Origin of the sequence: Saccharopolyspora sp. NPDC050389 (assembly GCF_040655595.1) — a bacterium.
Lineage (GTDB): Bacteria > Actinomycetota > Actinomycetes > Mycobacteriales > Pseudonocardiaceae > Saccharopolyspora.
Genome location: NZ_JBFAKG010000090.1, coordinates 1 through 40,403 on the forward strand (window position 1 = coordinate 1; position 40,403 = coordinate 40,403).

36 protein-coding genes are annotated in these 40,403 nt (G+C 69.2%); 15 read left to right on the forward strand and 21 right to left on the reverse strand.

Going from position 1 to position 40,403, the window contains the following annotated elements:
• Positions 1-132: 132 nt before the first annotated feature.
• The 4 genes from AB0I53_RS39175 to AB0I53_RS39190 all read right to left on the reverse strand — a co-directional run bounded on the left by AB0I53_RS39175 (position 133) and on the right by AB0I53_RS39190 (position 8,534).
• A complete protein-coding gene (locus AB0I53_RS39175) occupies positions 133-1,584 on the reverse strand; it encodes a glutamate synthase subunit beta (RefSeq protein WP_358614106.1) in 1,452 nt (483 codons plus the stop codon).
• On the reverse strand, positions 1,577-6,142 hold the full coding sequence (gene gltB / locus AB0I53_RS39180; RefSeq protein ID WP_358614107.1) for a glutamate synthase large subunit: 4,566 nt from the start codon (positions 6,140-6,142) through the stop codon (positions 1,577-1,579). The genes AB0I53_RS39175 and gltB overlap by 8 nt, the downstream gene beginning before the upstream one ends.
• A 459-nt stretch (positions 6,143-6,601) precedes the next feature.
• Positions 6,602-7,915, reverse strand: a complete 1,314-nt coding sequence (locus AB0I53_RS39185; RefSeq protein WP_358614108.1) for a glycosyltransferase family 87 protein — start codon at positions 7,913-7,915, stop codon at positions 6,602-6,604.
• Positions 7,916-8,036: 121 nt separating this feature from the next.
• Positions 8,037-8,534, reverse strand: a complete 498-nt coding sequence (locus tag AB0I53_RS39190) for a MarR family transcriptional regulator (RefSeq protein ID WP_358614109.1) — start codon at positions 8,532-8,534, stop codon at positions 8,037-8,039.
• A gap of 36 nt (positions 8,535-8,570) precedes the next feature.
• Between AB0I53_RS39190 and AB0I53_RS39195 the strand changes: the two genes are divergently transcribed.
• Both AB0I53_RS39195 and AB0I53_RS39200 read left to right on the forward strand, forming a co-directional pair.
• A complete protein-coding gene (locus AB0I53_RS39195; RefSeq protein WP_358614110.1) occupies positions 8,571-10,160 on the forward strand; it encodes an FUSC family protein in 1,590 nt (529 codons plus the stop codon).
• Positions 10,161-10,442: 282 nt separating this feature from the next.
• A complete protein-coding gene (locus AB0I53_RS39200; protein ID WP_358614111.1) occupies positions 10,443-10,697 on the forward strand; it encodes a hypothetical protein in 255 nt (84 codons plus the stop codon).
• A gap of 135 nt (positions 10,698-10,832) precedes the next feature.
• On the opposite strand, the gene AB0I53_RS39205 is transcribed toward AB0I53_RS39200, so the two are convergent.
• The 3 genes from AB0I53_RS39205 to AB0I53_RS39215 are packed head-to-tail and all read right to left on the reverse strand — an operon-like array spanning position 10,833 to position 12,734.
• On the reverse strand, positions 10,833-11,255 hold the full coding sequence (locus tag AB0I53_RS39205; protein WP_358614112.1) for an arsenate reductase ArsC: 423 nt from the start codon (positions 11,253-11,255) through the stop codon (positions 10,833-10,835).
• 16 nt (positions 11,256-11,271) lie between these two features.
• Positions 11,272-12,369 carry an ACR3 family arsenite efflux transporter gene (gene arsB / locus AB0I53_RS39210; RefSeq protein WP_358614113.1) on the reverse strand — a complete coding sequence of 366 codons (1,098 nt, stop codon included), beginning with the start codon at positions 12,367-12,369 and terminating at the stop codon, positions 11,272-11,274.
• Positions 12,366-12,734, reverse strand: coding sequence for a metalloregulator ArsR/SmtB family transcription factor (locus tag AB0I53_RS39215; RefSeq protein WP_358614114.1), 369 nt, complete (start codon positions 12,732-12,734; stop codon positions 12,366-12,368). The genes arsB and AB0I53_RS39215 overlap by 4 nt, the downstream gene beginning before the upstream one ends.
• Before the next feature lie 83 nt (positions 12,735-12,817).
• On the opposite strand from AB0I53_RS39215, the gene AB0I53_RS39220 reads away from it, so the two are divergent.
• Positions 12,818-13,255, forward strand: coding sequence for an ArsI/CadI family heavy metal resistance metalloenzyme (locus tag AB0I53_RS39220; protein ID WP_358614115.1), 438 nt, complete (start codon positions 12,818-12,820; stop codon positions 13,253-13,255).
• 149 nt (positions 13,256-13,404) lie between these two features.
• On the opposite strand, the gene AB0I53_RS39225 is transcribed toward AB0I53_RS39220, so the two are convergent.
• Entirely contained in the window at positions 13,405-14,025 is a 621-nt protein-coding gene (locus AB0I53_RS39225; protein ID WP_358614116.1) for a TetR/AcrR family transcriptional regulator, read from the reverse strand.
• Between the two features lie 125 nt (positions 14,026-14,150).
• On the opposite strand from AB0I53_RS39225, the gene AB0I53_RS39230 reads away from it, so the two are divergent.
• The 9 genes from AB0I53_RS39230 to AB0I53_RS39270 all read left to right on the forward strand — a co-directional run bounded on the left by AB0I53_RS39230 (position 14,151) and on the right by AB0I53_RS39270 (position 23,860).
• The gene (locus AB0I53_RS39230; protein WP_358614117.1) at positions 14,151-15,161 is read left to right on the forward strand and encodes an ABC transporter ATP-binding protein; all 1,011 of its coding nucleotides are present in this window, start codon (positions 14,151-14,153) and stop codon (positions 15,159-15,161) included.
• Complete coding sequence (locus AB0I53_RS39235) at positions 15,158-16,141, forward strand: ABC transporter ATP-binding protein (protein ID WP_358614118.1); 984 nt, start codon at positions 15,158-15,160, stop codon at positions 16,139-16,141. Before AB0I53_RS39230 ends, AB0I53_RS39235 begins: the two co-directional genes overlap by 4 nt.
• Positions 16,138-17,646 carry an ABC transporter substrate-binding protein gene (locus tag AB0I53_RS39240; RefSeq protein WP_358614119.1) on the forward strand — a complete coding sequence of 503 codons (1,509 nt, stop codon included), beginning with the start codon at positions 16,138-16,140 and terminating at the stop codon, positions 17,644-17,646. Before AB0I53_RS39235 ends, AB0I53_RS39240 begins: the two co-directional genes overlap by 4 nt.
• Complete coding sequence (locus AB0I53_RS39245; RefSeq protein WP_358614120.1) at positions 17,643-18,623, forward strand: ABC transporter permease; 981 nt, start codon at positions 17,643-17,645, stop codon at positions 18,621-18,623. Before AB0I53_RS39240 ends, AB0I53_RS39245 begins: the two co-directional genes overlap by 4 nt.
• Before the next feature lie 4 nt (positions 18,624-18,627).
• Positions 18,628-19,485 carry an ABC transporter permease gene (locus AB0I53_RS39250; RefSeq protein ID WP_358614121.1) on the forward strand — a complete coding sequence of 286 codons (858 nt, stop codon included), beginning with the start codon at positions 18,628-18,630 and terminating at the stop codon, positions 19,483-19,485.
• A gap of 95 nt (positions 19,486-19,580) precedes the next feature.
• Positions 19,581-21,113 carry a carboxyl transferase domain-containing protein gene (locus tag AB0I53_RS39255; RefSeq protein WP_358614122.1) on the forward strand — a complete coding sequence of 511 codons (1,533 nt, stop codon included), beginning with the start codon at positions 19,581-19,583 and terminating at the stop codon, positions 21,111-21,113.
• 16 nt (positions 21,114-21,129) lie between these two features.
• Positions 21,130-22,305 carry a CoA transferase gene (locus AB0I53_RS39260; RefSeq protein WP_358614123.1) on the forward strand — a complete coding sequence of 392 codons (1,176 nt, stop codon included), beginning with the start codon at positions 21,130-21,132 and terminating at the stop codon, positions 22,303-22,305.
• Positions 22,302-23,624: a biotin carboxylase N-terminal domain-containing protein gene (locus AB0I53_RS39265; protein WP_358614124.1), complete on the forward strand. Its 1,323-nt coding sequence runs from the start codon at positions 22,302-22,304 to the stop codon at positions 23,622-23,624. Before AB0I53_RS39260 ends, AB0I53_RS39265 begins: the two co-directional genes overlap by 4 nt.
• Before the next feature lie 20 nt (positions 23,625-23,644).
• Positions 23,645-23,860 (forward strand): biotin/lipoyl-binding carrier protein, encoded by a 216-nt coding sequence (locus tag AB0I53_RS39270; RefSeq protein ID WP_358614125.1) that lies wholly within the window; start codon positions 23,645-23,647, stop codon positions 23,858-23,860.
• Positions 23,861-23,919: 59 nt separating this feature from the next.
• On the opposite strand, the gene AB0I53_RS39275 is transcribed toward AB0I53_RS39270, so the two are convergent.
• A complete protein-coding gene (locus AB0I53_RS39275) occupies positions 23,920-24,123 on the reverse strand; it encodes a DUF397 domain-containing protein (RefSeq protein ID WP_358614126.1) in 204 nt (67 codons plus the stop codon).
• Positions 24,120-24,971: a helix-turn-helix transcriptional regulator gene (locus AB0I53_RS39280; protein WP_358614127.1), complete on the reverse strand. Its 852-nt coding sequence runs from the start codon at positions 24,969-24,971 to the stop codon at positions 24,120-24,122. The genes AB0I53_RS39275 and AB0I53_RS39280 overlap by 4 nt, the downstream gene beginning before the upstream one ends.
• Before the next feature lie 74 nt (positions 24,972-25,045).
• On the opposite strand from AB0I53_RS39280, the gene AB0I53_RS39285 reads away from it, so the two are divergent.
• On the forward strand, positions 25,046-25,378 hold the full coding sequence (locus tag AB0I53_RS39285; RefSeq protein ID WP_358614128.1) for a hypothetical protein: 333 nt from the start codon (positions 25,046-25,048) through the stop codon (positions 25,376-25,378).
• Positions 25,379-25,818: 440 nt separating this feature from the next.
• On the opposite strand, the gene AB0I53_RS39290 is transcribed toward AB0I53_RS39285, so the two are convergent.
• Both AB0I53_RS39290 and AB0I53_RS39295 read right to left on the reverse strand, forming a co-directional pair.
• On the reverse strand, positions 25,819-26,118 hold the full coding sequence (locus AB0I53_RS39290) for a chorismate mutase (protein WP_358614129.1): 300 nt from the start codon (positions 26,116-26,118) through the stop codon (positions 25,819-25,821).
• 108 nt (positions 26,119-26,226) lie between these two features.
• Positions 26,227-26,739, reverse strand: coding sequence for a CGNR zinc finger domain-containing protein (locus AB0I53_RS39295; RefSeq protein ID WP_358614130.1), 513 nt, complete (start codon positions 26,737-26,739; stop codon positions 26,227-26,229).
• Positions 26,740-26,801: 62 nt separating this feature from the next.
• Here AB0I53_RS39295 and AB0I53_RS39300 point away from each other — a divergent pair, with 62 nt between their 5' ends.
• Positions 26,802-27,542, forward strand: a complete 741-nt coding sequence (locus tag AB0I53_RS39300; RefSeq protein WP_358614131.1) for a DUF6196 family protein — start codon at positions 26,802-26,804, stop codon at positions 27,540-27,542.
• A 56-nt stretch (positions 27,543-27,598) separates the two neighbouring features.
• Here the strand turns inward: AB0I53_RS39300 and AB0I53_RS39305 are convergent, their stop codons facing one another.
• From AB0I53_RS39305 to AB0I53_RS39345, 9 genes are all read right to left on the reverse strand, one after another.
• Positions 27,599-30,844 carry a carboxyl transferase domain-containing protein gene (locus AB0I53_RS39305; RefSeq protein WP_358614132.1) on the reverse strand — a complete coding sequence of 1,082 codons (3,246 nt, stop codon included), beginning with the start codon at positions 30,842-30,844 and terminating at the stop codon, positions 27,599-27,601.
• A 216-nt stretch (positions 30,845-31,060) separates the two neighbouring features.
• Positions 31,061-32,446 (reverse strand): IS607 family element RNA-guided endonuclease TnpB, encoded by a 1,386-nt coding sequence (gene tnpB / locus AB0I53_RS39310; protein ID WP_358614141.1) that lies wholly within the window; start codon positions 32,444-32,446, stop codon positions 31,061-31,063.
• Between the two features lie 494 nt (positions 32,447-32,940).
• Complete coding sequence (locus AB0I53_RS39315; RefSeq protein ID WP_358614133.1) at positions 32,941-33,423, reverse strand: cupin domain-containing protein; 483 nt, start codon at positions 33,421-33,423, stop codon at positions 32,941-32,943.
• 16 nt (positions 33,424-33,439) lie between these two features.
• Entirely contained in the window at positions 33,440-34,471 is a 1,032-nt protein-coding gene (locus tag AB0I53_RS39320; protein ID WP_358614134.1) for an Rrf2 family transcriptional regulator, read from the reverse strand.
• A gap of 11 nt (positions 34,472-34,482) precedes the next feature.
• Entirely contained in the window at positions 34,483-35,448 is a 966-nt protein-coding gene (locus tag AB0I53_RS39325) for an ABC transporter substrate-binding protein (protein WP_358614135.1), read from the reverse strand.
• Between the two features lie 16 nt (positions 35,449-35,464).
• Complete coding sequence (locus AB0I53_RS39330; protein WP_358614136.1) at positions 35,465-36,277, reverse strand: class II aldolase/adducin family protein; 813 nt, start codon at positions 36,275-36,277, stop codon at positions 35,465-35,467.
• 73 nt (positions 36,278-36,350) lie between these two features.
• Positions 36,351-37,451 carry an LLM class flavin-dependent oxidoreductase gene (locus AB0I53_RS39335; protein WP_358614137.1) on the reverse strand — a complete coding sequence of 367 codons (1,101 nt, stop codon included), beginning with the start codon at positions 37,449-37,451 and terminating at the stop codon, positions 36,351-36,353.
• Entirely contained in the window at positions 37,448-38,185 is a 738-nt protein-coding gene (locus tag AB0I53_RS39340) for an ABC transporter ATP-binding protein (RefSeq protein WP_358614138.1), read from the reverse strand. The genes AB0I53_RS39335 and AB0I53_RS39340 overlap by 4 nt, the downstream gene beginning before the upstream one ends.
• Positions 38,158-39,018 (reverse strand): ABC transporter permease, encoded by an 861-nt coding sequence (locus tag AB0I53_RS39345; RefSeq protein WP_358614139.1) that lies wholly within the window; start codon positions 39,016-39,018, stop codon positions 38,158-38,160. Before AB0I53_RS39345 ends, AB0I53_RS39340 begins: the two co-directional genes overlap by 28 nt.
• A gap of 606 nt (positions 39,019-39,624) precedes the next feature.
• On the opposite strand from AB0I53_RS39345, the gene AB0I53_RS39350 reads away from it, so the two are divergent.
• On the forward strand, positions 39,625-40,284 hold the full coding sequence (locus AB0I53_RS39350) for a 4'-phosphopantetheinyl transferase (RefSeq protein WP_358614140.1): 660 nt from the start codon (positions 39,625-39,627) through the stop codon (positions 40,282-40,284).
• Positions 40,285-40,403 lie beyond the last annotated feature (119 nt).

Below are 40,403 nucleotides of genomic sequence, written 5' to 3' on the forward strand. Positions count from 1 at the left end.
ACACTGCGAGGGCCTGAGCCCGGTGCAATACCGGGCCCAGGCCCTCGCTGCCTAGACTCTCAATTACCGAGTCCAACTTCCGGGGCCCACTTCAGCTGGCCGAGGGCGCCCCGCGTCTTGCGGTGACTTCGATCAGACCATCGGGCGGTCGGTCGGTGCGATCGGCGCCGGCAGGATCTTGCGGCCCGCCAGGTAGCGGTCGACTCCCGCCGCCGCGGAGCGGCCTTCGGCGATCGCCCAGACGATCAGGGACTGGCCCCGGCCCATGTCTCCCGCCGAGAAGACTCCGTCCACACTGGACATGAAGTTCTCGTCGCGAGCGACGTTGCCGCGGGCGTCCAGGGATACGCCCAGATCGTCCAGGAGGCCTGCTCGTTCCGGGCCGACGAAGCCCATCGCGAGCAGCACCAGCTGCGCCGGCAGCTCGCGCTCGGTGCCCTCGACCGGCTCGAAGCCGTTGTCGGTGCGCCGCACCTCCACCAGCCGCAGCGCTCGCACCTGCCCCTGGTCGTCGCCCAGGAACTCCTGGGTGTTGACCGAGAACAGGCGCTCCCCGCCTTCCTCGTGCGCCGAGGAGACCCGGTAGATCATCGGGTAGGTCGGCCACGGGTGCGCCTCGGAGCGCGACGCCGGCGGCGTCGGCATGATCTCCAGCTGCGTCACCGAAGCCGCGCCCTGCCGGTGCGCCGTGCCGACGCAGTCCGCGCCCGTGTCACCGCCGCCGATGACGACCACGTGCTTGCCCTCGGCGTGGATCGGCGAGCGCGTGAGGTCGCCCTCCTGCACCTTGTTGGCCAGCGGCAGGTACTCCATCGCCTGGTGCACGCCGTCCAGCTCGCGCCCCGGCGCCGGCAGGTCTCGCGCCTGCGTAGCACCGCCGGCGAGGACCACCGCGTCGTAGTCGTCGCGCAGCTGCTCCACCGTGACGTCCACGCCGACGTTCACGCCAGTGCGGAATTCGGTGCCCTCGGCCCGCATCTGGCCGAGCCGCCGGTCCAGCCGCTGCTTCTCCATCTTGAACTCCGGGATGCCGTAGCGCAGCAGCCCGCCGACGCGGTCCGCCCGCTCGTAGACCACAACGCTGTGGCCCACGCGGGTCAGTTGCTGCGCGGCGGCGAGCCCGGCGGGCCCGGAGCCGACCACGGCCACCTTCTTGCCCGTGCTGGCGCGCGGCAGCTGCGGGCGGACGTGGCCGGCCTCCCAGGCCTTGTCGATGATGGTGATCTCGACCTGCTTGATGCTGACGGGGTCGGCGTTGATGCCGACCACGCACGCCGCTTCGCACGGCGCCGGGCACAACGTCCCGGTGAACTCCGGGAAGTTGTTCGTGGCGTGCAGCCGCTCCGCGGCCTCCTGCCAGTCGTCCCGCCACGCCAGGTCGTTCCACTCCGGGATCAGGTTGCCCAGCGGGCAACCCTGGTGGCAGAACGGGATCCCGCAGTCCATGCAGCGGCCGGCCTGCTTCTGCAGCTTGGGCTGTTCGAACTCCAGGTAGACCTCGCGCCAGTCCTTGATGCGCACGTCCACCGGGCGACGCCGCGGCGTTTCCCGCGGCGTCGTCATGAACCCCTTGGGATCAGCCATGTGCGGCCTCCATGATCGCCTCGTTGACGTCGCGCCCGTCGCGTTCGGCGGCGGTCCGGGCGGCGAGCACCCGCTTGAAGTCCCTCGGCATGACCTTGCCGAAGCGCTCGACCGCGGTGTCCCAGTCGGCGAGCAGCTCACGCGCCACCGCCGACTCGGTCTGCTCGTAGTGCCGCCGCACCCGGTCGTGCAGGAACTCGCGGTCGGCGTCGTCCAGCGGATCCAGGTCCACCATCTCGGGGTTGATCCGCCTGGCGTCCAGGTCCAGCAGGTACGCGACACCGCCGGACATGCCGGCCGCGAAGTTGCGCCCGGTCTCGCCGAGGATCACCACGCGACCACCGGTCATGTACTCGCAACCGTGGTCGCCGACGCCTTCGACGACGGCCACTGCGCCGGAGTTGCGCACGCAGAACCGCTCGCCGACGACGCCGCGCACGAACAGCTCGCCGCCGGTCGCACCGTAGAGCAGCACGTTGCCCGCGATGATGTTCTGCTCGGCCGCGAACGGCGCGGACGCGTCCGGGCGAACCACGATTCGCCCGCCGGACAAGCCCTTTCCGACGTAGTCGTTGGCGTCGCCCTGCAGCCGCAGGGTGATGCCGCGCGGCACGAACGCGCCGAAGGACTGCCCGGCCGAGCCGGTGAACGTCACGTCGATGGTGTCGTCCGGCAGGCCTTCGCCGCCCCACCGCCGCGTCAGCTCCGAGCCGAGCATGGTGCCGACCGTGCGGTTGACGTTGCGCACCGGCATGTCCAGCCGCACCGGGTTGCCTTCCTTCAGCGCCCCTTCGCACAGCTGGATCAGCGTGTTGTCCAGCGCCTTCTCCAGACCGTGGTCCTGCTCGGTGGTCTGGTGCCGCGCGGCGCCGCGCGGCAGTTCCGGCACGTGCGTGATCGGCGTGAGGTCGAGGCCCTGGGTCTTCCAGTGCCGCACGGCCTCGGAGGTGTCGATCAGGCCGGCCTGCCCGATCGCCTCGGCCAGCGACCGGAATCCCAGCTCCGCCAGGTATTCCCGCACTTCCTGCGCGATGAACTCGAAGAAGTTCACCACGTATTCGGCCTTGCCGGTGAACTTCTCGCGCAGCTGCGGGTTCTGCGTCGCCACGCCCACCGGGCAGGTGTCGAGGTGGCAGACCCGCATCATGATGCAGCCGGAAACCACCAGCGGCGCAGTGGCGAATCCGTACTCCTCGGCCCCGAGCAGGGCCGCGATCACCACGTCGCGCCCGGTCTTGAGCTGGCCGTCGGTCTGCACCACGATCCGGTCGCGCAGGTCGTTGGCCAGCAGCGTCTGCTGCGTCTCGGCCAGCCCGAGCTCCCACGGACCGCCGGCGTGCTTGATCGACGACAGCGGCGAAGCACCGGTGCCGCCGTCGTGACCGGAGATCAGCACCACGTCGGCGTGTGCCTTGGACACGCCCGCGGCGACCGTGCCGACGCCGACCTCGGACACCAGCTTGACGTGGATCCGCGCCCTGGGGTTGGCGTTCTTCAGGTCGTGGATCAGCTGCGCCAGGTCCTCGATCGAGTAGATGTCGTGGTGCGGCGGCGGCGAGATCAGCCCCACGCCCGGCGTGGAGTGCCGCGTCTTGGCCACCCACGGGTACACCTTGTGGCCGGGCAGCTGCCCACCCTCGCCGGGCTTCGCGCCCTGCGCCATCTTGATCTGGATGTCGTCGGAGTTGACCAGGTATTCGCTGGTCACGCCGAACCGGCCGCTGGCGACCTGCTTGATCGCCGAGCGCCGCGAATCGCCGCTGGCGTCCGGGGTGAACCGCTCGGCGTCCTCGCCGCCCTCGCCGGTGTTGGACTTGCCGCCCAACCGGTTCATCGCGATGGCCAGCACCTCGTGCATCTCCTGCGAGATCGACCCGTAGGAGATGGCGCCGGTGGCGAACCGCTTGACGATCGACGACACCGACTCGACCTCGTCGATCGGCACCGGCTTGCGCTCGCCCTCGCGGAACTTGAACAGCCCGCGCAGGGTCATCAGTTCCCGCGACTGGTCGTCGACGGCCCGGGTGTACTCCTTGAACACCTCGTAGCGGCCGCTGCGGGTGGAGTGCTGGAGCTTGAACACCGTCTGCGGGTTGAACAGGTGCGGCTCGCCTTCGCGCCGCCACTGGTACTCGCCGCCGACCTGCAGCGTCCGGTGCGGGGCCAAGACACCGTCGGAGGGGTAGGCCCGCCGGTGCCGGTCGGCGACTTCCTCGGCCAGCACGTCGAATCCGACGCCGCCGAGCCGCGAGGTGGTGCCGGTGAAGCACTGCCGCACGACCTCGTCGCCGAGGCCGATGGCCTCGAAGATCTGCGCGCCCGTGTAGGAGGCCACAGTGGACACGCCCATCTTGGACATGGTCTTGCGGACGCCCTTGCCCAGCGCCTTGATGAGGTTCGCGGTGGCCTGCTTGGCGTCCACGCCCTTGATCACGCCGCCGCGCACCAGATCTTCGACGGTGGCCATCGCCACATACGGGTTAACGGCAGCGGCGCCGTAACCGATGAGAAGAGCGACATGGTGCACTTCCCGGACGTCGCCGGCTTCGACGATCAGGCCCACCTGGGTGCGCTTCTTCTCGCGCACCAGGTGGTGGTGCACGGTGCCGGTCGTCAGCAACGACGGGATCGGCGCGTGCTCGGCGTCCGCCGAGCGGTCCGAGAGCACCAGCACGTGCGCCCCGCTCGCGACGGCGGCCGAGACCTCTTCGCAGATCTCGTCGAGCCGCGTGCGCAGCGCCTCGCCGCCGCCGGCGACGTGGAAGGTCGCGTCGATCACCGCGGGCTTCAGGCCCGGGCGGTCGCCGTCGTCGTTGAGGTGCACGATCTTGGCGAGCTCGTCGTTGTCCAGCACCGGGAACGGCAGCGCCAGATTGCGGCAGGCCTGCGGGTCGTGGTCGAGCAGGTTGTGCTCCGGCCCGACGTGGGTGCGCAGCGAGGTGACCAGCTCTTCCCGGATCGCGTCCAGCGGCGGGTTGGTGACCTGCGCGAACAGCTGCGTGAAGTAGTCGAACAGCTGCCGCGGCCGCTCGGAGAACGCGGCGAAGGGCACGTCGTTGCCCATCGAGCCGATCGGCTCGGCGCCGGTGCTGGCCATCGGCTTGAGCAGGACGCCCAGCTCTTCCTGCGAATAGCCGAAGACCTGCTGCCGGTGCACCAGCGAGTCGTGCGAGGGCAGCTCGCGTTCGCGGTCCGGCAGGTCCGCCAGGTGCACCACGCCCCCGTCCAGCCACTCCTGGTACGGGAACTCGGCGGCGAGTTCGCCCTTGATCTCGTCGTCGTCGATGATGCGGCCCTTGTCTGTGTCGACCAGGAACATCCGGCCCGGCTGCAGGCGACCCTTGCGGACGACCTTGTCCGCGTCGACCTCCAGCACGCCGACCTCGCTGGCCAGCACCACGAGCCCGTCCTCGGTGACCCAGTAGCGCCCCGGTCGCAGCCCGTTGCGGTCGAGCACCGCACCGATCTGGGTGCCGTCGGTGAACGCCACCAGCGCGGGGCCGTCCCAGGGTTCCATCAGGTAGTTGTGGAACTCGTAGAACGCGCGGCGGGCCGGGTCCATCTCGGCGTGGTTCTCCCACGCCTCGGGGATCATCATCAGCACCGCGTGCGGCAGCGACCGGCCGCCCAGGTGCAGGAGTTCCAGCACCTCGTCGAAGGTCGCCGAGTCGCTGGCGTCCGGCGTCGCGATCGGGTAGAGCCGCTGCAGGTCACCGGGGATCAGGTCGGTGGCCAGCATGCTCTCGCGGGTCCGCATCCAGTTGCGGTTGCCCTTGAGCGTGTTGATCTCACCGTTGTGCGCGATGAACCGGTACGGGTGCGCCAGCGGCCAGGACGGGAACGTGTTGGTGGAGAACCGGCTGTGCACCAGGCCGATCGCGCTGGCGAACCGCTCGTCGTGCAGGTCGGGGTAGAACGCGCCGAGCTGCGCTTCGGTCAGCATCCCCTTGTAGACGATGGTGCGCGCCGACAGGCTCGGGAAGTACACGTCGGCTTCGTGCTCGGCCCGCTTGCGGACGCAGAACGCGCGCCGCTCGAACTCCAGCGCCGTCTCGCCGTGCGCGGCATCGGTGCCGTGGCCGAGGAAGAGCTGGCGGAAGCTCGGCATCGTCTCGCGCGCCGAACTGCCGGCGCAGCTGGGCTCCACCGGAAGTTCGCGCCAGCCGAGCAGTCGCAGGCCCTCCTCGGCCACGATCCGCTCGATGTTCGCCGCGGTTTGCTCCGCTTCGCCTTCGTCGGCGGGCAGGAACGCAGTGCCCACCGCATAGCCGCCGCGTTCGGGCAGGTCGAACGGTACGACGGCGCGGAAGAACTCGTCCGGGAGCTGGGTCAGCAGCCCGACGCCGTCCCCGGTGTCCGGGTCGGCGCCCTTGGCGCCGCGGTGCTCCAGGTTGCGCAGCGCCGTCAGCGCTTTGGCAACCAGGTCGTGGCTGCGCCGACCTCGCAGGTCGGCGACGAATGCGACACCGCACGCGTCATGTTCGTAGGCCGGGTCGTAAAGACCCTGGGCAGCGGCGCTGCGCTGCGCCAATTTTCTTGCATGGTGGGATTGGGGCATCAGACCTCCCGTCGTCAGGCCGCGGGTCGCAGCAGGGCATGACTCACCCACTGCGATCCCGCAAGAGCCTTTGGGGGCACTGACAAAAGGATGCGCCGTTGCACTCTTGGTCAGTTTGAGGCACTCTACATAGCGAGCGGCCGGAAAGCTACCGCTGAGTAACACGAAGTTAAACGGAGATGACGGAGCTCCCAGCCATTGGGACAGCGTTGTCACAAACCCGGCGGGCTCGGGAATTCTGCACCACGACAATGTCCATACGCGACTGTTCGACGCCCCGAGTGGCATTGTTCACGATCTTCTTGCGCACCACCGAATCGCCGCACTACGAGTTCGGATTCGGTTCAGAACAAGCGTTTACCGTGTTCGACCGCACACTCCGCGTGCACCATGGCAGACTCACCCGATTGCCAACGAGTTCGTCACCGCAGACCGTCCAATGTCGAGCCGGACGCCGGCTCAACTCCTGATCGCGGCCGTAGCGAGTGGTTCTTCCGGCCCAGTCAGCCGCGGGCGATTTCGGGCAAAACGACCGAGAAGCGCAAGAAGTGCAAATCCGAGAAGCAGGTAGGGATTGCCGAACAGGTGCTGCAGCGGCGTCCACGGCGGGCCGGTGGGCAGCATCCGGAACGACGAGACGAGCACGGTCAGCAGCGTCACCCCGGCAGCGAGCAGCCAGCCCGGGCTGCGCAGCCGAACGGCGTAGCCGAGCAGCACCAGCAGCCCCGGCGCGCACCAGACCCAGTGATCCGACCACGACGTGGGCGACACCAGCAGCGCGAGCAGGCCGTTGGCGGTCACGGCGAGCACCGGCTCGGTCCGGCGGATCGCGAAGGCCACGACGGCCGTGCAGGCCAGCGAAAGCACCAGCCACATCCCGTTCTGCGCCACCGGAGCGAGTTCCAGCCGGGCCAGTCCGCCCATGATCGACTGGTTGGTGTGGAAGGCGGAGCCGCTGACGCCGTGCGCCGGGCCCTTTCCGAACCAGTACTCCACGGCGGCCTGGTAGTTCAGCGCGAAGCCCGCCAGGGTGCCGAGGACGGCCGTCGCCACCGCGGTGCCGACGGCGCGGAAGTCCTTGCGGAACAGGAAGAACAGCAGGAAGGCCGCGGGAGTGAGCTTGATCGCCGCGGCGATGCCGATCAGCATGCCGCGCGGCCAGCGCGGATTGGGCGCCAGGCAGTCGACGATGACCAGCCCCATCAGCGCGATGTTGATCTGGCCCAGCCCGAACGAGGCGAACACCGGTTCCAGGAACAGCGTCCAGGGCAGCAGCGCCATCGCCACCGCGAGCGCGCCGCGCTTGCCGACCACCGGCCACATGTGGCGGGTGACCAGGTACAGCGCCGAGCCGATGGCGAGCAGGTCCACGACGTAGAGCGCGACCAGCCCGGCGACGAACGGCAGCAGCGCGAACGGCAGCAGCGGCAGCAGCGCGAACGGCGGGTAAACCCAGGGCAGCACCCGGCCGATGCTTACGGTCGGGGCCGTGTTCATGATGTCGCCGCCGGCCAACCAGGTGTGCACCGCCCAGCGGTACACCTGGTAGTCGATGCCGGAACCCTGGGTCAGCCCAGCCCGCCCCATCAGCACCAGCAGCGCGAAGGACGCGATCAGCAGCGGCACCGAGACCGCGAAGACGGCGCGGGAGTGGTTCACGACGATTCCCCGAAGCCGGTCCGGCAGGCCGCCGAGATTCAGGACAGCACGGCCGGACTCGAACTGCACCGTGGCCAACTGGGTCCTCTCGATCAGGCGACCGACGTCGACCACCGTTTCGTGATCGAACGATCACGCCGAGTTCGCCAGGTCGCGGGAAACACCCGTGATGAACCGAAGAACTTTAACCCACCGAGATCAGGCACCGGCACGCGCCTCGCCGCTGGACAGCGGGTCACCGCGCGGTTCCGTCCAGTGACTCCAGCACCTTGGCCAGCAGTTCGCCCAGTTTCTCCCGTTCTTCGGCGGCCAGCGGCGCGAGCAGGTCGCGTTCGCGCTCCAGCTGCGCCGGGAACAGCCGGTCGATCAGCTCCAGCCCGCGTTCGGTGAGCCGCACGTCGATCTCCCGCCGGTCGCGCCGGGACGAGGTGCGGGTGATCAGCCCCTCGGCCTCCAGCCGGGCCAGCCGCTTGGTGGTGGCCGCGCCGGAGGACAGCGTCTCCTTGGTGAGCTGGCTGGGCCGCAGCCCGCCGCCGGCCCGCCGCAGCGCGCTGAGCACCTCGAACTCCATCCGCGACAGCCCGGCGTCGGCGAACGCGGACTCGTCGAGCTGGTTGGTCAGCGCACCCAGCCGCCGCACCCTGCCGATCACGTCGATCGGGGACACGTCCAGGTCCGGGCGCTGCTCGCGCCATTGCGCGCTGATCCGTCCGACCACGTCGCCCAACGTCACTCCTTCACGAGTAAATCATCTGGTAATATTTTACTAGTGAACGTCTTTCCTCACGCCGCTCTCTCCCGCCTCCGCCGAACCCTGCGCACCCGCGAGGCGCTGCGGTGCAACTGGACGGTCGGCGGCGTGGTGGTTCCCGCGGCGCGCGTCGGCGTGTCGTTCGCCACGCCGATAGTCGCGCTGGTGGCCCTGGACCGCATCGATCTCGTCCCCTTCGCCGCGTTCGGCGCCTTCACGTCGCTGTACTGCCGGGTCGACACGTGGTCCCGCCGGGCGCGCCTGCTGTCGCTGATCGCGCTGGCCTTGGTCGCGAGCGTGGCGGCGGCAACGATGATCGCCGCCGCGACGGACCACCCGCTGGCCGGGGTCGTGGTGCTCACCGCCATCGCGGCGCTGGGGAAGCTGGCGTCGGACGTGCTCGACTTCGGCCCGCCGGGCGGCCTGATGTTCGTCTTCGCGGCCGGCGCGGCCGCGTACGCCTCGCACGGCTGGTCCACCATCGGCCTGCACGTCGGGGTCACCGCCGCGTCCGCGGTGTTGTCGGTGGCGCTGAGCCTGCTCGGCAGCCTGTTGCACCCGACAGGGCCGCACCGGGTGGCCGCCGCCCGCGCCCTCGCCGCCGTCGCGGACCACCTCGAAACCCCGAACCACGCCACCCGCCACCGCGCGCACCTCGCAGTGCACCGGGCGTCGGCGGCGCTGCGCGGCAAGCCCCACCGCGGCACGTTCGCCCGCATCCGCGCCCACCTGGCCCACGCGGAGATCCTGCTCCACCACCCGGCCGACGCCGCCGCCGAGCTCCGCGCGCTGTCCCGGAAGATCCACCGCGGCCGGATACCCGCCGTCCGCACCGCGCAGCCGCAGGTTCAACCGGATCTGCGCCCCGCTCCCCTGCCGCGGCGGATCGCGCCGTTCCTGCCCGGCGCCGGGCGAATGGTGGTGGCGTGCCTGCTCGCCGGGCTGATCACCAACGCGTTGGGCCTCGGCCACGAGTACTGGGCGATCGTGTCGGCCAGCGCGGTGCTGCAGTCGGCGACCGCGACGAGCACCTGGCACCGCACGGTGCAGCGCACGACCGGGACCATCGCCGGTGCCCTGCTGGCGCTGGTGATGTTCGGCTTCCACCCGGGCCCGATGGCGATCCTCGTCCTGGTGGTGATCTGCCAGCTGGCCGCCGAACTCGTGGTGCAGGCCAACTACGCCCTGGGCCTGATGTTCGTGACTCCCCTGGCCCTCGGCCTCGGCTCGCTCGGCAACCCGGCGGCGCACAACACCCTGGTCGCCGAGCGGATCGGAACCACGGTCCTCGGCGCGCTGATCGCGGCGGCCGTGAGCCTCCTGCTGATCAACCGCCAAACCACCCGCCGCCTCGAAGCGGCGATCGCCGAGTGCCGCCGTGCCCAGGAGTCCTTCCGCGAGGCCGTTTCACGCCAAGAGACCACTGTGGACGATGTCCGGTCCCGCCTGACGCGCTCCCTCTTCGCACTCCGCAACGCCCACGCGGTCGCCGAAGGCGAACTCTGGCACCGGAACGCCCGAACCCGAGAGGTCCTCGACACCGAGCACAAGGCCTACGAGCTCCTGGCGGCGACAGCTCCGGCTCGCGTGCACTTCGGGTTGTCGTAGCAACCCCAACCACGACAGGCGCCTGTTCAACGATCGCGCCACACCCAACGCTTCGGCTACTGCACGCAGAGGTAGCCCGCGTGCACGCGGAGGTATCCGGCGAAGTCGTCGTGAACGACGCTGACTTCGTAGGCGGGACTGAAGATCCCGCCGTCTTCCAGGTGAACGTTCACCGACCAATCTCCCGTTCGCGCCACCGTCTCCGAGCGAGTTCTCCAGTACGCCTCGGCAGCGTCGAGGACGCGGTGGACCTCGTCGGGCGAAGGGTTGTACGCCGTGTAAGTGACACTGGTCGAAGACGACCGACCGTCACCGCTCTCGCACTTGGAAATGCCGACCGACTCCGACCGGGAGAACTCGGCTGCACCGATGGGCATTGCCCGAAGTGTCGCCTCTGCGTCACCGTCGGCTTTCTTCAAGGCGTCCTGCGAGTTCGCCGCGCTGCCACAACCTGCGATCGAGAACGCGAGCAGCGAACTCAGCGCGATGGCATACCAACGTCCGCACAAACCTGACCTCCTCGAAGCGGTTCCTTGATCAGGACGGTTGGGAGGCTGCCAAGGTTGCTCTGCGGGAAGCCTTGCGAGCGAAGGGCACTTCTGGCCGGTAGCCGGGAGTCCGCGTGCTACACACCGCCCCGCACTGCAATGAACCGGCCAGCGATGTTGGCGTTCACCGGTCGACCGGCTCCGTTCCGGGAATCAACTCGGCCAGCAGGTCGAGGACGCGCCGTTCGATGTCGTCACGGACTTGGCGGACTTCGTCGACGCTCTTTCCGGCGGGGTCGGTGAGTTCCCAGTCCAGGTAGCGCTTGCCGGGGAAGACGGGGCAGGCGTCGCCGCAGCCCATGGTGATCACCACATCGGCGGCGTCGACGGCGTCGGTGGTCAGCTTCTTGGGGACTTCGTTCGACAAATCCAGGCCGAGCTCGCTCATGACGGTCAGGACGGCAGGGTTGACCGTCTCGGCTGGTGCGGATCCGGCCGAGCGCACGGCCACCTTGCCTTGGGCGTGGTGCTGCAGGAGGGCGGCGGCCATCTGGGAACGTCCGGCGTTGTGCACGCAGACGAACAGGACTTCGGGGGTGCGGGACACGATCGCTCCAGGATGCTCAAGAGGCGGTGCGGGCGCGCTCGGTTTCGACCGGGGCGGCGGGCGTGGCGAACCAGCGGCGGGCGGCCAGGGAGACGTAGACCAGGGCGACCAGCACGGGCACTTCGATGAGCGGGCCGACGACCCCCGCGAGTGCTTGTCCGCTGGTGACGCCGAAGGTAGCAATGGCCACCGCGATGGCGAGTTCGAAGTTGTTGCCCGCTGCGGTGAACGACAACGTCACCGATCGCTCGTAGTTCAGCCCGATGGCCTTGCCGAGCGCGAAGGAACCAGCCCACATGATCGCGAAGTAGGCCAGCAGCGGCACGGCGATGCGCACGACGTCGACCGGCCGACTCGTGATCTGGTCGCCTTGCAGGGCGAAGAGGATCACGATGGTGAACAGCAGTCCGTAGAGCGCGACCGGGCCGATCTTGGGCAGGAACCGGGTTTCGTACCAGTGCCGTCCCCTGGCGCGTTCGCCGAGTTTGCGGGTCAGGTACCCGGCGATCAGCGGGATGCCGAGGAAGATCAGGACGGACTTGGCGATCTGCCACGCCGAGACATCCAGCCCGACCTGTGGCAGGCCGAGCCAGCCTGGCAGCACCGACAGGTAGAACCAGCCGAGGCCGGCGAACGCGATCACCTGGAACACGGAGTTCAGCGCCACCAGCACGGCCGCGGCTTCCCGGTCGCCGCAGGCCAGGTCGTTCCAGATGATCACCATGGCGATGCAGCGGGCGAGCCCCACGATGATCAACCCGGTGCGGTACTCGGGCAGGTCGGGCAGGAACACCCATGCCAGCGCGAACATCAGCGCCGGGCCGAGAACCCAGTTGAGCACCAGCGAGGAGACCATGAGCCGCTTGTCGCCGGTGACGGCGTCCAGCCGGTCGTAGCGGACCTTGGCCAGCACCGGATACATCATCACCAGCAGGCCCAGCGCGATCGGCAGCGAGATGCCGTCGACCTGCACCGCGTCCAGAGCCCAGCCGAGGCCGGGGATCCACCGCCCGGCCAGCAGGCCGGCCACCATCGCGGCGCCGATCCACACCGGCAGCAGCCGGTCCAGCGTCGACAAGCGCGCGACCACCGGTGTGTCGGCTGCCCGTGTCATGCGGTGACCGCCCCGGCGTCGGCAGGCATCAGCATGGCCGAGACGGCGCTCAGCGTCTCGGGGCGCACGCGGTAGTAGATCCAGGTCCCGCGTCGTTCGCCCTCGATGACCCCGGCCTCGCGCAGAACCTTGAGGTGGTGGGAGATCGTCGGCCCGGACAGCTCGAACGCCCCGGTCAGATCGCACACGCACGCCTCGCCGCCCGCGTGCGAGGCGATCAGCGACAGCAGCCGAAGCCGCACCGGCTCACCGATCGCCTTGAACACCCGAGCCAGCTCGGCCGACTGCTCCGCGCTCAGCGGCTCCCGCATCACCGGCGAGCAGCACAGGGCGGCGTCCTCGGCCAGCGACTCTTGTTTCGACATGCGTCTATCTTGACAGACGTCACAACAAGGGAGCAAGCTACGGTCGCCATCTGATTAGATGAATATCTAAGCAAGGAGATGAGATGTCTCGCATGCAGCTCGCCCTTCGGGTCGGCGACCTCGAAGGATCGATCGCGTTCTACGCCAAGCTCTTCGGCGCCGAACCGGCCAAACGACGGCCGGGCTACGCCAACTTCGCCATCGCCGAACCGCCGCTCAAGCTCGTGCTGCTGGAGGGCGAGCCGGGCCAGGACACGGTGATGGACCACCTCGGCGTCGAGGTCGACAGCACCGAGCAGGTCGACGACGCCACCGAGCGACTCAAGACACTCGGCCTGTTCACCGAAGTCGAGGAAGACACCACCTGCTGCTACGCCCGCCAGGACAAGGTCTGGGTACACGGCCCCGGCCGCGAACCCTGGGAGGTCTACGTCGTCAAGGCCGACTCCGCCACCTTCAACGCGGCCGCCGAGGCGCAGTGCTGCACCGGCGAGAACGACACGACAGCGGTCGACGCCTGATCCGAGGCGCAGCCTTCCCAGCGGCAGCCCCGCCCCACTTTCCACGCGGTTCGATACAGCCCGGAAAGCGCCCTGACCGAGCCCAATTCGGTCCGCTGACAACTTCTGTCGGCGCCGAATCGACCGCGGCCCAGCAGGCCCTCGCGGCGTCAGGCCAGGGCGCCGTGGGCCCAGAAGTTCGCCAGTTCGCGGCTCACCTCGTGGACCTCGCGTTCCGGGTAGCGGTGGAGGACGAAGCGCGTGTAGGCGTAGTGCTCCGTCATGCCGCCCAGGAACGCCGCGCTGAGCTCCGGGTCGAGGCTGGCGCGGATCAGACCCCGCTCGATGCCCTTGCGGGCCATCCGCGTGATCCGGTCGTGGAACGTGCGCCGGCTCTCGGCCTGCATCACCTCGATCTCCGGGTCCGTCTGCGCCGTCTCGTGCAGCACCCGGAACAGGTCCGCGTTGTCCTCGTAGTACCGGAAGTAGCGCTCCGTGCTGATCACCACCGACTCCACCGCGTCCGCCGGGTTCCACCGGGCGCGCGACTGGTCGAAGAGGCCTTCCAGCAACTCCGTCATCAGCTCGACCAGCGCTTCGCGCTTGTCCGTGTAGTACCGGTAGAACGCGCCGTTGGACATGCCCGCCTCGGCCGCGATGTCCGCCACGCGCGACGCCGCGAAGCCCGACCGGCCGAACACGGTGCGCGCTGCGCGCAGCAGTGATTCCTTCGAGCCGCGCCCCTTCGGCGTCTTCGGGCTGGCTACCGGTTGCAGCCGCTCAACGGCCACCGCTACCTCCTGGTGACTCGGTACAGAGATGCGCCAACTTAGCGCAAATCAAAAAAACTGATATTGACGTCAGTTTTACATACAGCTTAGAGTGCCCGACGTCACACACTCTCGGGAGGCCAGCGTTGACACTCCCCCGCAAATCCTCGGATCGGGTGCTGGAAGTCGAGCACCTGAGCATCTCCTTCCGCAGCAGGAAATCCCGCACCACCGCCGTGCGCGACGTGTCCTTCTACGTCGGTGCCGGCGAGATCCTCGGCATGGCGGGCGAAAGCGGCAGCGGCAAGTCGCTGACCGCGCTCGCCGTGATGGGCCTGCTGCCCACACCACCGGCGGTGATAGACGGCCGGATCCGCTTCGCCGGCACCGATCTGCTCCGCCTCTCGCAGCGGGAGCGGCAGCGGCTGCGCGGCAGCGAACTCGGCATGGTGTTCCAGGAGCCGATGAGCGCGCTGGACCCGGTGTTCACCGTCGGTCACCAGCTCACGGAATGCCTCCTGGCGCATCGCGGCATGGGCAAGCAGGCGGCCCGCAAGGCCGCGGTCGAGATGCTCGAAGCCGTCGGAATCCCGTTGCCGGAGCGGCGCTTCGGCGAGTACCCGCACCAGCTCTCCGGCGGGATGCGGCAGCGCGTGATGATCGCGATCGCGCTGATCTGCCGCCCGTGGCTGCTGATCGCCGACGAACCCACCACCGCCGTGGACGTGACGATCCAGGCCCAGATCCTCGAACTGCTGCGAGATCTGACGCGGCAGCACGGCACCGCGGTCCTGTTCATCACCCACGACCTCGGCGTCGTCGCCGAGCTCTGCGACCGGATGGTCACCCTCTACGCGGGCGAAACGGTCGAGAGCGGGCCGGTTTCCGACGTGCTCCGCGCGCCCCGGCACCCCTACACCTCGCGGCTGCTGCAGGCGATTCCGCGGATCGAGGCCCGCCACGCCGAGCTCAAGGCGATCCCGGGCCGGGTGCCACCGCCGGACGCCCCGCCGCCGGGATGCGTCTTCCACCCGCGCTGCGACTTCACCACCGACGACTGCCGGGACCACCGCCCCGAGCTGCTCCCGGTCGCCGGCGCGCGCACGGTGCGCTGCGGCCGCACCACCGAACTGACGCTGCCAGGAGTCGCCCGGTGAGCGAGTTACTGCAGGTAGAAGGCCTAACGGTGTCGTTCGCGACCAAGCGCAAGAACGAGCGGGTGCGCGCCGTCGACGGGGTTTCCTTCGCGCTGCGCGAAGGCGAAACACTGGGCTTGATCGGCGAATCGGGCTCCGGCAAGTCCACGCTGAGCCGCGCGCTGCTGCAACTGGTGCGCCCCACCGGCGGCGAGGTGCACCTCGCGGGAGCGGACCTGGCGACGCTGCGCGGCCGGGCCAGGCGCGAGGCGCTGACCCGGTTGCAGATGGTGTTCCAGGATCCGAACGCGTCGCTGGACCCGCGGATGCGCATCGTGTCCAGCGTCGAAGAGCCGCTCGTGGTGCAGGGCAAGGGAAATCGCACCGAGCGCCGGACCCGCGCGCTCGCGGCGCTGGAGTCGGTCGGCCTGTCGGCCGAGCACGGCGAGCGCTACCCGCACGAACTCTCCGGCGGCCAGAAGCAGCGGGTGAACATCGCCCGCGCGCTCGTCCTGGATCCCGCGCTCGTGGTCTGCGACGAACCGGTGTCGGCGCTGGACGTGGCGCTGCAGGCGGAGATCCTCGACCTGCTGCGCCGGTTGCAGGCCGAACTCGGGCTGTCCTACCTGTTCATCACGCACGACCTGGCGGTGGTCTCGAACATCGCCAACCGGGTCGCGGTGATGTACCTGGGGCGGCTGATGGAGCTCGGCCCGGTGGACGAGGTGGTGGAGCGGCCGCTGCACCCCTACACCGAGGCGCTGGTCTCGGCGCAGCCGCGGATCGACGCCCAGCAGCGGGACCGGATCGTGCTCGAAGGCGACATCCCGAGCCCGGTCGACCCGCCGTCGGGCTGCCGGTTCCGCACCCGGTGCCGCTACGCGGAGCAGCGGTGCGCCGAGGAGGTCCCGAAGTGGCGGGAGGTCGAGCCGGGCCGCTGGTCCGCGTGCCACTTCCCCGAATCCCTGCCGCTGCGCGGCGTCGAAGGAGGCCAGGCGTGAAGCGCATCGCCGCAGTGGTCTGGATCTTGCTGCTCGCGCTGACCGCGTGCGGCAGCGGGGCCGCCGAAGGCGGCCAGCACCTGCGGGTGGCGTGGCGGTCGAATCCGTCCTCTTTGGACCCGCAGCGCGGCAACTCCGGTTCGGACCACGCCATTCTCTACACCATGTACGACACCCTGGTGTCGTTCGACCCGAAGACGCTGGAGCCCGCGCCGGGCCTGGCCGAGTCCTGGAACCAGGACGACCCGAACGCGCTGGTGCTGCACCTGCGGCCGGAAGTGCGGTTCCACGACGGCACGCCGGTCGACGCGCAGGCCGTGAAGTACAACATCGAGCGCGCCAAAGGGCCGAAGTCGAACATCAAGTCCGATGTGGCCAGCGTGACCGGCGTCGACGTGCTCGACGCGCGGACGGTGCGGCTGAACCTGGCCAGGCCGGACAGCTCGCTGCTGCTCACGCTCGCCGACCGCGCCGGGATGCTCGTCTCCCCCACCGCCGCCGAGCGCGAGGGCGACGCCTTCGAACGCAATCCCGTCGGCGCCGGGCCGTGGAAGTTCGCCGAATGGCGCTACGGCCAGCTGGTGCGGGTGGAGCGGTTCCCCGGCTACTGGCAGCGCGGGCTGCCGCACCTGGACAGCATCGACTTCACGATCATGAAGGACGGCTCGACCGCGGTGAACGCGCTGCGCTCCGGCCAGCAGGACATGGTGTTCAACCCGCCGCCGCAGGACGTCGGGCTGCTCAGCGCGGCGAAGGGCACCAAGGTCGCCGCCGGCCCGCAGCTGTACCAGCTGATCATCTACCTCGACCTGAGCGCGCCGGTGTTCCGCGACGAGCGGGTCCGCGAGGCACTGAACCTGGCGCTCGACCGCGAGCAGATCCTGAAGGTCACGCAGTTCGGGCAGGGCGAGGTCGGCTGGACGCCACTGCCGTCGGACCACTGGGCTTTCCCGAAGTCCATGGTGCCCACCTACCCGTTCGACCCCGACCGGGCCAGGCGCCTGCTCTCCGACGCCGGTCATCCCGATGGCCTTCGGTTCCCGCTGCTCACCTACCCGGATCCGGTCAACGTGCGGCTGGCCGAGGTGCTGAAGTTCCAGCTCGGCAAGGTCGGAGTGCAGATCGACCTGATCCCGACCGAGCTGACCCAGGCCAGCAGCGAGTTCTTCAACGAGCGCAAGTACCCGGCGATGCTGTCGGCCTGGACCGGGCGGCCGGATCCGGGCCTGACCTACAAGCTGATGTTCACCGAGCGCGGCTACTACAACGCCGGGCACGTCGCCACGCCCGGCATCGACGAGGCGCTGAACGCCGCGAACAGCACGCCGGATCTGGCACAGCGGTCGGAGAAGCTGGGCGCGGTCGCCGGGATCGTCGCCGATCAGTCGCTGTTCATACCGCTGATCTTCCCTCCCGCGGTCGCCGCCTACCGCGAGCACGTGCAGGGCTTCGAGCCGAACTTGCTGGGCAAACCCAAGTTCACCACCGTGAGGATCGACAGATGACCGCGCTGGCTTTGCGACCGGGCCGGGACACCGCGCTGCTGCGCGTGATCGGCTGGCGGGTCCTGGTCGCCGTCCCGACCCTGGTGCTGGCGACGTTCGTGGTGTTCGGCCTGCTGCACCTGATTCCCGGCGACCCCGCGCAGGCCATCGCCGGGGAGCACGCCACGCCGGAGCGGCTGGCCGAGATCCGCGCCCAGCTCGGGCTGGACCAGCCGTTCGCGGTGCAGTACCTCGACTGGCTGCGGCACGCGATCACCGGCGATCTCGGCGCCTCGCTGAGCACCGGCGAGAGCGTGGGATCGCTTATCTGGCAACGACTTCCCACCACGCTGACGCTCGGTGCGGCGGCGCTGCTGGTCGCCGTCGGCCTGGGCGTTCCGCTCGGCGTGGCCGCCGCGCTGCGGCAGGGGCGGCCGGCCGACACCGCCATCACCGGCGCGGCGACGCTGGGCATCGCGGTGCCGAACTTCTGGATCGGCATGGTGCTGGTGCTGGTCTTCGCCATCCAGCTGCAGTGGTTGCCCGCGACGGGATTCGTCGGCCTCACCGAAAATCCCCTGCAGACCGTGCAATACCTGATCCTGCCCGCGATCGCGCTCGGCATGGTCGGCGCCGCCGAGGTGTGCCGCCAACTGCGCAGCGCGCTGATCGAGGTGCTGCGGTCGGACTTCATGCGCACGCACCGGGCGAAAGGCCTGTCGCATCGGACGATGGTCTGGCAGCACGCCTTGAAGAACGCCGGGCTGCCGCTGGCGACGATCATCGGGCTGCTGGTCAGCCGGGTGCTCGGCGCGAGCGTCGTGGTGGAGACGCTGTTCGCGATTCCCGGCCTCGGCACGCTCGTCGTGGAGGCCACCACCCAGCGCGACTACCCGGTGATCCAGGGCGTGGTGCTGGTGACCGCGCTGCTGGTGCTGCTCACGAACCTGGTGGTCGACCTGGCCTACCGGTTCATCGACCCGCGTATCTCGGAGTGATGCCATGACCACGCTTTCCCCACCGCGCCGGGAGAACCGGCTGTGGCTGGTCGTGCGGGACTGGCGCGGCCTGGCCTCCGTCGGCTACCTCGTGGTGCTGGTGGCGCTCGCGCTGCTGGCGCCGCTGGTGACCGCACACGAACCCAACGCGCAGAACTTCGACGCCATCCTCGCCCCGGCGGGCACGCCCGGATACCTGCTGGGCAGCGACGACCTAGGCCGCGACGTCCTCAGCAGGCTGATCTACGGCGCGCAGGCGTCGCTGCTGGCCAGCTTCCTGGCGGTCGGGGTGGCGCTGCTGATCGGCATCCCGCTCGGGCTGGCCGCTGGCTACCTCGGCGGCATCGTCGACAGCGCGGTGATGCGCGTTGTGGACACGCTGCTGTCGTTCCCGGCGATCATCCTCGCGATCGCGATCACGGCGGCCCTGCAACCCAGCCTGGTCAACTCGATGATCTCGGTCGGCATCGTGTTCGCGCCATCCGTGGCCCGGCTGATGCGCGCGCAGGTACTCGCGGTGAAGGCGGAAACCTACGTCGAGGCGGCGCGCAGCTTCGGCAGCCGGGGCCGGCACCTCGTGCTGCGGCACCTGGTGCCGAACTCGATCCAGCCGGTGCTCGTGCAGTCCAGCCTGCTGCTGGCGCACGCGCTGATCGCCGAGGCCAGCCTGAGCTTCCTCGGCCTGGGGGTGCAGCCACCCGACCCAAGCTGGGGCTCGATGCTGGCCCGCGCCTACACGTTCCTCTACCAGGCACCGCTGCAGATGCTGGTGCCCGGCATCGCGATCGCCGCGACGGCGCTGGCGTTCAACGTCCTCGGCGACGTGGCGCAACAGGCCCTCGACCCGCGCCGGAACCGATAGGGACCCGTGCGTGCTTTGTGTCGCTATAGCAGCACAAAACACGCACGGCACCACCCACGACCGCACCTCAACCGATTGACCACTTTGGAGGGACATTGTCCTGGCAACCGGAAATCGACGAACTGCGGCGGCGCGAGGAGCTCGCGCAGCGCATGGGCGGGCCGGAGAAGGTCAAGCGGCAGCACGACCACGGCAAGCTGACCGTCCGGGAACGCATCGATGAGCTGCTGGATCCCGGCAGCTTCCACGAGACCGGCGCCATCGCCGGGAAGTTCCAGCCGGACGGCGCGTTCCAGCCCGCGAACTTCGTGTTCGGCCGCGGACAGCTCGACGCCAGGCCGGTCGTGGTCGGCGGCGACGACTTCACGGTGCGCGGCGGCGCGTCGGACGCCTCGATCCGGGAGAAGCAGATCATGGCCGAGCAGCTGGCCAACGAGCTGCAGATCCCGCTGGTGCGGCTGGTCGACGGCACCGGCGGCGGCGGTTCGATCCGCTCGCTGGAGACCATCGGCCGCACCTACGTCCCGGCCAATCCGGGCTGGGAGTGGGTCGCGGCGAACCTGGGCACCATCCCGGTGGTGGCGCTGGCCCTGGGTTCGGTGGCCGGGCTCGGCGCCGCGCGGGTGGCCGCCAGCCACTACTCGGTGATGGTGCGCGGCATCTCGCAGGTCTTCGCCGCCGGGCCGCCGCTGGTGGCGCGGCTGGGCCAGACCGTCACCAAGGAGGAGCTGGGCGGCAGCGACATCCACGGCCGCAACGGCGTGGTGTTCGACGTGGTCGACTCCGAGAAAGAGGCCTTCGACCGCACTCGCCGCTTCCTGTCCTACCTGCCGCCGTCGGTGCACCAGCTGCCGCCACGCGCGGAGTGCACCGACGACACCGAGCGCCGCGAGGACTGGCTGATCGGGGCGATCCCCCGCGACCGGCGCCGCCCCTACCGCATCCGCCCGATCATCCAGGCCGTGGTGGACCAGGGCTCGTTCCTTGAGCTGGGCAAGGGTTTCGGCCGTTCGACGGTCGGCGGCCTGGCGCGGGTGAACGGCTGGCCGGTGGCGGTGCTGGCCAGCGACCCGATGGTCTACGGCGGCGGCATGACCGCCGACGCCAGCCGCAAGATCGAGTGGCTGGTCGACCTCGCCGAGACCTTCCACCTGCCGGTGGTGCACCTGGTGGACCAGCCCGGCTTCGTCATCGGCGTGGAGGCCGAGAAGGCGGGAACCATGCGCTACGGCGTTCGCGCGCTCAACGCCGTCTACCAGGCGAAGGTGCCGTGGGCGTCGGTGATCCTGCGCAAGGTCTTCGGCGTCGCCGGGGCCGCGCACACCAACGCCGCGCGGGTGCACTACCGCTACGCGTGGCCGTCGGCGGACTGGGGCTCCCTGCCCATCGAGGGTGGCGTCGAGGCCGCCTACCGGGCCGACCTGGACGCGGCCGAGGACCGGCAGGCCCTGCTGGACGAGATCACCGACAAGATGAACGCGATCCGCTCCCCGTTCCGCACAGCGGAGGCGTTCAACATCGAGGAGATCATCGATCCCCGCGACACCAGACCGCTGCTGTGCGAGTTCGCCGAACTCGCCGCGCCACTGCGCGCCGCGGGCCGCTCGACCTGGCACTTCAGGGGGTGACGTGATGATCAGCGCCATGAGCGGGGTGCGCGTGCTGGAGATCGCGCACTACATCGCCGGACCGCAGTGCTGCCAGATCCTCGCTGACCACGGCGCCGAGGTGATCAAGGTCGAGCCGCCGGACGGCGAGATGGGCCGCCGGGCCGCGCCGATCCACGACGGCGACAGCTTCTACTTCGCCGCCAACAACCGCAACAAGCGCAGCGTCGCCCTCGACCTGCGCAGCGAGCCGGGCAAGGAGGTCCTGCACGAGCTGATCGGCTGGGCCGACGTGCTGGTGACCAACTACGCCAACGGCGTGCCGGACCGGCTCGGTTTCGGCTTCGACGAGGTGCACCGGATCAATCCGCGGACCGTGATGGTGCACGTCACCGGATTCGGCCGCACCGGGCCGTATTCGTCCTGGGTCGCCTACGACGGGATCATCCAGGCGATGAGCGGCCTGGCCGACATGACCGGTGAGCCCGACGGCGCGCCGACCATCGCCGGACCGTTCGTCGCCGACAACGTCACCGGCATGCAGGCGGCGATGGCGGCCATGCTCGGCCTGCTCGCCCGGCAGCGCACCGGCCAGGGGCAGCTGGTCGACGTGGGCATGCTCGACTCGATGTTCCCGCTGCTGGCGCACCACGTTTCGGTCGCGGCGGCCGGTGTCGGCGAGCCGACCCGGTGGGGCTCGGCGCTGCCGACGAACTACTCCGGGCTGTATCCGGCCGCCGACGGGTGGGTGTACATCGCGCCGATCACCCCGAAGATGTGGCAGAGCTTCAGCGCCCTGCTCGACCATCCGGAATGGGCGGAGCAGGAGCAGGCCGAGCGGGGCTGGCGGGTGCGGGAGCGCGAGCGGATCGACGCCGAGGTCGTCGAGTGGACGAAGGCCCGCACCAAGACCGAGGTGGTGGCGGCGATGCAGGCCGACGGGGTGGTTTGCGGCCCGGTGCAGTCGGTCCGGGACCTGGTGACGGATCCGCAGGTCCGGGATCGGGGAATCGCGGTGCAGGTGCCGCTGCGGGACGGGGTGCACGCGACGTTGCCCGGCCCGGCGCTGCGGCTGGCCGACACCCCGGCCCGCGCCCCCGAACGTCCGCCGCAACTGGGTGAGCACACCGACGAGGTGCTGACGCAGCTCGGCTATTCGGCGGAGCGGATCGATTCGCTGCGGCGGGACAACGTCACCGGGAGGACGCCGTGATCCCCAGCCTGCTGGTGGCCAACCGGGGCGAGATCGCGCGGCGGATCATCCGGACCGCCCGTCGGCTCGGGGTGCGAACCATCGCCGTTCATTCCGAAGTGGACACGGGGCTGCCCTACGTCGCGGAAGCGGACGTGGCGGTCGCGCTCGATTCCCCGCGCGACTTCCTCTCGGCGGACGCGATGCTCTCGGCCGCCCGCCTGACCGGCGCGTCGGCGGTGCATCCGGGCTACGGTTTCCTGTCCGAGAACCCGGAGTTCGCCCGGCGCTGCGCGGAAGCGGGCCTGACCTGGGTGGGGCCGTCACCGGAAGCGATGGAACTGCTCGCCGACAAGGCTGCGGCCCGGGCGCACATGGCCGCGGCCGGGGTTCCAGTGCTACCCGGCAGCTCCGGGCTCACGTCGGTGCCGGAGTCCGCATCGGCGGCATCGGAGCTGGGATTTCCATTGATGGTCAAGGCCGTTTCGGGCGGCGGCGGCATCGGCATGGGTGTCGCGGACGACGCGGAATCGTTGGAACGCGCGGTGCGGACCGCCTTGTCGCGCGGCGGCAGCGCGTTCGGCGACGCGCGGATTCTGCTGGAGCGCTACGTGCCTCGTGCCCGGCACGTGGAGGTGCAGGTCGTGGGCATGCCCGACGGTTCGGCGCGGGCATTCGGGGAGCGGGACTGCTCGGTGCAGCGCCGGCACCAGAAGGTCGTCGAGGAATGCCCCTCCCCCGCCGTGGACGACGCGTTGCGCGCCCGGCTGTGCGCGGCGGCGGTTCGCGCGGCCGAGAGCGTCGGGTACCGCAACGCGGGCACCGTGGAGTTCCTGCTCGACCCGGACACCCGGGAGTTCCACTTCCTGGAGGTCAACACCCGGTTGCAGGTCGAGCACCCGATCACCGAGGAGGTCCACGGCATCGACCTGGTGGAGCTCCAGCTGCGGATCGCGTCGGGGGCGGACGTTCCGGCGGAGTTCCCGGCGCCGGACGGGCACGCGATCGAACTGCGGCTCTACGCCGAAGATCCAGCCCGGTTCCTGCCCCGGCCGGGGCGGATCACCGAGTGGGTCGAGCCGGCGGGAGTGCGGGTGGACGCGGGTTACGGGGCGGGCACCGAGGTGAGCCCGCACTTCGACCCACTGCTGGCCAAGATCGTGGTGCGCGGCCGGGATCGGGCCGACGCGCTGGCCCGCGCCCGGCTCGCGGTCAAGGAGTTCACCGTGCAAGGCCCGAAGTGCAACTTGCCGTTCCTCGCCGAAGTCCTTGATTTTCCGGAGTTCGCCTCCGGGGACTACGACACGGGCGTGGTAGGCCGGATCATCGCCGCTCGCTGAGCGTCGCGGAAGGGAAGCAGATGGAGATCAAGGCCGAAATGGTCGCCAACGTCTGGAAGGTGCTGGTCACCGAGGGCACAACGGTGCAGGCCGACGAGGAGCTGGCGATCCTCGAGTCGATGAAGATGGAGATCCCGGTGGTCGCCGAAACCGGCGGAGTCATCACCCGCCTGGCCGTCGCGGAAGGCGACACCGTCAACGAAGGCGACCTCATCGCCGTCGTCTCCGCGGAGTAACCGAGGTGAGGGGCACCCGTGCCCAACATACTGGGACACGGGTGCCCCTCACCCGGACGTCAACGCTTGTCGAGTGCGCCGGAGCGGAGCTTGGCGCTGAAGTTTCGCCACGCAGCTCGGGTGAAGGCCAATGTACCGCCATCGCGATCCTTGGTATCCCGGACCCCGACGAGCCCGGGCGCGAAACCGACCTCGACGCAGTCGCGTCTTTCGTTGCTACGACTGGACTTCCGCCATCCGGTTAAGAGCTCTGCGGTGTTCACCGTATATCTTCCCTTGCCTTGCGGATCAGCTGCAACGAGCGGTCAACCGATGCCGCTGCGCCGAGCACGTGCCTCCAGGTTCGGCGGTACAGGTCGACCAGAGTCACATCATCCACGTACCGGGACTCCTCCAACAGATCCAGGTACACCAAGCCAGGATGCTCCTGCAATGATTCCGGGAACGTCATGAGCGTCCACGATGTGCCCTGCCCGACGAATGCCCCTGCATCGAGTGGCAGGATCTGCAGATCGACAGTGCAAGTCCGTGCAGCCTCCAAGAGATAGTCGAGCTGGTCACGCATCGCACCATTCCCGCCGCGCATCCGGTACAACACGCTTTCATCGAGGACGACGTGCAGCTCGACCGGCCGTTCCGCCCGCATGAAGATCTGCTTGCGCTCCATCCGGGCTTCGACGAGCTGCTGGATCTCGTCATCTGAGTGGTTCGGGTCGGCGCGGAACACTGCCGCCGCGTAGTCCGGTGTCTGCAGCAGACCTGGCACCAGCGAGATTTCCACAATGTCGAGTCGAGCCATGTCGACTTCAAGATTGAGCCGCAGGTCGTAGTCCTCGGGGATCAGCGCGGTGCGCTTCGGGGTGCGCTTGCGTGCAACCGGCAGCAGCTCCTTCAGTTCCGGGATCTGTTCCGCAGCGCCGTAGTGCTCCAGCAGTTTCTCCAGATCGCTCTGGGTCGGCGCGTGGAGACCCTTTTCGAGGTTGGCGATCGTTTGGCCGGTGCGCCCGATCTGCTTTCCAGCCTGCTGCTTGGTCAATCCCGACTCAGCACGCAGTTGGGACAGCCGCAGCGCTAGGTAGTACCGCACGACCGCCGGGGACGACCTGATCACGTTGTTCCTCCTGAACGCGACACGGGACATCAATGGCACTTGCCCGCGAGATCACCCGAACGAGCCGACGTGCCATGTTGCTTGATTTGATTCCGAACTGTTTGATTTCAAGAGTCAGATCGAAGCAGCCGGTCAAAGCAGGCTTCGACGATACAAGTCCAGGTCGCGGGGCTCGCAGTGCCCCGCGGAGCGAAGGAGCGGAACATGGGTGGAACCAAGGTCGGCACCTGGGTCAGCGTGGACGACTGCTCGATTACACGATCTGCCGCGACGAAGTCGAGTTCGAGATCGGCGGACAGTCCGGCTTCGATCTACTCGCCACCGAAGCGGGCCTCGCCAAACTGGTCGCCAAGGCAACCGAAGCCCTGCACGAACTCCGCGAACTCAGGGTTCGAGGAGAGCAGTAACCAACGGCCATGAGTGCGAAGCAGCCATGCTCCAGGCGCGATCGCATCCATCGGGCGGATGTTCGGGCAGGTGAATGGCCGTGAGTACTTTGGGTTGCTATAGAGGCTGTTTCCAAACTCGATCTGCTTGGCGGTGCAGGTGGCGGCCCCCCTGCGGGAATTACCGTCGCCTTCTCGCTGTGGGATCCCCGACATCATGAATGCCAATTCACCACGTCGGCGCTGTCCTCGCGAAAAGACACCTGAGAACCCGCGGCGGTGCAAGTCGCATAGGTGGGCTAAGCGGCTACGCCGCTTCAAAGACAAAACCCCGCGCTACCACATCCGCACGTCACCACATCCAAAACAGGCTCTATAGCCGCCTTTTCCGGTTCTTACCGGAACCAGTACTCACGACCGCGCTCGCCAGGCGCCTGCGTTTGCCCGGACTTGGGGCGGGCTCAGGAAATTTGGTCGTGGGATTCGCGGTGCGTGGCTAGCTCGTACTCGACGAAGGCACCGATCATCGCTCGCCAGACCGCCTCCGCGACCTCGGGGGACAGGCCGCATCCAGCAGCGCGCTCTCGCGCAGCCGCTACGACCTGCTCCACTCGGTCCGGTGCGCGCACGGACTGCTCGTCGGTCTTGAACCGGGCGGCCGCCCGAACCAACTGCTGGCGGCGGGCGAGCAGATCGATCAGCTGCCCATCGAGTTCATCGACGAAGGCGCGAACGTCTGCGAGCGAGGCCGGGTCTGGCACGGAGAACCCCCTTCTGCCGTCGGAACGATCCATGCGAATCTACCTAGTTGCGGTAAACCTGATCACTCCAGGCTGAGCTGGCGATCACCGGTCCGGAAGCTATGGGATTCAACTCCTGCGGCGTGCGTGGGCCGCGACGCGGGCACGGTTTCCGCAGATCCGGCTGTCGCACCAGCGACGGTCCGCCCTGTGCGAGATGAAGACCTTGCGGCAGTCGACGCCCTGGCAGCGGCGCACTTCGGCGGCTTGCGGGCTGAGCAGGAAGTCGACGACAGCCCGACCGAGCAGGTGGGCGACGCCGCCTGGCGCGTCGCCATCGATCGCGATCCTCCCTCGAGCCGGCCGGAGCCGGAACGCCGCCTCCGCCAGGCCACACCGCGTCGCTCGGTCCAGTTCTTCCTCGGACGGCGACTTGCCGTCGGCGAGTCGATGCAGCACATGCTGGGTCGCATCGCGGTGCACCTGGATCTCCGGCAGGGCACTTGGCCGGATTCCAGGCAGGAATCCAGCGAAGGACGACCATGACCGGGCCCATTCCCGGAACTGATCGACGGTCGCGATGCGGTCCCGCGCCACCGAGGATCGGGTGTTCGCGAACGCTATGGCCAGTGGATCATTCATCGCGACGATCCTAGCAAACTAATGTGTTGACTCATTAATCCGCAGCGTGCAAGGCTATCGCCATGGTGACGATCTCCCGCGAGACGAGCGCTCAAATCGAAGCACGACTGCGCGGCGTGTACCGCGAGTGCTCGATCGAATGGCTGGCAGGGCTGTGGTCCTTCGTCGAAGGAGCAGACGCGGTCCATCGTGCCGACTCGATCGCGGACATCCGCGACGAGGGCCAGCTGAGCGCCCTTTGCCCGGCAGTCGACGCCGACGAACGATTCGCCGTGTTCCGCGTCGTGCTTCCGCCGGATTCGGACGACAGCGGATTCGTGGGCTGGCTGTCCTCCCGCATCAAGGCGGCCACCGGCAGCGGACTTTTCGTGATCTGCGGCCACAACCGGGAACGCGGCGGCGTTTTCGACTACTACGGCGTCCCCGAGGCCATCGGTGACGAGGCGAGGGAGCTTCTCGACCGCCTCACCCGGACCGATGCCTTCGACGGCGTGGTCATGCGCGCGACGCAAACCGCCGGAGACTCGGGCATTGGACCGGAGACGGTCTTCTGCTTCACCCAGGACGGCACCACGATCTCCGCCCGCTACGGCGGTGGCCGCATCGCGGAGGGCTGGCTCGTCGGCACGCTCGACGCCTCGCAGGTCCGCTTCGACTACGTGCAGGTCCAAGTCGACGGCGTCGTCGACAGCGGCCGTTCGGTCGGCGAAGTCAGCCGCCTTCCCGACGGGCGATGGCGGCTCACCGAACACTTCACCTGGTCATCACGCGACGGCGGCGGCACGAACCACCTCGAAGAGTAGGCAGGCGTCGCGAGTGGTCACGGTCGCTGGACAGCCACAATCCTCAGGACCACGGCTCACCAGGCATCGACGACTGCGCGGGCGTCGGGGTTGGTCCAGCCCGCGCGGGTGACCGGGGGCAGGGCGCGCAACAACAGGGAGCGGGTGTCCGCCGGGTCGATCACGTCGTCGATCTCCAGGTGCATCGCCGTGTTGATCGCGCTGCCCGTCTCGTACATCTGGGCCACCAGTTCCTCGTAGCGCCGCTGGCGCCGCTCCGGGTCCGCGATGGCTTCGAGCTCTCGGCGAAAGCCCAGGCGCACCGCGCCTTCCAGGCCCATGCCGCCGACCTCGCCGCTCGGCCACGCCACCGTCAGCGCCGGCTTCGTCATCGTGCCGCCTGCCATCGCCATCGCGCCGAGGCCGTAGCTCTTGCGCAGCACGACCGTCGCCATCGGCACCGTCAGCCGCGCGCCTTGCACGAACATCCGGCCGAAATGCCGCACCGTCGCCGTCTTCTCCGACTCCGGGCCGACCATGAATCCCGGTGTGTCGCAAAGCGAAACCACCGGCAGCCCGAACACCTCGCACAGCTGCAGCATTCGCGCCAGCTTGTCGGCGCCGTCCGCGTCGATCGCGCCGCCGAGCACCATCGGATTGTTCGCGATCAGCCCCATCGGCCGGCCCGCGATGCGCACCAGCGCGGTGATCGTGCAGCGACCGAACTCCGGCCGCAGCTCCAGCACCGAGCCCTCGTCGCAGAGGATGTCGATCGCGGCGTGCACGTCGTAGGCGCGCTTTCGGTTCTCCGGCACCACGTGGCGGAGTGTGCGCTGGTCCGGCTCGGTGTAGTCGGCGACATCGCCCTGGAAGTAGGACAGGTAGCGCTTGGCCACCGCGACCGCCTCCGCCTCGTCGTCGACCGCCACATCGACCACGCCGTTGGCCGTCTGCACGTCGATCGGCCCGATCTCCTCAGGCGCGAACACGCCGAGGCCGCCGCCCTCGATCATCGCCGGGCCGCCCATGCCGATGTTGGAGTCGCGGGTGGCGATCACCACGTCGCAGGTGCCCAGCAGCGCGGCGTTGCCCGCGTAGCAGCGGCCCGCCGCGATGCCGACCGTCGGAACCCGTCCGCTGAGCTCGCCCAGCGCCAGGAACGACGGCGTGATCAGGCCGCCGCCCTTGGGGATGTCGACATCGCCGGGCCGGCCGCCGCCGCCTTCGGCGAACAGCACCACCGGGTACTGCCGCTGCCGCGCGATCTCCAGGATCCGGTCGGTCTTGCGGTGGTTGAAGTAGCCCTGCGTACCCGCCAGCACGGTGTAGTCATAGGCGAGCACCGCGCACGTGCTGCGCTCCGGCCCGAACTGCGCGCCGTTGACCTGGCCGACGCCGGTGATCATGCCGTCGGCGGGCGTGTTGTGCAGCAGGTCGTCGAGCTCGCGGCGCTTGCGCTGCGCGGCGATGGCGAAGCCGCCGTACTCGGTGAACGTGCCCTCGTCCACCAGGTCGGCCACGTTCTCGCGCGCGGTGCGCATGCCGCGCGAGTGGCGTTTGCGCACCGCTTCGGGCCGGCTCTCGTCGGCCCACAGGCTCTTGCGTTCCAGCACGCGGGCCAGGTCGGGCCGGATGTGGTCGGGGTCGATGCGCTCGTCCGCGAGATCGGCGACGCCGAGCTCGTCGTTCCCGGAGACGATCACCACCGGTTCCCCGGCGTCGACCACGTCGCCTTCCCGGAAGCGGACCTGCGTCACCTCGCCGCCGCTTTCCGCGCGGATGACGTGCTGCATCTTCATCGCTTCCAGCACCATCACGACCTGCCCGCGCGCGACCACGTCGCCGAGCGACACCTCCACCGCGACGACCGAGCCGCTCATCGGCGCGACGGTGGCGCCGAGGGGCGCGTCCGGCGCCACGACCGGCGCGGCATCCAGCAACTCGGCGCGATGGCTGTCCACATAGGATGTCGGGCATCGCCCGGCGGCGAATTCGTCGGCGAGCAGGATCGTCCGCTGCAGCGGGATGTTCGTGGCCACACCGGTGATCTGCAGTTCGTCGAGCGCCTGGACCGCCAGCCTGCGAGCCGCCGTGAAGCCCGCCGCGTCGTGCACCACGATCTTGGCCAGCAGGGAGTCGAACCCCGGATTGGTGCGGTATCCCGGATAGCCGGCCGTGTCGACGCGGATGCCGCGCCCCGCGGGCATCTCGAACCGATCGAGCACTCCCGACTGCGGCAGGACCTGCCCGTCGGCGGTCATCGTCTCGGCGTTGATCCGGATCTGGATCGCGCTGCCGCGCGGGCACGGCACTCGATCCTGGCCTAGACCGAGGTCGGCGAGGCTCGCGCCGGCGGCGATCTCCAGCTGGCTGCGCACCAGGTCCAGGCCGAGCACCTCCTCGGTGACGGTGTGCTCCACCTGAAGCCGCGGGTTGACCTCCAGGAAGAAGAATTCCTGGCCGCTGACCAGGAATTCCACGGTCGCCACGCCCCGGTACGCCGCTGCGCCGACCAGCCGGTTCGCGGCCTGCAGCACGTTCTGCCGCAGCTGCCGGTCGAGCCCTTGGGCGGGCGCGACCTCGATCAGCTTCTGGTGCCGCCGCTGCACGCTGCAATCGCGGTCCCAGAGGTGCGTGACCTCCTGACCGTCGCCGATCACCTGGACCTCGATGTGCCGGGCGTCGGTGAGCAGCCGTTCGATGTAGAGCTCGCCGGAGCCGAACGCGGCGATCGCCTCGGCCTCGCAGGTCCGGAACGTCTCGGCGAGCTCGTCCCGGCCGCGCACTACGCGCATGCCCCGGCCGCCGCCACCGGCGACCGCCTTGATCACCGCCGCGCTGCGCCCGTGGGAGAAGTCCGGCTCAAGAGTGTCCAGGAAGCGTTCCATGTCGGGGAGCGTCGCCGCCGCCGTGCCGGGCAGCGTCGGGATCTCCAGTTCGGTGGCGAGCGCGCGGGCTTTCGCCTTGTCGCCGAAGAGTTCCAGCGCGCTCGGGTCCGGGCCGACGAACGCGATGCCCGCGTCGACGCAGGCCTTGGCCAGGGCGGGATTCTCCGAGAGGAATCCGTATCCTGGGTGGATCGCCTCGGCGCCGGTCTTGCGCGCCGCCTCGATGATCGCGGCGACGTCGAGGTATGCGGCGGCGCCGTTCTCGGGCAGCGGCACGGCTTCGTCGCAGCGGGCCACGTGAAGCGAGTCGGCGTCATCCGCCGCGTGCACGCCGACCGTGCCGATGCCCAGCACCGCCGCGGCGCGGAAGACCCGCAACGCGATCTCGCCCCGGTTCGCGACCAGCAACGTTCCGAACGGCTCGCCGATGCCCATCCACGCCTCCTCCGCGCCGCACTGCGCCTGCCGGGCCGCACAGGCGCATACCGACCAGTCGGTCCTCGATGGTTAGCCTCGTAAAGAACCAGGCAGGTGTCAACACTGGGCCTCGACGTCAGGTGCAGCCGGAGCACTGGTCACCGGCGAGCAGTCCCGCCATCGCGGAACTGATCTCCATGCCGGTCAAGATTTCGATGTAGAGGAACTGGCCGTTCACGAAGCGTGTGAAAATGCCTCGTGAGCCGACGCCTTGCGGTGTCGACGTTGGCCCGCGTTGTTGGGTGCGGGTCTTCCCGTGGCGATACCCGCTGCCCGCGGAGTGCGGGGCTTGTGCGGGTTTCCATCGGGCTCGTTTTCCGTCGCCCCGCAACTCGAGGAGGACGTCGTGGCCTCAACCAGGTTGGCGAGGTTGTGGGCCGCGTTGAGGTCACGATCCATGCTCATCCCGCAGGCGGAGCAGGTGAAAACACGGTCGGACAGGAGCAGCTTGGCTTTCACCACACCACAATCCGAACACGTTTTAGAGCTGGGATACCACCGGTCCGCGACGTGCACGCACACCCCGGCCCAGGAGGCTTTGTACTCGACCTGACGTCGAAGCTCCGCCATGCCGACACCCCCAACCTGCCGCGCCAAGCGGCGGTTGCGGGTCATGCCCGAAACATTGAGATCTTCCAAAACGAGCACACCGAAGGTCCGCACCAGCCAGGTGGACAGCTTGTGCAGCCCGTCGCGACGCGCGTTAGCCACCTTGACGTGAAGCCTAGCGATACGTGCCTGAGTCTTGCGCCAACGATTCGACGGCTTCCCTCCGGTACGCCGGTCCGGACCCTGACGTCGGGAAGCCTGACGTTGCAACCGCTGTAACTCGCACAGGGCCGCTTCGAGGTGTTTGGGGTTGGCGATCACCTCGCCGGTGGACAGCACGGCGAGGGAGGTGATCCCGAGATCCACACCCACCGTCGCACCGGGCCGAGTAGCGACCGGGTCGTTACGGATGATCTCCACCGAGAACGATACGAACCAGCGCCCCGCCCGATACGACACCGTCGCCGACCGGATCCGCGCACTCCCGCGCTCCACATGACGAGCGAGTTTCCGAGTGGACTCGTGGGTGCGCACCACCCCGATCCGGGGCAGCTTCACATGCCGCCGGTCGCGGTCGACCAGCCCGAAGCTGCCGGTGGTGAACCGGCACGACAACCCGGCCCGCCTACCCTTGAACCTCGGGAACCCGAGCCTGCGGCCCTTGCGCTTGCCCTTGTTCGAGTCGTCCCAGTTCTTCAGCGCGGCCGCCAGGTTGGCCAAGCCAGACGAGTACGTCTCCTTCGAATTGTCCTGCCACCACGGCGCAACCGTGTCCTTGACCTGGTTCCAGTCCTTGCGCAAGCTGTAGGCCGACCAGCTCACAGCCGGCGTCAACTCATCCCCGTCCAGGCCGTACGATGCTTCAGCTTTCCGCTGATCACGGTTGGCTTTGATGCGCCCCAGCCCCCAATTGAACGCGAACCGCTGCGCACCACAATGCGACCGCAACCCGGCCTCCTGCACAGGGTTCGGGTCCAGCGCAAATCGGTACGCCTGCAACACCGTGCTCATCACCGCCGAACAGTACCGGCGGGCACCGACAAACCCCGCGATCTACCAAACCACCACATTTCCCCGCTCCGTGACACATTCCACCGAACAGTCCACAACCCCTGCGGGTTCACCTCGAAGAAGACCTACTCGCCCTGTTCCGTGATCTTCAGGTCTACGGGTGCCGTAGCAAATCCCGAGCGCGCACATCATTTCGAGCGACTGTTCGCGCATTCCCGTCAGCAGGCTGTGCAAGTAGCACGGAGCATCCAGATCGAGCCTGGAGTCCAGACCCCGCTTGCCCCTCGGCCGTGTCGATTCGGGCCGAGAAGGCTTCCTCGCCGACGACGGTGACGCGTACATCACTCGGTCCGACGATCTCTTCTTGGAAGAGCGTGGGCGCGAGCGGCAGATCGGACAGCGCCGCGGTCCGCATCGGTCCAGCGCCGAGTGTCGATGAAGTGGCTCGCCGGGGTGCTCGGGACCGAGCAGCAGGCCCCGAGCACCCGCGTGCCTCAACTCTCCTCCTGCTCCAGGTGGTAGAGCTCGGGGAGGTTGACCACGATCGCCTCCTGCGTGCTGCGGGCGATCACCACCTCCGCCGGGTCGTTCGGGTCCGGGTTCTCCTCGCGGTGCGGGACGAACGGCGGCACGAAGATGTAGTCGCCCGGCTCCGTCTTGATCCGCACCTCCTCGGCACCGTCGTGGAAGACGAACTCCGGGTGGCCGCTGACCACGTAGATCGCCGTCTCCGACTCGCCGTGGTGGTGGTTGTCCGAGGCCGTCGACGGGCCGACGTGCGTCTCGCCCATCCAGATCCGCTCCGAGCCGACCAGCTCGCCGCTGATCGCCGCGAGCCGCCGCATGCCCGTCGTCTGCGCCGTCTTGTTGTCCAGGTCGGCGGCCCGGACGTGGTGCAGCCGGGTGCGCAGCGAGCGGCGCTGCTCCTCGGACACCGAGGTCGAGAGATCGGGGTGGAACGCGTCGTGCTGGGTCATCAGATTCCTTCCTTGTTCACCGATCGCCGACCAGCGGCACCCCGTCGAGGAACTCGCCGACCTGCCGGCCGAGTTCGCGCCACACCTCGGCGCCGGGTGAATCGTTGTGCACCGAGGTAACCCCACCCTCCACCGCCCGCACAACCTCGCCGATCGTGATTTCTCCGGCACGCCGCGCCAGCGAGTAGCCGCCGTCGCAGCCGCGCTGGCTGGTGACCAGCCCGGCCCGCCGCAGCTCGATCATCAGGTTGACCAGCGAGTTCAGCGGGATGCCCTGCCGCCGGGCGATGACCTCGCACTTGACCGGCTCGGCGCCGCTGCCGGCCAGGTCGCGCAGCGCCCGCACCGAGTAGTCGGTGCGCGCCGAGATGTGCACCGGAGCCGATCGGCGGGCCCGCGGCGCGGCCGGCGTCTCGGGCAGCAGCACCGCGCCTTTGGCGATCTCCTCGCAGAACAGCACGATGCGCGCGGCCACGCTCCGGTGGAACTTGTCGTTGAGGATGTCGTGCACGCCGTCCTTGAACACCGCCACCGAGCTCTGCGGGTGCTTGGCCGCCAGCGAGGTCACCGGAGCGACCGGCGCGAGCGTGTCCGCGTCGCCGTGCAGCAGCAGGGTCGGCACGTTGGGCAGCTGCTTCGGCGGCTCCGGAACGTCATCGGTCAGCCGGCCCCACTGGAATTCCGGATCGTTCTCCAGGAGCTCGCGATGCACCGGGCACGACGTGCGCACCCCGATCTCCTCATCCCGGTCACCTGGCTCCTGCCCCTGCGCGAGCGGAATGCCCGCCAGGATCAGGCCGTCCACCTCGATCTCCAGCGCGAGCGCCCAGGCGCGCAGCGCCCCGACATCGGTGCCGGCCAGGAATCGCGCCGCGCCTGGCCGGAACCACGTCTCCGGATCGGTGTCCGGTTCCGGCACCACCACGACGTAGCCGTCTGCGGACAACCTGCGGCCGAAGCGCTGGTAGACGGCCGGGTTCTCACCTCGGCCCGGCAGCACCACCACGGTGCCGCGGCAAGGCCCTTCCGGGGCCCAAGTCCGGGTCATCTCAGCTCCGTTCACTTGCCGGGGTACAGGTCCCGCTCGCAGGCCTTCGCCACGTCCACCGGCTCGCGCAGCACTCCCGCCTGGAGGTACCGATCCGCCACGGCTTGCAGGTCGGCGACCACATCATCGGTCAACGGCCGTACCTCCTGCTTGGTCCGGGTCAGGATCTTCCGCGCCACCGGCGGCTCCAGCGACGTCAGCTTCTCGTAGACGCGCTGGTACTCCTCGGGGTTCTGGTCGCTCCACCGCCACGCCGCCTCGAACCGCCGCATCGCGTCGGCCAGCGCCTCGCGCTTGAGCGGGTCGGCAGCGGACGCGGTGGACACCGACAGGATGCCGTTGCGGCCGTTGATGCCTTCGCCGTCGCGGATCACCCGGGCCCCGGCGTTCTCCGCGATCGACAGGTACGGGTCGAAGGTCGCCCAGGCGTCGATGTGCCCGGCGCTGAAACCGGCCTGCGCGTCGGTCGGCAGGCTGAAGGTGATCTGCACGTCCTGCTGCGTCAGCCCAGCCTCCTCCAGCGCACCGAGCGCGGTGTAATGCGAGACGCTGCCCGGCGCGGTGGACACCACGAGGTGCTTGCCGCGCAGGTCGGCCACGCTGCGGATCGGCGATCCCGGCGGCACGATGATCGCCGTCGATGACGGGGACGCCGCGGTCGCCACGGCCGGCCGCGCCGGCACACCACCGGCGATGGCCTGCACGGTGGGCGCGTCCGCGGCGGTCGCGGTGTCCACGTCGCCGGAACGCATGGCTTCGAAAAGCGGTGCCGCGCCTTGAAAATTGGCCCAGCGGATCTTGTACGGGGCGTCCTTGAACGCCCCGGACGCTTCCACCCTGGCCCGCAGCCCGCCGGCCTGGTCGCCGAGCACCAGGGTCACGTCGGACAGCGACTTCGGCGAGTCGCCCCCGGAGCAGCCGGCCACGGCGAGAAGCACCGCGGCCAGCGCCGCCACCAGGATTCTGGTCGTACGCACTGTGTTGTCTCCAGTCTCAGTCAAGCAGATCCGGCTGCTCATGCACGATCTCCTCGAAGAGCGGGGCGAAGGTCACCCAGCCCGGGTCGCGGTGCTGCTGGTACTGCTGCCTCGTGTGCTGCGCGATCTCGTGCGGGATGAGCTGCAGCTGCCCGGCCGCCTGGGCGACGACCTGCACCTTCGAGTTCCGCTCGGCGGCCACGTAGAGCGACACCGCCTCCTCCAGGCTGCGGCCGACGGTCAACAGCCCGTGGTTGGCCAGGATCGCCAGCCTGCGGTGCCCGAGCGTCGAGGCGATCCGGCGGCCCTCCTCCAGGTCCAGCACGAGCCCGGAGAAGTCCGGGACGATCACGTTGTCCTCATAGAACTGGGCGCTGTCCTGCGAGATGGGCAGCAGTTCGGTGCCCAGCGCGGCCAGCGCCTTGCCCCAGATGGAGTGGCTGTGCGCGGCCGCGTCGACGTCCGGGCGGGCCTGGTGGATCTGCGAGTGGATGGCGAACGCGGCCTGGTTGACCGGGTGGTCGCCGTGCACGATCTCGCCGTCGTGGTTGACCAGCAGCAGCTCGGAGGCCTTGATTCGGCTGAAGGCCCGGCCGAGCGGGTTGACCCAGAAGTGGTCCGGCAGCTCCGGGTCACGGACCGTGATGTGCCCGGCGGCGCCCTCGTTGTAGCCGAGCTTGCCGAAGATCCGCAGCGCCGCGGCGAGCCGCTGCTTGCGGAACCGGCGTTCGTCCTCGACGTCGTCGAAGACCGGGCGGGCCGGGAAGCTGTTCTGCCGTGGGGAAAGCGATCGGGCGAACTCGGATCGCCCGGCTGCTACGGTGGTCATGGCCTTCTCCTCCTGGTGTCTCTGCGCGCTGCCCGATGACGATTTCGCGCGAAATCGGCGTTCAGCACGCCTGTCAGGCCGCGGCGCGGCGGGCGATTTCCTGGCGTACCAGCGGGATCAGTTCGCGGCCGTAGTCGACCGCGTCGTCGAACGGGTCGTAGCCGCGGATCAGCAGCGTCGTGACGCCGATGTCGACGTAGTCCAGCAGCGCCGCCGCCACCGTCTCCGGGGTTCCCACCAGCGCGGTGGAGTTTCCCGCCGCGTTGGTGGCAGCCGCCGTGGGTGTCCACAGTGCACGATCGTGCAGCTCCCCCGCCTCGGCCGCGGCGAGGAGTCGCTGTGAGCCGACGTTGGCGACCCGCTGCCCGGGATTCAGCGTCTTCGGGCCGGTGAACGACGCCAGCCCGCCGCGCGCCGAGTTGATCCGGTCGAGGATGCGGTGCGCCCGCTCCCACGCCTGCTCCTCGGTCGCGCCCAGGATCGGCCGGAACGACACGCTGATCCGCGGCGGTTCCGCCCGTCCTGCCTCGGCGGCGGCCTTCCGGACCGCGGCGATCTGCTCGGCGGTCTGCGCCAGCGGCTCGCCCCACATCGCGAAGACGTCGGCGTGCTTGCTGCCGACCCGCAGGGCCGCCTCCGAGGAACCGCCGAAGTACAGCGGAATCCCGGACTGCCGCACCGGGCGGACGGCCGCGTTGTAGTCCTCGAAGCGGTAGTGCGCGCCCTCGTGGCTCACCGGTTCGTCGGCGGCCCACACCCGGCGGAGGACTTCCAGGTACTCGTCGGTGCGCGCGTAGCGCTCGTCCTTGCCCAGGTAGTCGCCGTCGCGGCGCTGGTCCGCGTCGTTTCCGCCGGTGATGACGTGCACCGCGATCCGGCCGCCGGTGAGGTGGTCGGCGGTGGCGAAGGTGCGGGCCGCCAGCGTCGGGGCCACGAAGCCCGGGCGGTGCGCGATCAGGAATCCCAGCCGCTCGGTGTGCGCGGCGGCGTAGGCGGCGAGCTGGGTGTTCTCCGGGCTGCTCGACCCGTAGCCGATCAGCACCCGGTCGAACCCGGCCGCCTCGTGAGCCTGGGCGAACTTGCGCAGGAAGGCCGGATTGACCGCCGGTCCCTCGGCGGCGTGGATCTCCGAGACGTGCTGCGCCCCGATCATCCCGATGAACTCGACGGTCATGACGAACTCTCCTCTCCGGTCCCGACGCCCAGCCAGGACAGCAGTTCCGCGCGCAGCGCCAGGAAGGCCGGATCGGTGACATCGCGCGGGCGGTCCAGGTCCAGCACCTGGTCGTAGCCGATGCGGCCGTCGCGCATCACCAGCACCCGGTCGGCCAGCAGCAGCGCCTCTTCAACGTCGTGCGTGACGAGCAAGATCGCGCACCCGTGCCGCTGCCACAGCTCGCCGACCAGCTCCTGGGCCTTGATCCGGGTCAGCGCGTCCAGCGCCGAGAACGGCTCGTCCAGCAGCAACAGGTCCGGTTCGCGCACCAGAGCACGCGCCAGTGACGCCCGCTGCGCCTCGCCGCCGGAGAGCACCTTCGGCCACACGTCCACGCGGTGACCGAGGCCGACCTCCTCCAGCGCGGCCACCGCCCGCTTCTTGTCCGGGCTGCCCGGCAGGCCGAGGATCACGTTGCGCCACACGCGTTTCCACGGCATCAGCCGCGGCGCCTGGAACGCCACCGCGCGCCGCACGGCCACCTCAACCTCGCCGGTCACCTCGCGGTCGAGGTCGGCCAGGATCCGCAGCAGCGTGCTCTTGCCGCAGCCGCTCGGGCCGAGCAGCGCCACGAACTGGCCGGGCTCGATCTCCAGGTCGAGGTCGTCGAGCACGGTGCGGTCGCCGAAGCGGCGGCTCAGGCCGCGCACCGACGCGGGTTTCACTACGCTCCGCTGAACGCCGGTCGCCATGCCAGCACGGTCCTTTCCAGCAGTCGGACGATGAAGTCGGCGACGAGGCCGAGCAGTGCGTACAGCACCAGGCAGACCACGATCACGTCGGTCTGGAAGAACTCGCGGGCCATGTTCATCTCGTAGCCGATGCCCGCGGTGGCGTTGATCGTCTCGCCGAAGACCAGCGCCAGCCACGCCGAACCCAGCGAATACCGCAGCCCCACCAGGGCGTTGGGCATCGCGGCGGGCAGGATGATGTGCCGCACCTGGGCGAACCAGCCGAGCCCGAGCGTCTTGGCCGCCTCCACCAGGCCCGCGTCGACGTTGCGGATGCCGCCGTAGATGTTCATGTACAGCGGGAAGGTCACGGCCAGCGCGATCAGCACGATCTTGGGCTGCTCGCCGATGCCGAACCAGATGATCAGCAGCGGGATGAGGCCGATCACCGGCACCGTTCGCAGCATCTGCATCGGCGCGTCGATGAGGTCCTCGCCGCGGCGGAACAGGCCGGAGAGCGTCGCCAGCACGATCGCGACGACGACGCCGATCACCAGGCCGGCGCCGACGCGTTGCATCGAGGCGGCGATCGCCTCCTGCAGTCGCCCTTCGTCCCACAGCTCCACGGCGGTCCCGGCGACCGTCGCGGGCGAAGCGAGGGTGTCGTCGCTGAGCACGCCGGTGCTGCTGAGGGCCTGCCAGAGCGCCACCAGCGCGATCGGGCTGATCAGCTTGAAAAGCCAACGGGGAACGCGGTTTTCGCGCCGCGCGGCGCGGGTTTGCACGGTCGTGACGGGAATCGGATCTCGGCCGGTCGGTGCGCCAGTGGGCGCGCGTTCGGTGGATACAGTCATCTGCACTCTCCGGAGGGCATGAGGGCGCAGCGCGGCCACGACGGATGGGCCGCGCTGGAGGATCACCGGAGCCCCGGTTCCGCTGCTCAAGTGCCGTGCGTACTTTTTGCTGCTATGGCGACAAAAAACACGCACGGGTGTTGACCAGCGGAGACGCTGTGCGGGGGAGCTCCGGCGGAGCTGTAGGTGGTCGCGCTATGACGCGCGTGAAGCAGCGGAGAAGACCGTTACCGGCAACAGAGTGCGGAGGACACGCGCACGAAGTCCACGTAACCTCGTGTCGTCAGGGCCGCTGTCCGGATCATGCCCACGACCGTAACCGGACACCCAGACCGTGTAAACCCAACTCCACAGATTGGGATTGTGATCGGCTCCACCCGGACGGCCGCCGAGCAAAGGGCGTTCCGGCGCGAGCCCTGAAAGAGCGAGCGGCGCCTTTCACTCGGCGACGACAACCCGGGGCGGCTGGAGCGAATGTTCCGCGCTGTTCGCCCGGCGCTACCGTGGACCGGTGCAGCCGGAACTTTCGAGCGAGTCGGGCCAACCTGTCACCGCGATGCGAGCGGGCGGCGGGCTCGCCGCGCCGCGGCGTCCTGGAGGCCGTTCGTGATCGAGGAACTGCTGCCCGCCGAGGTCAGCTCCGCCGAAGCCTTCGCCGATCCACCGGAAGCGGTCCTGTTCCCCGAAGAGGAAGCGCTGATCGCGCGCGCACGGGACAAGCGCCGCCGGGAGTTCACGACCGGGCGGTGGTGCGCGCACCAGGCGCTGAGCCGGCTCGGCGTGCCGCCCGCTCCCCTGCTGCGCGGCGAGCGCGGAGCGCCGCAGTGGCCGACCGGGATCATCGGCAGCATCACGCACTGCGCCGGCTACCGGGCCGCCGTCGCGGCGCGCGCCGAGCAGGTGCACACCGTCGGCATCGATGCCGAGCCGCACGCCCCGCTGCCCGACGGCGTGCTGAACGTCGTGTCGCTGGAATCGGAACGCGCCGACCTGACCCGGCTGTCGGCGGCGCGGCCCGACACGCATTGGGACCGGATCCTGTTCAGCTGCAAGGAAACCGTCTACAAGGCGTGGTACCCGATCACCGGCAGCTGGCTCGGGTTCGAAGACGCCCGGCTGGAGTTCGGCACCGGAACGTTCACCGCGCACCTCCGCAAGGAAGGCGCGGAACTGGCGGGCCGCCCGCTGACGACGTTCACCGGCCGCTGGCTGGTCCGCGACGGCCTCGTCGTCTCCGCCATCGCCATCACCCGGTCGAACGCGTGAAGGGCGCCTCTCACCAAGCGAGTTGTGAACTGCTCCCCGGAAGTTGGACTGAGAAATTCAGCTTCGACCTTCGGGGAGCAGTCGCATGTTGAGGACCAGCTCGTTGACCGTGGAGCAGC

What these genes read in the sequence shown, in the direction of transcription:
- AB0I53_RS39175 (WP_358614106.1), bottom strand. Translation starts at nt 1,584, where the DNA reads ATGGCTGATCCCAAGGGGTTCATGACGACGCCGCGGGAAACGCCGCGG.
- gltB (WP_358614107.1), bottom strand. Translation starts at nt 6,142, where the DNA reads ATGCCCCAATCCCACCATGCAAGAAAATTGGCGCAGCGCAGCGCCGCT.
- arsB (WP_358614113.1), bottom strand. Translation starts at nt 12,369, where the DNA reads ATGACACGGGCAGCCGACACACCGGTGGTCGCGCGCTTGTCGACGCTG.
- AB0I53_RS39215 (WP_358614114.1), bottom strand. Translation starts at nt 12,734, where the DNA reads ATGTCGAAACAAGAGTCGCTGGCCGAGGACGCCGCCCTGTGCTGCTCG.
- AB0I53_RS39220 (WP_358614115.1), top strand. Translation starts at nt 12,818, where the DNA reads ATGTCTCGCATGCAGCTCGCCCTTCGGGTCGGCGACCTCGAAGGATCG.
- AB0I53_RS39245 (WP_358614120.1), top strand. Translation starts at nt 17,643, where the DNA reads ATGACCGCGCTGGCTTTGCGACCGGGCCGGGACACCGCGCTGCTGCGC.
- AB0I53_RS39250 (WP_358614121.1), top strand. Translation starts at nt 18,628, where the DNA reads ATGACCACGCTTTCCCCACCGCGCCGGGAGAACCGGCTGTGGCTGGTC.
- AB0I53_RS39260 (WP_358614123.1), top strand. Translation starts at nt 21,130, where the DNA reads ATGAGCGGGGTGCGCGTGCTGGAGATCGCGCACTACATCGCCGGACCG.
- AB0I53_RS39270 (WP_358614125.1), top strand. Translation starts at nt 23,645, where the DNA reads ATGGAGATCAAGGCCGAAATGGTCGCCAACGTCTGGAAGGTGCTGGTC.
- AB0I53_RS39285 (WP_358614128.1), top strand. Translation starts at nt 25,046, where the DNA reads ATGTTGCTTGATTTGATTCCGAACTGTTTGATTTCAAGAGTCAGATCG.
- AB0I53_RS39295 (WP_358614130.1), bottom strand. Translation starts at nt 26,739, where the DNA reads ATGAATGATCCACTGGCCATAGCGTTCGCGAACACCCGATCCTCGGTG.
- AB0I53_RS39300 (WP_358614131.1), top strand. Translation starts at nt 26,802, where the DNA reads ATGGTGACGATCTCCCGCGAGACGAGCGCTCAAATCGAAGCACGACTG.
- AB0I53_RS39305 (WP_358614132.1), bottom strand. Translation starts at nt 30,844, where the DNA reads ATGGGCATCGGCGAGCCGTTCGGAACGTTGCTGGTCGCGAACCGGGGC.
- tnpB (WP_358614141.1), bottom strand. Translation starts at nt 32,446, where the DNA reads ATGAGCACGGTGTTGCAGGCGTACCGATTTGCGCTGGACCCGAACCCT.
- AB0I53_RS39315 (WP_358614133.1), bottom strand. Translation starts at nt 33,423, where the DNA reads ATGACCCAGCACGACGCGTTCCACCCCGATCTCTCGACCTCGGTGTCC.
- AB0I53_RS39320 (WP_358614134.1), bottom strand. Translation starts at nt 34,471, where the DNA reads ATGACCCGGACTTGGGCCCCGGAAGGGCCTTGCCGCGGCACCGTGGTG.
- AB0I53_RS39330 (WP_358614136.1), bottom strand. Translation starts at nt 36,277, where the DNA reads ATGACCACCGTAGCAGCCGGGCGATCCGAGTTCGCCCGATCGCTTTCC.
- AB0I53_RS39335 (WP_358614137.1), bottom strand. Translation starts at nt 37,451, where the DNA reads ATGACCGTCGAGTTCATCGGGATGATCGGGGCGCAGCACGTCTCGGAG.
- AB0I53_RS39340 (WP_358614138.1), bottom strand. Translation starts at nt 38,185, where the DNA reads ATGGCGACCGGCGTTCAGCGGAGCGTAGTGAAACCCGCGTCGGTGCGC.
- AB0I53_RS39345 (WP_358614139.1), bottom strand. Translation starts at nt 39,018, where the DNA reads ATGACTGTATCCACCGAACGCGCGCCCACTGGCGCACCGACCGGCCGA.